This is a genomic window from Limnohabitans sp., from assembly GCF_017848645.1.
GTDB lineage: Bacteria > Pseudomonadota > Gammaproteobacteria > Burkholderiales > Burkholderiaceae_C > Limnohabitans_A.
Map to the genome: position 1 here is coordinate 1 of NZ_JAFEIF010000060.1, position 54,518 is coordinate 54,518.

A 54,518-nucleotide genomic window follows, 5' to 3' on the forward strand; every position below is an offset into this window, starting at 1 on the left:
GGGCCATGGCGGCGGCAGCCAGCAAGCTGGCCAAAAGAGCGGTGATGGACTTGATCATGTAATGCCTTTGGAGAGATCAATGAGGGAAATGCCCTCAGATTATCTAAGGCTTATGCCCACTTTGAGCAGGGGCAATCAATTATTTAAGCGATGTCGAAGGCGTGTGTGCTGAAGCGTCCTGCACGGCGGTCTGCAAAGTAATGCTCCAGCGTTTCCTTGACGGTGCGAAAGGCCAATTCGTCCCAAGGAATGTCGTCTTCTTTGAACAAGCGCGCTTCCATGGTTTCGTGCCCGGGGTCGAACACGTCGCTGGTCAGGCGGGCGCGGTAATACAGGTGCACCTGGCCGACACGCGGCACGCTCATCACGGTGAGCAAGTCTTCCATGATGAACTGCGCCCCGGCTTCTTCGGTGGTCTCGCGGGCCGCGCCTTGCGCGGTGGATTCACCCAGCTCCATGAAGCCTGCGGGCAAAGTCCACTTGCCTTTGCGCGGCTCGATGTTGCGCTTGCACAGCAGCACCTGGTCGCCCCAATGGGGCACGGTGCCCACCACGTTCAAGGGGTTTTCGTAGTGCACCGTGTGGCAAACGGTGCAAATGGCGCGCTGCTTGGTGTCGCCGTCGTCGGGCAAACGGTAAGCCACCGATGCGCCGCACTGGCGGCAGTGTCGAATGGCTTCTCGTGTGTACATGGTCAGAGTTTCAAGACAAATAGAACGACGGAGGGCACAAAGACGATCAGCAAGATGCGCAAAAGGTCAGAGGCCAGGAAAGGCATGACGTAAAGGAAGATGTCCTTCATGGGCACGTCTTTCGTCATGCTGCTGATGATAAACACGTTCATGCCCACGGGTGGCGTGATCAGGCCAATCTCCACAACCATCAGTGCCAATATGCCAAACCAGATGGCTTTGGACTCGGGGTCCATGCCCCACAAATCAATGCCCATGATGATGGGAAAGAAAATCGGGATGGTCAGCAGCAGCATGGACAAGCTGTCCATCACGCAGCCCAGCACCAGGTAGATGGCGATGATGGTGAACAGCACGGCCAGCGGTGACAGGTCCATGCTGACCACCCACCTGGCCAGTTCGGTGTTGACTTGGGTCAGCGCCAAAAACACGTTCAGTACATCCGCACCCAGCAAGATCAGGAAGATCATGCCCGTGCCTGCGGCTGCGCCATACAGGCATTGCATGAAGCCTTGGCCGCGCAGGCCGCCTGACTTCCAGGCCACAAAGGCTGTGGCCACCGTGCCGATGGAGGCGGCTTCGGTGGGGGTGAAAAAGCCGCCGTAAATGCCGCCAATGACCACCATGAAAATCAACAAGACTGGCCAGGTTTCAGCCAGGGCTGTGAGGCGCTGCGCCCAGCTGAAACGGTCACCCCGTGGGGCGTCTTTGGGACTGACGCGGGCAATGATGCCGATCACCACCATGTAACCAATGGCGGCGATGATGCCCGGCACAAAGGCCGCCAAAAACAGCTTGGCGATGTTTTGTTCGGTGATGATGGCGTAGATGACCAAGGGCACGGAGGGCGGAATCAAAATGCCCAAGGTGCCACCCGCTGCGATCACGGCAGCGGACAAGCGTTCGGAATAGTTGTGCGCTTTGAGCTCAGGCAAAGCCACTTGGCCCATGGTGGCTGCGGTGGCCAGAGAAGAGCCGCAAATCGCCCCAAAGCCTGCGCACGAAGTCACAGCCGCCATGGCCATGCCGCCGCGCCAGTGGCCGATCATGGCGTTGCCCGCCTTGAACAAGGCCTTGGACAGGCCGCCTTGGGTGGCAAATTGGCCCATCAACAAAAACAGGGGCACCACCGACAGGTCGTAAGTGGAGTAGCGGGCAAAGGCCGCATTTTTGAAAAAACTCATCAACGGGTCCCAGCCCGCGACAAAGGTGTAACCCACCGTGCCCGTCAGCAGCATGGCCACGCCAATGTGGACCCGCAGCGCCAACAGCAGCAGCAGGACCGCAAACATCAAACTACCCCATTCGATGCCGCTCATGATTGGATCTCTTTCATTTTTTCAAAGGCACGGTACAAGGCCGTGAGGGACAACAGCCCAAACGAGGGCACCAGCGGCACATAGGCCCACCAAGTGGGAATTTCCAGCAGCATCGAGGCGTCAAAGTTACCCCGCAAATCGAGCATGCCTACAGTCACACGCCAGCTGATCAGGCCAGAGAAAAACGCCAGCAACAAGTTGGCCAAAGTGTCGAGCACGGCGTTGAGCCGTGCCGGGGCATTGGCGGTGAAGAAATCCACAATCACATGGCCCGAGATCCAGTGTGTGTAGGGCAGCGACATGGCCACAGCGCCCGCGCACAAAAACTGCACCAGTTCAAAGTCGCCCAGCAGCGGCGCGTCAAAAAACGAGCGGCCGACGATGCTGCGCAAAGACATGAAGGCCATGGCCAACAAGGTCAAGCCCGACAAAATGGCCAACAATTTACTCAAACGGTCCAGAACCCAGCCCAATCCTTGGTACTGACGTGTGGACATGACATGGACGACTTCTGCCACGGGGCTTCTCCTAGAGACAAAAAAATGGGGTGGGCCGCAGCTCACCCCATGGAACTCCAAACAAGACCGAGGTCTTTACTTGGTGTATTGCTTGATCAGGTCTTGGGCGTCTTTGAGCAAGGCGGCGCCGTTCAGCCCGCGCTTGTTCATGCTGTCCACCCATTCGTTGTCCTGCTCGTCGGTGGCTTTCTTCCAGCGCGCCAGCTCAGCCGGTGGGATCACCGAGATGGTCTGGGTTTTGGTGTCGGTAAACACCTTGCGGCTGGGCACATCGTTGCCCTCTTGCGTGCCGCCCAGGAAGGCCGAGAACTCGCGACCGGAGTTCTTGTCGATCACGGCTTTCAGGTCAGCAGGCAGCGACTCGTACTTGGCCTTGTTCATGGGCACCACAAACACGGTGGTGTACAGGGCCGGGAAGCTCTTGTCGGTTTCAGCGCTGTACTTGGTCAGCTCGTGCACCTTCAGGCCAGGGGCGACTTCGTAGGGAATCACGGCGCCATCGATCACGCCCTTGGACAAGGCCTCAGACACTTGGGGCACGGGCATGCCAACAGGAGTGGCACCCATTTTGGCGAGCATTTTGGTCACGTTGGCCGTGGGGGCGCGCATCTTCATGCCCTTGAAGTCTTCCATCTTGGTGATGGGCTTGTCGCGGGTGAAGATCACGCCTGGGCCGTGCACGTGAACGGCCAACAGTTTCACATCCTTGTGCTCGTCCATCGCGTTCTTTTGCACGAAGTCCCATGCGGCGCGGCTGGTGGCAGCGGCATTGGTCATGGTGAAGGGCAGCTCGAACACTTGGGTCTTGGCAAAACGGCCAGCGGAGTAACCGGCAACGGTCCAGACCACGTCGGCCACGCCGTCTTTGGCTTGGTCATACAGCTGCGGCGGGGTGCCGCCCAACTGCATGGCCGGGAAGATCTGGCATTGCAAGCGGTTGTTGGAGTCTTTGGCGATGTTTTTGCACCAGTCGCCCAGCATGGTGGTGTGCTGGATGGACTGAGGGCCCAAGAAGTGGTGCACCTTCAGGGTGATGGTCTGGGCGTGAGCGCCAAAACCAACGGCCATCAGGCCAGCGGCCAAGGCCGTTTGTTGTAAGAACTTCTTCATCGACTTGTCTCCATCATGGGTTGAAAAATGAAATGATAAACCAACCGTGCGGTCGGTTAATGAAAAGAATGACGCCCGTGGTGCTCAGCTTGGGTCACCCTAAAGTCCCTTGAATTGCAATGTATATGAATTAAGTTGCAACTTCAGAGGCTATTTTTAGGGGTTAACCCTTTGTGTTGCGGGGCGTGTGCACTTTTGTTCAATGAACAAAAGTGCTTTTATGGCAGGCCCCACTGCGTTCTGACCACCTTTCAGGTCAGGAAATTTTAATTTGCAAGCTGCCCAACCCGGCCACTTGGCCCACCAAGGTGTCACCCGCCACCACTGCGGCCACACCTTCAGGGGTGCCTGTGTAGATCAGGTCACCGGGCTGCAGTTCCCAGGCGGCGGACAGGTGTTCGATGGTTTCGGCCACGCTCCAGATGAGTTTGGCCACGTTGCTGCGCTGGCGGTCTGCACCGTTGACTTGCAGGCTGATCTCGGCCTGGTTCACGTCACCGGCTTGCGCAATCGGCGTGATCGGGCCGATGGGGGCCGAGTGGTCGAAGGCTTTGCCGATGCACCAGGGGCGGCCTTGCTTTTTCATCTCGTTTTGCAGGTCGCGGCGTGTCATGTCCAGGCCCACCGCATAACCATAAATGTGCTTGGCCGCATCGGCGGCCAAGATGTTGCGCCCGCCTTGGCCAATGGCCACCACGAGTTCGATCTCGTGGTGCAGGTTTTGTGTGAGGCTGGGGTAAGGCATGGTGCCTGTCTGGCCCGCTTCGACCACGACCAGGCTGTCGGTGGGCTTGAGGAAGAAGAAGGGTGGCTCACGCCCGGTGAAGCCCATTTCCTTGGCATGCTCTTCATAATTGCGGCCCACGCAGTAAATGCGGTGCACCGGAAAACGTTCGGGTTGGCCGAGCACAGGCACCGAGACCACGGGCATGGGTGAAAATACAAAACTCATGGGTCGCTTTCTCAAGAATTGAAAATCAGATGTTAATCGGAATGTCTGAGCTCAGGCGCCCGTGCCATCCCCGCAACACGTCACGCACATGATCAAAAGCATCGACCTTCAGGCCACGCCGGGTCACCTGATTCGACGGGCCCAGCAAATTGCCGTGGCCATTTTTGCCGAGCAATTGGCCAGCGCCGACATCACGCCCGTGCAGTTCGCCATCCTGAACGCCTTGCTGGGCAGCCCCGGCATCGACCAGGTGAGCCTGGCCAAGCGGGTGGCCTTTGATCCGGCGACTTCGGGCTCGGTGATTGGGCGGCTGGAGGCCAAGGGCTGGGTGGTGCGCGAGGCCGATCCGGCCGACCGCAGGCGCAAGCTGCTGGTGGTCACGCCGCAAGGGGTGCAGGCCCTGGCCGGCATTCAGTCGGATGTGGCCCTGGTGCAAGAAAAAATTCTGGCGCCGCTGACGCCGCAAGAGCAAAGCCAGTTTGTGCATCTGCTCTCGCGCCTCGTACAAGGCCATCAAGCCGCCTGAGCGAAGCATCAGGCCGAGGTGTAGGTCAGCTCGAAATGCTCCACATGCGGGGGCGCGGCAAAGAAGGGGCCGACGATGGCGCGCCACTCGGTGAACAGCGCCGACTGGCGAAAGCCCACCGTGTGGTCTTCCAGCGTGTCCCAGAAAATCTGCAGCACAAAGCGCTCGGGGGTTTCGATGCAGCGGTTGACCTTGGCCCCCCGAAAGCCCTTGGCCCGTGAGGCCACGGTGTTCAGGCCCAGCTCAATGGCTTGTTCAAAAGCGGCCTGTTGACCAGGCTGGATGCGGATGTCGGCGAGTTCGAGGATCATGGTGGCAGGTTATGAAATAAAAAGAGCTATCACGATAACCGAAATGGGCCTCTGGTGCGACCACCTGGGTGACGCGTCTTGGCATGCTTGCCCAGCGCCTGCGCCAGAGGATGTGCCCGGCCAATGTGTTTGTTCCTTGATTTCAAACAAGTCGTCATGTCATCAAATTGACTTGCTGGCTTCCTAGAATGAATTGAATCCTTCAAGGTGTGCCATGGCCAAATCACTTTCACAGAACTCGTTGGTAGAACCTGCTTCGGTGTTCTTGGACCGCGACCTGAGTATTTTGGCGTTCAATGAGCGCGTGCTGGACTGGGCGCACCGCCCCGAAGTGCCCGTGCTCGAGCGCCTGCGCTACCTGTGCATCGTGTCGTCCAACCTGGACGAGTTCTTTGAGGTACGGGCCGAGCCACATGTGATGGGCAGCTTGCAGGGTCTCCAGTCTGGCCAATACACCAACAACAGTTTGGTGGCCATTGCCGACAAAACCAATGCCATGGTGGCGCGGCAATATGCGCTGTACAACGACGATTTGCTCCCCACGCTGCAGCGCCACGGTTATCGGCTCTTGTCGCATGGTGAGCGCAACGCCGAGCAACGCCGCTGGGTGCGCAGCTACTTCCAGCGCGAGGTGCAGCCCCTGCTGGTGCCTGTGGGTCTGGACCCGGCCCATCCTTTTCCGCAAGTGGCCAACAAATCGCTCAACTTCATCGTGCAGTTGTCGGGCAAGGACGCTTTTGGTCGCGCCAACGAAATCGCCATCGTCAAAGTGCCGCGAGTGCTGCCGCGCGTGATTCCCCTGCCGGACCGTGTGTGCGAAGGCAGCAAGGCCTTTGTGCTGTTGTCCAGCGTGATCCGCGCCCACCTGGCCGAGTTGTTTCCAGGCCGTGAGGTCGGGCAGTTTTCGCAGTTCCGGGTGACGCGCCACTCGGATCTGGCCGTCGACGAAGACGAGATTGCCAATTTGCGCATGGCCCTGCGCCAAGGGCTGCAGCACCGCCACTATGGTCAGGCGATTCGCCTGGAGGTGTCGTCCAACTGTGCGCCTCGTTTGATGGAGTTTTTGCGCAAGGAGTTTCGCCTGCCCGAGGCGTCGGTGTTCCGGGTCAATGGACCGGTGAACCTGGTGCGCCTGATGCAACTCATCGATCTGGTGCCTGCGCCGGACTTGCTCTTTCCGCCCTTCAAGGCCAGCTTTCCGGTGCAGCTGCCGCAACACGGCTCGGTGTTCAACCGGCTCAAAGAGGGCGATGTGGTGATCCATCAGCCTTTTGAAAGTTTCGATGGCGTGCTGGCCTTTTTGCGCGAAGCCGTGATGGACCCGAACGTGCTGGCCATCAAACAAACCATTTACCGTGCTGGCAGCGACACCACCATGATGGATTTGCTGCGCGAGGCGGTGCGCCGGGGCAAGGAAGTCACCGCCGTGGTGGAGCTCAAAGCCCGTTTTGACGAAGAGGCGAACATCAACTGGGCAGAGCAGCTCGAATCGATTGGGGCCCAGGTGGTCTACGGTATCGTGGGCCTGAAGACGCACGCCAAAATGCTCTTGGTCACCCGCCGCGAAGGCCGGGTGCTGCGTCGTTATGGCCACCTGTCCACGGGCAACTACAACCGCCGCACCGCTGCGCTGTACACCGACATCAGCTACCTCACGGCCCATGCCGACATCACCGCCGACATGGACCAGCTCTTTGGCCATCTGGCCAGCCAAAGCCGTTTGCCCAAGATGAAGCGTCTGCTGGTGGCGCCTTTCACGCTGCATGCCCAGATGCAGTCTCTCATTGAAGCGGTGGGCACAGCCGCTGCGCGAGGTGCTGCCGCACGCATCGTCATCAAAATGAATGCCCTGACCGATCAGCCCCTGATGGAGGCCTTGCTGGAGGCTGGGAAAAAGGGTGCCAAGATCGACTTGATCGTTCGCGGGGCCTGCATGCTGCCCGCCGGGGTGGCTGGCTTGAGCGACAACATCCGGGTGCGCTCGGTGATTGGCCGCTTTTTGGAGCACTCCCGGGTGTTTTACTTTTGCGCCGACCAGGACGAATCGCTGTATTTGTCGAGCGCCGACTGGATGAGCCGCAACATGACGCGCCGCATCGAGCTGGCTTGGCCCGTGACCGACCCGTTGCTGCGCCAGCGCATCATTGACGAATGCCTGATCGCTTACCTGCACGATGGTCGCGACGCCTGGGACCTGGCGCCAGACGGCCAGTACCACCGTGTGGGCATGACGGCCCCGGGACCCGGGGCGCAACAAGCGCTGATGCAGCGTTACGACGCTTCGCCTGTGCGGGAGTGAGTGCCATGGACTTGATCGTGTGGCGGCATGCCGAAGCCCATGAAGCCGAGCCCGGCGAAGACGACATGCAACGCACTTTGACACCTCGTGGGCGCAAACAGGCCGAGCGCATGGCCGTTTGGCTGGACGCCCAGTTGGCGCAAGGCACCCGCGTGCTCAGCAGCCCGGCCGTGCGGGCCGAGCAAACCGTGCGAGCCTTGAGTCGCAAATACAAGGTGCGCGATGCGCTGTCACCCGGTGCGAGTGTGGCCGATGTGCTGGAAAGCTCGGGCTGGCCCGAGGCGCGTTACCCGGTCTTGCTGGTGGGCCACCAACCGGCACTGGGCGGTTTGGTGGCGCACTTGCTGGGCATGCCCGAAGCCGCCTGCGCCATCCGTAAAGGCGCGGTGTGGTGGCTGCGCCACCGCATCCGCGAAGGCCAAGCGCAAACCGTGCTGTTGGCCGTGACGTGCCCAGAGCGCTTGTGAACTGCGCGCTTCAGAGCGGCTTCAGTCCTTGGCAGGGCGACCGGTTTTGATGGTGGGCACGTTGGCCATGGCTTTCTTGAAAGCGGTGTCGGCCATGCCGGCCAGAGCCTGCAGACCTGCGCGGATCAGCTCGCTTTTCTTGACTTCCACGCCCAAAGCCATGGCGCGTTTTTTCATCTCGGTGATTTGCAGCAACTCGGTCTTGGGCAAGGTGAAGCTGTCGCGCACCACTTTGACTTTTTTCTCTTTGGCCGCCTTGGCTGGGGCCGTAGACTTTTTCTTGTCTGCAGCTTTGGCTTGAGGTGCTTTGGATGGGCTGGTCTTGGCTTTTGCGGGCGCGGCAGTTGGGGCTACCGGGGCCACAGCGGCTTTGACCGGCTTGCGATTGGGGGCTGGGCTGGCGCTTTTGCGCGGCGCTTTCACGGGAATTTTGGAGGTGGGCGCGGCCTTGGAGGCCGTCTTGGTAGGAGGGTTGACCGCGGGCTTTTTCGTGTGCTTTCGCGTGGTGGTCGCAAGGGCGGAAGTGGATGAGTCGTTCATGGAAAATCAGCCTTGAAAAATTAACGGTGCATACAGTTTATACCGTTGATTTTTCATGGGCAAGAGATTGGGCTCTTCAATCCAGGGGCTTCAGTGCACCGATGCCTGCAACACCCATTCTGTCTTTTGCCAGACGTTCTTTTCTTCGCGCAGCAAGTGGGCCGATTGGGGCCAGAGTTCGACCCAATCGCTCTCCATCTGAAGGCTGACGATGCGTCGCTCCGCATCGCACTGGATGTGCAGGCCTGACAAATCCGGGTCGCGCCGGGCATGGCACAAGATGACCGCCAGGCGCAGCGCCATGAGTTGCTGCACAAAGCGGGTGTTTTGCAGCTCGGCCTCGAGCTTGCGCAGCTTGCCCCGGTGACCGAGCACCAATTGGCTCAGGCGGTGCAGCTCGTCCAGGGTGAAGCCGGGCAGGTCGGTGTTGTCCAGGATGTAGGCACCATGCTTGTGGTAATCGCTGTGCGAAATGCGCATGCCGGCTTCGTGCAGCTGGCAGGCCCAGTGCAGTTTTTTCAGATGGCGTTGGCGATCGCTTTGGGGCAAGTCGGCCCCCGAAGCCAGCATGGCTTGCAGCAGCCCCTGGGCCGTGCGCGACACCCGCTCGGCTTGTTGCTCATCGGTGCCAAAGCGTTGGGCCAACCAAGTCACCATGGACGAACGGACATCCTGGGGGCTTTCGCGGTCAATCAGGTCGTAGAGCGCGCCGTGGCGCAAGGCGCCTTGCGCAGCATGCATCTCATCGATTTGCAGCAAATCGAACACCGCTTGCAGCACCGCCAGGCCGCCACCGATGACGGGCTTTCGGTCTTCCTTGACGCCGTCCAGGCGCAGGTTGTCCAGCTTTTGCGCCTTGAGCAAGCGCTCTTTGAGCCAAGTCAATCCGTCGCGTGTGACGCGCCCCTCGGGCCAGCCCGCCTGGGTCAAGACCTCGGACACCGCACCCACCGTGCCGGAAGAGCCGTAACACTTGTCCCAGTGTTGGCGGTTGAACAGGCTGTGCGCTTCATCGAGGACAGCCATGGCCCCAATCTCGGCGGCCTTGAAGGCCTGGGGGGTCCACAGACCATCTGGGAAATATTTCATCGACCAAGCCACGCTGCCCACGGGGTAAGACGCCAGTGTGCTGGCGGTTTCATGCTGGCCCAAAATCATCTCGGTCGAGCGCCCGCCAATGTCCACCACCAAGCGGCGCTCATCCGACTGCGGCAGCAGGTGCGACACGCCCAGGTAAATCAAGCGGGCCTCTTCGCGCCCGGCAATGACCTCGATCGGAAAGCCCAGAATCTGTTTGGCTTTGGCCAAAAACACCTCACGGTTGCGGGCTTCGCGCAAGGTTTGGGTGGCCACGGCCCGCACTTGGTGGGGCTCAAATCCCGCAATCCGTTCGCCAAAGCGGGCCAGGCACTCCCAGCCCCGTGCCATGGCGTCATCGCTGAGCTTGCGCTCACTGTCCAGGCCGTTGCCTTGGCGCACGGTTTCCTTGATGTATTCGACGCGCCGCAGCTGCCCTGCATCCATTTGACCAATTTCGAGGCGAAAACTGTTGGAGCCCAGGTCGATGGCGGCGTACAGGGAATGGGTGTGCATGGCGTGGGGTGAGGCAGCAGGGCGAGCAGGCAAAGTCTGGATTATGTGTGCGCGCTCGCATCTTCAGTGTGTGGACGCCACAAATTGATCGCATCACCACAGGGCACACCTTGGCAGCAGTGCGCTGTCAAAAAGTCCATCAGGCTTTGCATGGCACCCAGGTCGGCGCGGTAGCGCAAAAAACGGCCCTCGCGCTGCACGCTGACCAAGGCCGCGTGGTGCAGTTCTTTGAGGTGAAACGACAGCGTGTTGGCCGGAATATCCAGCGCTGCAGACAGCTGCCCGGGTTGAATGCCCTCTGGCCCCGTGCCCACGATGGCGCGAAACACCTTCAGGCGCGAGCTTTGCGCCAAAGCCGACAAAGCCTTGACGGCCACGTCCTCGTCCATGATGCTGAAAAGAGAAACGGGGTTCATGGCGTGGCCTTTTCTGCAGGGTTGGGGGTGAGCAAGCCCATGGGCAAACGCAGTGTGGCCAGCCAGCACAAGAGCAGCATCAAAGCCGAGCCCAAGAGTGCGTACATCAACCCGCCCCATTGGTAGAGCAGGCCCGACAGCAGCGTGCCCATGAAGCGGCCCAGCGCATTGGCGGCGTAATAAAAGCCCACGTCTTCGGCCGCTTTTTCTGAGCCTGCATAGGCCAGCACCAGATAACTGTGCACCGACGAATTGATGGCGAAGGCAAAGCCAAACAAACTCAGGCCCCCAACCACCCACCACTGCAACTGCGGCGCCTGCAGCCACATGGCCGCGGCAATGCCCAGTGGAATGAGCATGAGCACCGCCGACCACCAACGGGCCGCAGGCACTTCGCGGCTCAGGCCATCGGCGCTGCGCCGAACGATCTGTGGCGCCAGCGCTTGCACCAAGCCGTAGCCAATGGTCCAGGCCGCCAAAAAGCCGCCCACCATGGTGAAGGTCCAACCCACCGAGTAGAGGAACACCGGCACGCCCACTACAAACCACACATCACGCGCCCCAAACAAAGCCACGCGGGCGGCCGCCAGAGCGTTGATGCCCGCATTTTTGGCGAACAACTCTTTGGCCGAGCCCGAAGGCTTGCTCTTGCCCATCATGGGCGGCAAGCTGATCACCACACCGACCAGCACCAAGGCCAATAGGCCCGCCATGGCCCACAGCGAGCCCTGAAACCCCAGCGTCTCGAGCAGCAAACCACCCAGAAAAAAGCCAAAGCCCTTCATGGCATTTTTGCTGCCGGTGAACCAGGCCACCCACTTGAACAGTTGCCCGTTGCCTTGGTCTTTGGCTTGCGCCTGCGTGATCTTGATGGCCGACTTGCTGGCGGTCTTGGTCAGGTCTTTGGCCACGCCACACACGCCTTGCGCCAACACCACCCAGGCCACCGACATGGCCGCAGTCCACTCTGGCTGCAAGGCCGAGAGCAAGCCAAAACCGATGATCTGAGTGACCAAGCCCACGGTGAGCATGCGGGCAATGCCAAAACGCGTGGCCAGCCAGCCGCCAATCAGGTTGGCCAACACGCCCGCGCCTTCGTACAGCAAGAACAAAAAGGCCAGCGTGAACGGCGAGTAGCCCAGCTTGTAAAAGTGCAGCAGCACCAACATGCGCAAAGCGCCGTCGGTCAGGGTAAAGCCCCAATAGGCAGCGGTCACGATGCCGTAGTTCCGCTCTGCGGCGGTGACGATGCCGTCATGGCGTTCAGCGGCGTTCATCTCAGATGCCGACTTCGTTCATGTGGCAGGCCAAATCGACCATCCGGCAGGCGTAGCCCATCTCGTTGTCGTACCAGGCGTAGATCTTGAGCAGTGTGCCGTCGGTCACCATGGTCGACAGTGCGTCCACGATGGCGCTGCGCGTGTCGCGTGCGTAATCCACGCTGACCAAGGGTCGTTCCTCGTAACCCAAGATGCCCGCCAGCGGGCCTTGGGCCGCAGCGGCAAACAAGGCGTTGACTTCTTCAGCGCTGGTTTCGCGCTTCATCTCGAACACGCAGTCGGTCAGCGACGCATTGAGCACCGGGGCACGCACGGCGTGGCCGTTCAGCTTGCCCTTGAGTTCGGGGTAAATCAGGGCAATCGCCGTGGCGCTGCCGGTGGTGGTGGGGGCCAGGCTGACCATGGCGCTGCGCGCGCGGCGCAGGTCTTTGTGTGGGGCATCGACCACCAAGTTGGTGTTGGTCGGGTCGTGGATGGTGGTGATCTGACCGTGCCGGATGCCAATGGCTTCGTGCACGACTTTGACCACCGGAGCCAAGCAGTTGGTGGTGCAGGATGCCGCCGTGACGATGCGGTCTTTGGCCGGGTTGTAAAGCGTGTGGTTGACGCCCACCACGATGTTCAGCACACCACCCACCTTGACGGGTGCCGCCACGATGACGCGCTTGGCACCCCGGTCCAGGTGGCCCTGAATCGTTTCGGGCGTCAAAAATTTGCCCGTGCACTCCAGCACCAAGTCCACACCCATGTCGCCCCATGGGATGTCGGCTGGGTGGGCGTGCGATGAAAAGCCCAGGGTGCGCTCGCCAATGCGGATTTGGTTCTCGCCTTCAGCCTCGATGCGCTCGCGCCACTTGCCCTGCACGCTGTCAAACGCCAGCAAATGCGCGGTGGCCGCTGCGCCGCCTTTGAGTTCGTTCAGGTGCACCACCTCCAGGCGGTTGCCTGCGCGGGGGTCGTCTTGCTGGCGCTCGGCAGCGCCCATGGCCGCACGCAGGGCCAAACGGCCGATGCGGCCCATGCCGTTGATGCCTACTTTCATGGTTGATCTTTCTATGGTCATGGAAATGTCAATGGTGAAAGTCTGCCATGACTGTGTGACGGTGCCATGACATGCACAGCAAATTCTGCGGTGCATGTGTTCAGAAGCGCCGGGCGATAGCTTCGACATCCTCCGCGAACATTTGTCCTTTTTCAGCCAACAGCACTTTGTGCTGGCTGTTCATCAACAAGGTGACGGGCAAGCCCTTGGGTTTGGGAAACTGCTTGCGCCACTCGGGACTGGCCCAGGCTGAGGGGAAGGTGTAGCCGCGTTTGAGCAGGTAAGCCTGTGCGTCTTCGGGCTTTTTGTCGATGGACAAGGCCAGCATGCGCAGGCCCTGACTTTTTTGTGACAGCCACAAGGCCTGCATGCTGGGGCTTTGCAAGGCGCAAAAGGGGCAGGTGCTGGACCACCAATACAGCAGCAAAGGCTGGCGCTCGTGCTGGAAGTCCTGGCCGTTGAGCAAACGGATGGGCGGCACCTTCAGCACATCGTCCACACGGGGCAGGGCGGGTGCCGTGGATTCCAAAGTCGCTTCGGAGGGGGTTTGGGCCGGTGTGCCGGCCCAGGGCCACAGGGCTCCCATGCCCAAACTCAGGGTCAGTTGTCTGCGTGTTGTGGAAACCTTTGGCGATAATTTTTGGGCAGGCATCGGATATTCCAAAGAACTTGAGATGCAGCAATATAGGTCAAAGTCGATGTTTTGAATGCCAATTTGGCCTTGGCGATCACACAAGCGGTCGGGCCAAGGCTCCAATGCAACAGGATCTGGTTTGGATCAACAACGACTCAAAAAAACCGGGTACTTTGACACAAGACTGTCACAATGCGCCGCTAAAGTGGCACCAGTCCCCGAGGCAAACCAGCTTGGGTGGCCATGAACTTACACCCTGAATCAGGAGTTGACATGATGAAATTGAAGTCTTTTATAGCCGCCATTGGCCTGAGCGCCGTCGCAGCAGCGAGCTTTGCCGCGGACATCACCGGCGCTGGCGCCACATTTCCTTTCCCGATTTATGCCAAGTGGGCTGAGGCCTACAAAAAGGAAACCGGCACGGGTTTGAACTATCAATCCATTGGGTCTTCAGGCGGCATTCGTCAGATTCGTGCCAAAACCGTCGCCTTTGGTGCGACCGATGCACCTGTTGGCGGTGCAGACCTGGATAAAGATGGCATGGTTCAGTTCCCAGCCATCATCGGTGGCACCGTGCCCGTTTTCAACCTGGATGGCTTCAAAAACGGTGAGTTGCGCGTGACAGGCCCCGTGTTGGCTGAGATGTTCATGGGCAAGATCAGCAAGTGGAATGACCCCAAACTGGTTGCTCTGAACCCCGGCAAGACCTTGCCCAATGTGACCATCACCGTGGTGCACCGCGCCGACGGCTCGGGCACCACCTTCAACTGGACCGACTACCTGGCCACTGTCAGCAAGGACTGGCTGGACACCGTGGGCCGTGGCGCTGCGGTCAAGTGGCCAGCCCCGACATCGGTCGGCGGCAAAGGCAATGAAGGCGTGGCCGCCAACGTGACCCGCACCAAAGGTGCCTTGGGCTATGTGGAGTACGCCTATGCCAAGCGCAACAACATTGCTGTGATGGCCTTGCAAAACAAAAACGGCAACTATGTCATGCCCGACGATGAGACCTTTGCCGCAGCCGCTGCGGGTGCTGACTGGTTCAGCGTGCCAGGCATGGGTTTGTCCATCGTGAACCAGCCCGGTGCCAAGGCTTACCCGGTCACCACCGCCTCGTTCATCTTGATGTACAAGGCACCCGCTGACAAAGCGCAATCGGCCGAAGTTCTGAAGTTTTTTGATTGGGCCTTCAAGAACGGCAAGCAAATGGCGCTGGAGCTGGACTATGTGCCCCTGCCGGACGCTTTGACCAAGCAAATTCGTGAACGTGTGTGGACCCAGGTCAATAGCAAGTGATGATGTTTCGGGTTGACTGGATTTGACCCTTGACCACCGACCTTCTGATGAGGTTGTCGGTGGTTTGTTATTCTGTTTTGAGCTTTTGAATTTTCCTGTCTGCAGACGTGAACATGAACTCCACACACACCACCGAGCTTTCTGACCCATCGCCGAACGCCCACATGGCCTCCGTGGCCAAGCGGCAAAGGCTGCAAGACGCCATTTTTCACCGCCTGACGCAGTCGTTTTCGCTGTTGGTGCTGTTGGCGCTGGTGGGCATCATCGTGTCCTTGTTTGTCAATGCCTGGCCGACTTTTGCCAAGTTTGGTGCGCACTTCTTGTGGTACGTCGAGTGGGACATCGTGAACGAAGAGTTCGGTGCCGCCATCTCCATTGTGGGCACTTTGTTCAGCGCTGGCATTGCTTTGTTGGTGGCGGTGCCGCTGGCTTTTGGCATCGCGGTTTTTCTGACTGAAACCTGCCCCGTTTGGTTGCGCCGTCCCTTGGGCACGGCCATCGAGTTGCTGGCCGCTGTGCCGTCCATCATTTACGGCATGTTTGGCTTGTTTGTGTTTGCGCCCGTCTATGCTGATTATTTGCAAGTGCCCCTGCAGTCGGTGCTGGGCGGCATGCCTTTGGTGGGCTGGTTGTTTGGTGGTGCCACCAACGGCCTGGGCATCATGGCCGCAGGCATCATCCTGGCCTTCATGGTGCTGCCATTCATTGCAGCGGTGATGCGCGATGTGTTCGAAATCACCCCACCCATCCTGCGTGAATCGGCCTATGGCTTGGGCTGTACCACCTGGGAGGTGGTGCGCAAAGTGGTCTTGCCTTACACGCAAAAAGGCGTGATTGGCGGCATCATGCTGGGCTTGGGCCGCGCTTTGGGCGAGACCATGGCGGTCACCTTCGTGATTGGCAATGCCAACCGCATGCCCACTTCCTTGTTTTCACCCGGCACCTCGATCGCATCGGTGCTGGCCAATGAGTTTGGCGAAGCCGAAGGCCTGCACTTCAACACCTTGTTCGCTTTGGGCTTCTTGCTGTTCTGCATCACCTTTGTGGTGCTGGCCGCTGCCAAGTGGATGATCATCCGCACCGAAAAGGCCAAGGGCAATTGAGGCCGGCAGCCCCTGTTTGCTTCACCAAATATTTCAGTCAAGACGGACACCTGAACCTATGAAACCCTCCCCCTTGTACCTCAAGCGCAGGCGCATCAACCTGGTGGGTCTGACCCTGTCCATGTTTGCCATGGCCCTGGGTTTGATCGCTTTGTTGTGGATCTTGTTCGTGCTGTTTTCCAATGGCCTGGCCGCACTCGAATTGACGTTGTTCACCAACGACACCCCGGCCCCCGGCTCCGAAGGCGGTGGTTTGCGCAACGCCATCGTGGGGAGCTTGATGATCGTGGGCTTGGCGGTTCTGGTGTCCACGCCAGTTGGCATTTTGGCGGGCATTTACCTGACCGAGTACGGCGACACCAGCAAGACGGCCGAGTTCACCCGCTTTGTGACCGACATCATGCTGTCGGCCCCCTCCATTGTGCTGGGCTTGTTTGTGTATGCGATTGCGGTGGCCACGGTGGGCAATTTTTCGGGCTACGCGGGCAGCCTGGCGCTGTCATTGATTGCCATTCCGGTGGTCATGCGCACCACCGAAAACATGCTGCGCCTGGTGCCCGGCAGCTTGCGTGAGGCGGCATTTGCACTGGGTGCGCCACGTTGGAAGGTTTCCACCATGGTGACCTTGCGTGCAGCCAAGAGTGGTGTCATCACCGGTTTGCTGCTGGCGGTGGCCCGCATCAGCGGCGAAACCGCGCCTTTGCTGTTCACGGCGCTGAACAACCAGTTCTTCAGCACCAACATGGAAGCGCCCATGGCCAACTTGCCGGTGGTCATCTTCCAGTTCGCCATGAGCCCTTATGAAAACTGGATCCAGCTGGCCTGGGGTGGTGCTTTGCTCATCACCTTGGCCGTGTTGGCCCTGAACATCCTGGCCCGCGTGTTTTTCCGCGAAAAAGTCAAAGCCTGATTGAAAGTCGAGATTCAAAATGCCCAACAGCAACAAACCCCCTCTCAAAAATGCCATTGAAATCCGCGATCTCAGTTTTTTCTATGGCAATTTCAAGGGTCTGAAAAACGTCAACCTGAACATTGCCGAGAACAAAGTCACGGCCTTCATCGGTCCATCGGGCTGCGGCAAGTCCACTTTGCTGCGCACGCTCAACCGCATGTACAGCCTGTATCCCGGCCAGCGTGCGGAGGGCGAGATCAGCCTGTATGGCACCAACATCCTGGACAAAAAACAAGATTTGAACTTGTTGCGCGCCCAAGTGGGCATGGTGTTCCAAAAGCCGACACCGTTTCCCATGTCGATCTACGACAACATCGCGTTTGGCATTCGCTTGTACGAAAACCTGAGCCGCTCGGACATGGATGACCGCGTTGAGTGGGCGTTGACCAAGGGTGCCATCTGGAACGAAGTCAAGGACAAGTTGGGTCAAAGCGGTCTGTCGCTCTCGGGCGGTCAGCAGCAGCGCCTGTGCATTGCCCGCACGGTGGCCGTCAAGCCCAAGGTCATCTTGCTCGATGAGCCCACATCGGCCTTGGACCCGATTTCGACCGCCAAAGTCGAAGAGTTGGTGAGCGAACTCAAGAAAGACTACACGGTGGCCATCGTCACGCACAACATGCAGCAAGCCGCTCGCGTGTCCGACTTCACGGCTTACATGTACTTGGGTGAATTGATTGAGTTTGGGCAGACCGAACAAATTTTCATGAAGCCCGCCCGCCAGGAAACCGAAGACTACATCACCGGCCGTTTCGGCTGATCAGGAGACCCCCATGGACAAGCACATTTCAAGTCAATTCGATGCCGAACTCACTGGCGTTTCTTCCCGCGTTTTGGAGCTGGGCGGGCTGGTTGAATCGCAAACCCGCCATGCGGTGTATGCGCTGGCGCAGTTCAGCTCGGAAGTGGCCGATCAAGTGGTGGCCACCGAAAAGCAGGTCAACGCGCTGGAAGTCGAGATCGATGCCGAATTGGCCTCGATCATTGCCCGGCGGCAGCCCACCGCACGCGATCTGCGTTTGCTGATGGCGATCTCCAAAATCACCGGCAACCTCGAGCGTGCCGGCGATGAGGCCGAGCGCATCGCCCGCATGGTCAAGCTGATCCTGGATCAGGGCAGTCCGCGCAACCTGCCATCGTCCGAGCTGCGGGTGGCGGCCGATTTGGCCACCGGCTTGCTGCGCAAAGCGCTCGATGCTTTTGCCCGCCTGGATGTGAACACGGCGCTGGTCATCCTGAAAGAGGACGATTTGATCGACGCCGAGTTCAACGGCTTTGTGCGCAAGCTGGTCACCTACATGATGGAAGACCCGCGCACGATCTCGGCCAGCCTGGACCTGCTGTTTGTGGCCAAGGCCATTGAGCGCATCGGCGACCATGCCAAGAACATCGCCGAGTTCGTGATCTATGTGGTCAAGGGTTCCGACGTGCGCCACACCGCCTTGACCGAAATCGAAAAAGCGGTGCAATGAGAACCATCCCTCGCATCTTGATTGTCGAGGACGAGCCGGCCATTGCCGAGTTGATTGCGGTGAATCTTCGACACAACGGCTTTCAGCCGGTCTGGGCCATCGATGCCGAAACGGCTCAGCGTGAGCTTGACGAAATCCTGCCCGACGTGATCTTGCTCGACTGGATGTTGCCTGGCGAGAGTGGCTTGTCGCTGGCCCGCAAGTGGCGGGCCTCGGCACGCACCAAGGCCGTGCCCATCCTGATGCTGACAGCCAGGGGTGACGAGTCCGACCGGGTGGCCGGTCTGGATGCAGGTGCGGACGATTACATCGTCAAACCGTTCTCGCCGCGTGAGCTGCTGGCCCGCATTCGTGCGGTGCTGCGTCGCCGCGTGCCCGAGGCTTCGGGGGGCGTGATCAAAATGGGTGACTTGCAGCTCGATGCCGACACGCATCGGGTCAATTTGGCCGACAAGCCTCTCAAGGTGGGGCCGACCGAGTTCAAGCTCTTGCACTACCTGATGCGCCACCCCGAGCGGGTGCACGGCCGGGGAGCCTTGCTCGACAAGGTTTGGGGCGACCACGTCTACATCGAAGAACGCACGGTGGATGTGCACGTCAAACGCCTGCGCGAGTCGCTGGGCGAGGCGGGCAACATGATCGAAACCGTGCGTGGCGCAGGCTACCGTTTCACCCCTACTCCCTCCGTTTGAACTCAGGTGACGCATGGTTTTTTCGCTTCTCGAAATGCTCTTTTGGGTGGGCTTGGCGGGAATACCCGGCTGGTTTCTGGGTGGCACCCTGGGGGCTGTGCTGGGGGCTTTGCTGGCCTTGTTTGTCCATGGAGCCACGCTGCTTTGGAAGCTGGACCGGCTTGAGCGCTGGCTGAGTGCGCCAGTTTTGCGCCAGGACCCGCCTTGGCAGGGTGTTTGGCGCGAGATTTCGGTGCGCGTGCAGCGCATGCTGCGGCAGCAGGAAAAATTGGCCGCTGTGCATCAAAAGCAGCTGCAGGATTTCTTGCTGGCGATTCAAGCCTCGCCCAATGGTGTGATCTTGCTGGACGAACAAGCCCGCATCGAATGGTGCAACGACACGGCAGCGGCGCATCTGGGTCTGGATGCACAAAGGGACCGCTTGCAGCACATCGTGCACCTGGTGCGAGATCCCGTGTTTGCGCGGTATTTTGCGCAGGACAACCATGACTCGGAGGTGGTCATTGAAGGCCGCGCCAGCTCGGTCGTGAACAGGCAAAAACTGTCGGTGCAGTTGCACGCCTATGGGGAAGGGCGTTCGCTCCTTTTGAGCCGTGACATCACAGCCCTTTCGCAGGCAGATGCCATGCGCCGCGATTTTGTGGCCAACGTGTCGCATGAAATCCGTACGCCCTTGACGGTGCTCAGTGGCTTTGTGGAAACCCTGCAGTCGATTCCGTTGGATGCCCAGGCCACCCAGCATTACCTGCAGCTCATGTCGGCGCAATCGGATCGCATGCAGTCCCTGGTGGCCGATTTGTTGATGCTGTCGCAGCTTGAAGGCAGCCAGTTGCCCAGCACGCAAGAAAAAGTCTCTTTGGCGGCCTTGATGCTGCAAGTGACGACCGAAGCTCAGGCTTTTTCGGACTGGATGGCCAACAAAGGCCAGGGCCCTGTGCACCAATTGGAATTCGCGCCGGTGCCCGATGTGTATTTGCTGGGCGCACGCTCGGAGTTGTTGAGCGCGGTCTCCAATCTGGTGAGCAACGCGATCCGTTACACCCCATTGGGGGGGCGCATCCAGATCCACTGGTCCAGCACTCCCGAGGGCTTGATGTTCACCGTCAAGGACTCAGGCCCTGGCATTGCGGCAGAACATTTGCCGCGTCTGTCCGAGCGCTTTTACCGGGTGGACCGCAGCCGGTCCAGAGAAACCGGTGGGACGGGCTTGGGCCTGGCCATCACCAAGCACGTCATGCAACGCCACGGTGGAGAGCTGCGCATCGAAAGCGTTTTGGGTCAGGGCTCCACCTTCAAGTTGTTGCTGCCCTACAGCCGGGTCTTGAAAGACAAGCCCTGAAGTCTGGCATCAACCCCTTGAATCAACCCCTTTATGCGGCCTTGGTCATTTGGCCTGCCCCAGGCCGCGACACGCGCCAAACCAACGCCGCAAACAGCGCCGAGACGGCCGCCAGGGCCAAGCTGCTGCTGATCCAGAAGGTGTCTACGGCGGGGCGGCCGGTCCACTGCAGCCAGCCGCCCAGTGCCCCGTCGTCATAGGCCCACAGGTAGCCGCCATACAGGCCAAAGCCCCACAAAAAGGCGGTGTAGATCAGCAGCGGTGCGATGGTGATGCGGTAGCAGCGCAGCAAGAAGGCGCAGACCGCCTGCACCGCATCGGCCAGGTGGTAAACCGCCACCCAGGCCAGCCAGACCATGGCGGTTTGTGCCACCAGCGGGTCGTTGGTGAAGGCGTGTGCAATCGCTTCGCGGCCCAGCAGCAAGGCCGCAGCGCACAGCACCGCCGCGCCGATGGCCAGGCTGATGCCCAGCCCCGCCGCTTGCCGGGCGCGCTGGGGTTGCCCAGCCCCTAACCAATAACCGGTGCGGGCGCTGCTGGCAATGCCCAAGGCCAGCGGCACCATGTACAGCACCGAGGCCAGGCTGGCCGCAATCTGGTGGCTGGCCGAGGCCACCGCGCCCAGGCGGGCAATGAACAGGGCCATCAGGGTGAAGGACGTGACTTCCACCATGATGGACAGCCCGGCGGGCACACCCAGGCGCAAAAAGTGTCGCAACACCGACCACTGGGGTTTTTCAGGCAGATGCCACAGCTGGTAGGGGCGGTAAATGTCTTGTGTGCGCAAGAGCCAGAGCCCGGTGAGCATCATCAAGCTGTTCACCGCCAGCGTGGCCCAGGCGCAGCCCACTACGCCCATGCCGGGCACATCGCCTGCGCCAAAGGTCAGCAGCACCGACAAAGGAATCTTCACAAAAAGCGCGCCCGCTTGCAGCCAGGTCACCAGGCGCGGGTAACCCAGGCTCTGGTTGAGCGTGCTGTACATGCGAAACAGCAAGGAAGGCACCAGCGCCAGGGCCAGCACGCGCAAATAGGCCCGCACATCGGGCCAGAGTTCGGTGGGCACCTGGGTCCAGGACAGCCAGGGGTCGGGGAACCACAAACCGGTCATGCCCAGCGCCGCTGCGCCCGCCGAGATGTACAGAGCCTGTCGTACCGAGCGCCCGATCTCAGCTTGCCGGTTGCCGCCATGCAGCTCGGCCCAGACCGGCAGCAGTGCTTGCAGCATGCCGTTGAGGGCCACATAAATGCTGATGTAAATGGACGAGGCCAAGGACAACACGGCCAACGCATGCGGGCTGTAGCGCCCGGCAATGACCGTGTCGGCCACGCCAAAGGCCATGACGGCCAGCTGCCCGACCAGCACAGTGCCCGCATGGCGGGAGATGGTGCGCAGCTCCGACATGGCTCAGTTCTTGGCCGCGTCTGGCAGGGTGGGCGTCTCGTGGTGGGGCGGTTGTGAGGGACGGAAGATCAGCAGACGATCGCTGCGCTCACCCAGCCGGGCCGCAGTGGCTTCGGGTGTCCAGCCCAAGTCTTCGAGGTGATCGCTCAACAAGGGCAGGTTCTTTTCGTCCATGACCAGCCAAGGGCACTCGGCATTGGGCACGGTGGCCGCTTGCAGGCGCACCTGCGCGTGGAACAACAGGGCCGCGCCTTGCGCCTGGCTGATGCCAGCGTACTGCAGGCAACGGGCAGTGCCTGTGACCACTTGCACTTTTTGCACCGTGGGGCCGTAGCTGCGGGCAAAGTTGAGCAAGGGCAGCCACAGGCTCATGAGCAGCAGCCAGCACAGCACTGCGCCTGCTGCGGGCAGCACCATGCTCTTCCACAAGGCGGCGCGGTGGCTGCCTATGCGCCACTTGACCAACCAGGCCCAGGCCAGCGTGGCCAGCACACCCAAGCCAAAAGCCAAGGCAGAAAACTCCGGCAAAAACCCCGGGGCCAGTTTGGCGACGTTGGCCGCAGGTTTGGCCGGAAAGCCTGTTTGCATGGCCACCCAGATCACCCAGATGGTCAGGGCGCAAAAACTGAAAAACAGCAGGGTAAACCAGTCGATCAAGGCCCCCAGGCTGCGCCGCAAGGTGGGCAGCGCAAAAGCGGCCAGCGCGGCAATGCCCGGCAGGGCCAGCAGCAAGGCCCGGTCCGACAAGCCGGTGAACCAGGTGGCCCCGACCGTGACGGCCACAAACCACAATGGCAGTGCCAGGTGCGGGTAGCGCCAGGCTTGGCTCAACTGGGCCCGCCAGCGCCACAAGGACCACAGCGCCAAAGGCCAGGCCGGCCATGTGAACCACAGCATCAGCTTGGCCAGGATGTGCACATCGACCATGGTGTGCGGCACCACGCGCCAGCGCCACAAGTCGAGTGCGCCCGCAGTGGTCACGCACAGCAGGCACAGCAAAGCCAGCAGCCCCAGGTCGAGCATGCGCATGCGGCCTTGGGCCGGGTCGATGGGGGCCACGGCGCGGATCAGCGAACCGCCCACGCCCAGCCACAGGGCCACGCTGGGCGCGCCTGAGAGCGTCAGGCCCAGCATGCCCAAGCCCACTGCCAGGCCGCTGTGCAAGCGCCAGCGCGGCAAGGTGGACAAGCCCACAAAAATCAGCGACGCAAAACACAGCTGGCTGAGCGCGGGTGTGGCTTCGTGTGCCAGCCGTGCCAGGCCCAAGCAGGCGAGCAAGGCCAGCAAGCTGCCGTCGGCCAGTGCGCGGGCGTAGTCACCCGGCTTGGCCTCGCCCCCAAAGGCAAAGGCCACAGGCTGCGCAGCGGGGTGACGGGCCAATGCGTACACCGCATACCAGGTGGCGGCCAGTGTCAGGGCCAGCATGCCCACAAAGGGCAGACGGGCGAACACGTCTTCCCAGCCCGGCGGTGCCCACTGGATAAAACCTGCCCCCAGCCAATAAGGCAGCAAAGCCAGTTGCGGGTCGTGCTGGCCCAGCAAGCTGGGCCTGAACCAGTTGGCTGCTTCGCCCAGCGCGGGCTGGGCCAGCTGCAGCATGTAGCCCAGGGACTCCAGATCTTGGGCTTTCCAGGGCGCACGCCCCCAAAAACCGGGCAACACATAGGCCACGCACAGCAGCAACAAGGCCAGGCGCGGCAATCTGCGCACGGCACTTTGGGCAACGATGGCGGGGGTGGGCAGGTTCAAGGGACTGGGCAATCAGGTCAGGGGTAAAAGCTGGGGCAAAGGTTGGGGCGCTGGGCTTCGTATTTTAGAAAAGCCGGGCCAACTTGGCTTGCTGTTGAGCCAGGTGGGCCCAGGCCCATGCAAAAAGGGCAGGCCGGTTGCCCGGGCTGCCCTTTGGGTGACACCAATGCGCGAATTACTTGGCGATGGTGGTGGTCTTGCCGAAACGGTTGCGGAACTTCTCCACGCGGCCGCCCATGTTGTCCACCGACTTTTGCGTGCCTGTGTAGAAGGGGTGCGACTCGCTGGTCGTGTCCAGCTTGTACCAAGGCAGCTCGCGGCCGTCTTCCATTTTGATCATCTCTTTGGTGTTAGCGCATGAACGGGTCACGAACTTGAAACCATTGGACATGTCTTGGAAGCAAACTTCACGGTAGTTGGGGTGAATGCCGTCTTTCATGGGGAAATCCTTTTATTTTCGCTACGGTAGCCACTCCTCAGCCTATCTGAGAGCACTTTCCGCAAAACCTGTCGATTATAGGGTATCAGCCGCCGCGTCGCATCATGTCGAAGAACTCGGAGTTGTTCTTGGTCGCTTTCATGCTCTTCAAGACCATCTCCATCGCTTCGATCTCGTCCATGTTGTACATGAATTGACGCAAGATGCGGGTTTTTTGCAGCACTTCGGGCTGGAGCAGCAACTCTTCGCGACGTGTACCACTGCGGTTCAAGTTGATGGCCGGGAACACGCGCTTTTCGTACAGGCGGCGCTCCAGGTGAATCTCGCAGTTGCCGGTGCCCTTGAATTCTTCAAAGATCACCTCGTCCATGCGGCTGCCAGTGTCGACCAGGGCGGTGGCGATGATGGTCAAACTGCCGCCTTCTTCCACGTTACGGGCTGCACCAAAGAAACGCTTGGGGCGTTGCAACGCGTTGGCATCCACACCGCCCGACAGCACTTTGCCCGATGAGGGCACCACGTTGTTGTAGGCGCGGGCCAGGCGGGTGATCGAGTCCAGCAGGATCACCACGTCTTTTTTCAATTCCACCAAGCGCTTGGCGCGCTCGATCACCATTTCGGCCACGTGCACGTGGCGCGAGGCGGGTTCGTCAAAGGTTGAAGAGATCACTTCGCCGCGCACGCTGCGCTGCATTTCGGTCACTTCTTCCGGGCGCTCGTCCACCAGCAACACCATCAGGTGCACATCGGGGTAGTTGGCGGTGATGGCGTGGGCGATCTGCTGCATCATCACCGTCTTGCCCGACTTGGGCTGCGCCACGATCAGGGCGCGCTGGCCGCGGCCGAGCGGGGCGATGATGTCGATCACGCGGGAAGTGATGTTTTCTTCGCCCTTGATGTCACGCTCCAGACGCATCTGCTCTTTGGGGAACAGCGGCGTCAGGTTCTCGAACATGACTTTGTGTTTGTTGTTCTCGGGCAGGTCGTCGTTGACCTTGTCCAGCTTGGTCAGGGCAAAGTAGCGCTCGCCGTCTTTGGGGATGCGCACTTCGCCTTCAATCATGTCGCCGGTGTGCAGGTTAAAGCGCCGCACTTGGCTGGGGCTGATGTAAATGTCATCAGTGGATGCGGTGTAGCTGGAGTCGGGGCTGCGCAGAAAGCCAAAGCCGTCGGGCAGGATTTCCAGCACGCCGTCGGCAAAGACCTGTTCGCCCGCTTTGGCGCGCTTTTTGATGATGGCAAACATCAGCTCCTGTTTGCGCATGCGACCGGTGTTCTCGATTTCGAGCGTGTCGGCTTGCTTCAGGAGTTCGGACACATGAAGTGCCTTGAGTTCGTTCAAATGCATGGGAATGGGCCTGTGGCGAATCGGTCGGCTGGGGACCGTATTTCGGATAACCGGGTGGATATGTTCTGGACCGGATGCCGCCCGGGTTTGGGGGCTGTTGCTTCCGGCAGTCTTGGCGCTGTCCCGTGTTCGGGTTGCCTGCGGGAAATTATGACAGGTTTTCGCGCAGCCCCGAAAACAAAAAACCGGGCCATGCGGGCCCGGTTGTGGGGGGCACGTCCGGCACCGCCGGACGGCATGCATGCATCAGGCCAGTTGCTGGTCGATGAAAGCGGTCAATTGCGACTTGCTCATGGCGCCCACTTTGGTGGCCGCGAGCTGGCCGCCCTTGAAGATCATGAGGGTGGGGATGCCGCGAATGCCGAACTTGGCGGGGATGTCGCGGTTGTCGTCGACGTTCATCTTGGCGATTTGCAGCTTGCCTTCGTAGGCGCTGGCCACTTCGTCCAGGATGGGGGCAATCATTTTGCAGGGGCCGCACCATTCGGCCCAGAAGTCCACCACCACGGGTTGGCTGGATTGGAGCACGTCGGCTTCGAAGGTGGCGTCGGTGGTGTGTTTGATCAGATCGCTGGCCATGGCCTTTTCCTTGTGAACATTGAGATGCAGCTAAAGTTGCGCCTATTTTGACAGAAACTCGGTGCATTCGCGTGCTACACCCCCCTTGCCAGACCACAAAGACATGAGCCTTCCAGACCCAACTTCCCATTTACATGATGCGCTTGAGCTTTCGGTGGAGGTGGCCATTGTGGGCGGAGGCCCGGCCGGTTTGATGGCGGCCGAGGTTTTGTCGCAAGCGGGCGTGTCCGTGCACTTGTTTGACGCCATGCCCTCGGTGGGGCGCAAGTTTTTGCTGGCAGGCAAGGGCGGTTTGAACCTCACCCATGCCGAGCCCTCGGCCGCGTTCAACACCCGTTTTGGCGCACGCGAGGCTTGGGTCAGCCAATGGCTGTCCGCGCTGGGTGCGCAAGGGGTGCGCGATTGGGCTGAGGGCTTGGGTGTGAGTACTTTTGTCGGTAGCTCGGGGCGTGTGTTTCCGGCCGAGATGAAAGCCGCGCCCTTGCTGCGGGCCTGGTTGCAGCGCCTGCGCCACCCCGACAGTGGTGTGCCGGTGCAGTTCCACATGCGACACCGTTGGCTGGGCTGGCAAGGCGATCACCTGGTGTTTGGGCGTCGGGACGATGCCCCGCCGCTGCGGGTGAAAGCCGGGGCCACTGTGCTGGCGCTGGGCGGGGCCAGTTGGCCGCACCTTGGATCTGACGGTGCCTGGCAGGTCCATTTGCAGCAAGAGGGTGTAGAGGTTGCCCCTTTGAAGCCCGCCAACTGCGGCTTTGATGTGCTGGGGCGTGAGGGCCAGGGCTGGACGGCGCACTTCAGGGACAAGTTGGCCGGGCATCCACTCAAGTCGGTGGTGCTCACGGTGCCAGCCCCGCAGGGGGCTGGGCCAGAGGTGGCCGCCCAGACCCCGCGTTTTAAGCGCAAGGGTGAATTTGTGCTCACCGAGACCGGGATCGAGGGCAGTCTGGTCTACGCCGCATCGGCCTGGCTGCGCGACGATCTGGCTGAGCATGGGCAGGCCCATTTGCTGCTGGACTTGTTACCCGACAAAACACCCGAGCAGGTTCTCAAGGACGTGGCCTGGCCGCGCGGCAGCCGCAGCCTGAGCAGCCACCTCAAGAGCCGACTGGGCCTGGACGGCGCGAAGATGGGCTTGCTGTTCGAGCTGTGCACACCCGAGACTTTGGCCCGGCCCGAAGCCCTGGCCGCGCACATCAAGGCTCTGCCCGTCCCCTTGAAGTGCCCCCGGCCCGTGGCCGAGGCGATCAGCACCGCCGGGGGAGTGGCGCTGCAGGCCATGGGGCCTGATTTGATGCTGGCAGCCCGCCCGGGTGTGTTTTGCGCAGGTGAGATGCTCGACTGGGAAGCGCCCACGGGCGGCTACCTGCTCACTGCCTGCCTGGCCAGCGGTCGTCAGGCGGCGCAAGGGGTGCTCAAAAGCCTGGCCACCCAGTCGCACACAATTTGATACGGGTTGTGTATTCCTTTGGGCCCCGGGCTGCGTTATGTAAGGGTTCACCAACTCATCCATGACCGAGGTCCCCATGTCTCCAGAAGCCAGCCAGGAATACCAGCGTGCCGTAGAAGAGGCAGCCAACGCCTTCATGAAGGTGATGAGCCTGCGGGGTTTTCAGGTGCGGGACTACCCGCAAAACTTTGTGGCCCAGATGGCCCAGACCACCCGTTTGGCCTTTGAGACCAACCGCCAGGGCGCACACGATCGCGCCGATAACTTGGTCTCCGACATGCTCAGCGCTGCCGCATCCCTGAGCACCACCCCGGCCAAAGTGCCCCACAAAAAGTCTGCTTTCCCCTCGCTGCGCCGCCGCCTGGCTTAACAGCTGCGGCCCGGGCCGTTTGCGCCCCAGTGGAGGCTCGGGCACCGGGTCTCATCTGCCATTTTTGGCAATGGCAGTTCAAAATGCGACAATAGCGGGTTAATGACCGACTCTTTTTCAAATTTATCGCTGGCACCTACGCTGGCACGAGCCGTGGCCGAAATGGGCTACGAATCCATGACCCCTATCCAGGCCCAAGCCATTCCGGTGGTGTTGACGGGCCAGGACGTGATGGGCGCGGCCCAGACCGGTACCGGCAAGACAGCAGCGTTTTCGTTGCCTTTGCTGCAGCGCCTGCTCAAGCACGAAAACCCCTCCACCTCGCCCGCCCGACACCCCGTGCGCGCTTTGGTGTTGCTGCCCACCCGTGAGTTGGCCGACCAAGTCGCCCAACAAATCAAGCTGTACGCCAAGTACACCCAGCTGCGCAGCGCGGTGGTGTTTGGCGGCATGGACATGAAGCCCCAGACCCTGGAGCTGAAAAAAGGCGTTGAGGTGCTGGTGGCCACACCGGGCCGCTTGCTGGACCACATCGAAGCCAAAAACGCGGTCTTGAACCAAGTGGAATATGTGGTGCTGGACGAAGCCGACCGCATGTTGGACATCGGCTTTTTGCCCGATCTGCAGCGCATCCTGAGCTACTTGCCCAAGCAGCGCACCACGCTGCTGTTCTCGGCCACCTTCTCGCCCGAGATCAAGCGCTTGGCCGGCAGCTACCTGCAAAACCCCATCACCATCGAGGTGGCCCGCCCCAACGAAACCGCGTCCACCGTTGAGCAGCGTTTTTACGCTGCGCAAGACGACGACAAGCGCCGCGTGATCCGCAAGGTGCTGGACGACCGGGGCATCAAGCAGGCCTTCATCTTTGTGAACAGCAAGCTCGGCTGCGGCCGCTTGGCCCGTTCTTTGGAGCGCGAAGGTTTGCGCACTGCCGCCTTGCACGGCGACAAAAGCCAGGACGAGCGCCTGAAAGCACTGGAAGCTTTCAAGCAAGGCGAGGTCGATTTGCTGGTTTGTACCGACGTGGCCGCCCGTGGGCTCGACATCAAAGACGTGCCAGCCGTGTTCAACTTCGATGTGCCTTTCAACGCCGAAGACTATGTGCACCGCATTGGCCGCACGGGCCGCGCCGGGGCTTCGGGCTTGGCCGTGACCTTGGTCAGCCCCTCAGACACGCGTTTGGTGGCCGACATTGAAAAGCTGATCAAGAAAAAGCTGGAAGTCGAAACCCTGCAGCTGGACACCGCACCCGCTGGCCCCGCGCCCGAGAAGTGGGGCACACGCGCCGAAGACCGACCCCGCGCCCGCGCTTCTGAAGGCCGCCGCCGCGACGACTTTGACCCGCGAGACGCCCTTGAATCGCCTCGCGAGCGCCGAGGCGGCTTTCGCCCCGCACCCATCAACCGCGACCCTTTCTTCAGCAAGCCTTATGAGGCCCCCCCTGCCGACGTGTCGCCAAGCTGGGATGCAGTACCCAAAGCGCCGCGCTCATCGATTTCGGCCAACATCAAGCCCAAGCGCAAGGTGGCGGCTTTGTTCAAAGCGGACGAGTGATGCTTTCAGGGCTGTGTCTGCCCGAGTGACCCCTCGTTGGTCCTGGGGCTGACCCCGGCTTTTACGTGCGCTTTACACACCAGCGGCCGGGCGCTGTCAAAATGCCCGGATGCGTGCACATCATCCCCATCCCCCCCTTCGCCCCTTGACCCACAGCCTGTTGCTGGCTGGGGTTGCTTTGTATTGGCTGCCCGCTTCGGGCTGGGCTCAAAGCCCAGCCAGCGCGACGCCCAGCGCCCCTTCGGCCACCGCGCCCGCTGCGGCCCCGACTGATCTGGGCCAGGTGGAAATCCGCAGCAACCGCAACAACGACACCGAGGTGCGCCGCGAGTCTTCGGCCTCCAAAATCGTCATTGGCCGTGAAGAGATCGAGAAGCAAGGCGACTCGACCCTGGGTGAGGTGCTCAAGCGTTTGCCTGGCGTCACGGTGCAGGGTGCGCCCGGCCGAGGTGGCGCCATCCGCATGCGGGGCCTGGGCGGCGGTTACACCCAGATCCTGCTCGACGGCGAACGCGTGCCACCAGGCTTTTCCATCGACTCACTCACCCCCGAGCAGGTCGAAAAAATCGAAATCATGCGCGCCCCCACGGCTGAAACCGGCGCGCGGGCCATCGCAGGCACCATCAACATCGTGCTGCGCGAGGGCCAAAAGGCCAACCCCGACGACCTCAAAATCACCCGCGGCCAGGAGCATGGCGAGGGCTCGACCATGCTCAGCTGGGTGCACAACCTCAAGACGCAGCCCCTGACTGGCACCGTGACCTTGTCTTTGATGGACCAGTACCGTCCGGACGAAAGCACATCGGTCATCACCTCCGAGCCGGGTGTTGACACCGTCCGCTTCAACGAATCGCTGGGCCACCGCAAAGCCCTGCACGGCAATGCCCGCTTGCAGTGGAAAGGCGAGCAGGGCCGCACCCTCACGCTCACCCCCTTTGTGGTGTATTCGGACTACGCCAGCCCCGGCCAAGTGCAGGTCCGCGAGACAGAGGGCGGCTTGCGGTCAGACAGCGCCCAGACACTGAACCAAAGCATTTTTGCCATGGCCCGCTTGAACGGCCATTGGGCGCAGCGCCTGTCGGCCGATGACCGGCTGGAGTTGCGCTTTGGCTTGGGCCAGTCGAAGTACGACTTTCGCCTTGACCAGACGGGCGCGGCCGATGTGCTGCTGTTCAACGGCTTTGAAACACAAAACTTTGTGGACCGAACAGGCAGCCTGAACGGCAAATGGACCCGTGCCATGGACAACGGCCACCAGATCGTCAGCGGCCTGGAGCTCGAAAGCGTTCGCCGGGTGGAAGAGGCCAATGCCGCCGTGGACGAGGACGGTGGCGACATCCGGGCGCGCACCATGCGCTGGGCCGCTTACACGCAAGACGAGTTCAAGATCAACGCCAACTGGTCGGCCTACGCTGGCTTGCGCTACGAATCCATCCTGACCGAAGGCACCAGCGAACAAGGGCTCAAGTCCAACACCAGCTCAGTCTGGACCCCCTTGCTGCACGCGCTTTGGAAGCCCGACCCGGCCAAGCGTGACCAGGTGCGCATGAGCCTGACCCGCAGCTACAAAACCCCCACGCTCTACAACCTGGTGGCCCGGCCCGTGCCTTCGCGCGAAGCCAACAGCCCCACCCGCCCTGACCGCGTGGGCAACCCCGACTTGAGGCCTGAAATGGCCACCGGCATCGATGTGGCCTTTGAGCGCTACCTGAGCGGCGGCGGTGTGCTCAGCGCCAACGTGTTTCACCGCCAGATCAGCGACCTGATCCGCTACACCGTGGCCCAGCAAAGCAGCCCCTCCTGGGCGCCAGGCCAGGACCGTTGGGTGTCATCGCCCATCAACCTGGGCGATGCCACCACGCAAGGCATCGAGCTCGAAGCCAAGTTCCGTCTGGACCAGGTGCGCACTGGTGCCTTGCCTGTGGACATCCGCAGCAACCTGAGCCTGTTCAGCTCCCGGGTCAAGCAGGTGCCCGGCCCTGACAACCGGCTGGACCAGCAACCCGGCATGACGGCCAACCTGGGGGCCGATTACCGCGTGCGCAGCATCCCGCTCACACTGGGCGGCAACCTCAACTGGAACCCCGACTACGACACCCGCCGCAGCGAGCAGCAATGGTCCTACCAAGGCACCAAACGTGTGCTCGATGTGTATGGCCAATGGCGCTTTTCCCCCGCCACCGCCTTGCGCCTGACGGTGAGCAACCTCACCCCCCGCGACTACCTGACCTCGTCCACCTACAGCGGCAACGGCGTGAGCGAAACCTCCCGCAACACCGCACCGAACTGGCGCAATGTGCAGTTGCGCTTGGAGATGAAAATCTGACGTTTCTTGTGCCAAGATGGTGGTCTAAGTACACACACAACAGGAGACCCACATGCCCCAAAAAGACGCCGCTTGGCATGACCGCATGTACAACAACCGGGCCTTGGTGCCCGACTTTGCGGACCACTTTGCGCATTGGCAAAACGCCTCGGCACAAGCCCGCGAGCGCCTGAAAGGCCATTTGGATTTGCGCTACGGCGACGGCCCGGGCGAGACCCTGGACATTTTTCCGGCCGCGCAGCCGAACGCCCCGGTGGTGATCTTCATCCACGGCGGCTATTGGCGCAGCCTGGACAAATCAGACCACTCTTTCGTGGCCCCGGCTTTGCGCGACATGGGCGCCTGCGTGGTGGTGGTCAATTACGCGCTGTGCCCCGGCACGCCCGAGCAGCCTGTCACCATTCCCGACATCGCCTTGCAAATGGCCAAAGCCACCGCCTGGGTGGGGCGGCACATTGCCGAGCACGGCGGTGACCGGGGCAACATCAGCGTCATCGGCCACTCGGCGGGCGGTCACCTGGCGGCCATGCTGCTGGGCTGCGACTGGAAAAAACTGGGCCGCGACTTGCCCGCTGGCCTGGTGCGCAAAGCCCTGTCCATCTCGGGCCTGTTTGACCTGGAGCCGCTGCGCAAGACGCCGTTTCTTCAGGGCGACTTGCGCCTCACGTCTGCGCAGGTGCGCCTGTGCAGCCCGGCCAAATGGCAGCGCCCACGACAGGGCGTGCTGTATGCGGTGGCCGGGGGCGACGAAAGCCCCGAGTTTTTGCGCCACAACCGCTTGATCCACCAGGCCTGGGGTCCTAAAACCGTGCCCGTGTGCGAAGACTTGGGCGGCCTCAACCACTTCAGCATCGTGACCGACCTGACGCGGCCCGGCACGCGTTTGCATGCGCTGGCCCAGCAGCTGATCGCTGCTTAAAACAAAAAAGCCCCAGCGGCATGGCCGCTGGGGCTAGGGTTTTCAGGCCCGTATTTCAGCCCCGCCCATGCGGGGCTTTTTTCAATCCAGCTTGATGTTCGCGGTCTTGATGGCCTGGGTCCAATCGGCGATTTCGCGGTCCAGCAGTTTGGTCATGTCGGCCGGGGCCAGAAAGCGCACTTCAATGCCCGCTTGGTCAGCCCGCTGCTTGCTCTCGGGCAGGTCCAGGCTGCGCTTGACGGCATCGGCCAGTTGGTTGATGGTGGCCGCAGGCGTGCCCGCTGGGGCATACAGGGCCACCCAGGCTTCCAGGTCAATGTTGGGGTAACCCGCTTCGGCCATGGTGGGCACTTGCGGCATGCCGGGGTGGCGTTTTTTGCCGGTGACGGCCAGCGCCTTGAGTTTGCCGGCCTGGATGTGCTGCATCACCGAGGGCGGCGTGGTCATGAACACCTGCACCTGGCCCCCCAACACGTCGGCAATGGCCTGGCCCGAACCCTTGTAAGGCACATGCACCAAATCGACGGCCGTTTGCTGCTTGAAGATCTCGGTGCCGATGTGCGAGACCGAGCCGTTGCCTTGAGACGCGTAGTTCAGCTTGCCCGGGTTTTGCTTCAAATACGCGATGAACTCCCGCATGTTGTTGGCAGGCACCGAGGGGTGCACCGCCACCACGTTGGTGGCCACGGTGATCAAGCCCACGGGCGTCAAATCTTTCAATTCCCATGGCAGTTTGCTCATGAGAATGGGGTTGGCAATGTGGTAACCCGAGTACGACACCAGCAAGGTGTGACCGTCTTTGGGGCTGCGGGCCACTTGTTGGTAAGCCAGGTTGCCGCTGGCGCCGCCCTTGTTGTCGATCACGACCGACTGGCCAATCAAACGGCCCAAAGGCTCCGAGATCAAGCGGGCCGAGGTGTCGACCAAGCCGCCGGGCGGCACGGGCACGACCAAGGTGATGGGCTTGCTGGGGAAGGCTTGCGCCATCAGGGCCATGGGTGCGCACAGGCTGGCCATGGCCAGCAGTTTGGAAAATTGACGGCGAGTGTTCATGTGTCTCTCTCTTTTTGGGGTTTGGAAATCAGCGCATGCCAATCTTGGCGTCGTTGAAGATGTTTTTGGCTTCGCGGGGCAGGCTGCGCCAGTACTGGTGTTGGGAGTCGACGGTGCCACCCAAGGCCACGGCCGCTTCCCAGCCCCAGCGCGGCTTGTACAAAAAGCTGCGGGCCAGCGCCACCAGATCAGCGTCGCCACGCTGCAGCACGGCTTCGGCCTGAGCAGGCTCGGTGATCAGGCCCACGGCGATGGTGGTCAGGTCCGATGCGTCTTTGACCGTTTTGGCCAGGTGCACTTGGTACTCGGGGCCCAAGGCAATTTTTTGCAAGGGCGAGACGCCGCCCGAAGAGATGTGCACGAACTGCGCCCCGGCTTGCTTGAGCTGGACCGACAAGGCGGCGGTTTCTTCGACCGTCCAGCCGCCGTCGACCCAGTCGGTGCCTGAAATGCGCATGCCCAACGTGCCGCCAAAGGCTTCGCGCACGGCTTGGAATACTTCCATCGGAAAGCGAATGCGGTTTTCAAACGAGCCGCCATACACGTCGGTGCGCTGGTTGGAAATGGGCGACAAAAACTGGTGCAGCAAATAGCCGTGCGCGGCGTGCAACTCCACCGCCTCGATGCCCAGTTCGTGGCTGCGGCGGGCGGTGTTGACAAAGTCAGCCTTGGTTTGTGCGATGTCGGCCAGGCTCATCTCGGTGGGGGCCGCTTCATTGGGCAGGTGGGGCAGGGCGCTGGGCGCCACGGGCTGCCAGCCGCCGTTTTCGGGAGTGATCAGCATGCCGCCGTCCCAAGGGGCTGCGCTCGAAGCCTTGCGGCCTGCGTGGCTGATCTGGATGCACACGGGCATGGCGGGGGCTTGGCGTCGGGCGCGGTGCAGTTTGTCGGCCAGCGCCGCTTGCGTCGCATCGTCCCACAAGCCTAAACAACCGGGGCTGATGCGGCCCACGGCCGACACGGCGGTGGCCTCGATGGTGAACAGGCCCGCGCCGCTGTTGAGCATGTTGGTCCAGTGCGTCAGGTGCCAGTCGGTGGCCTGACCGTGGTCGGCCGAGTACTGGCACATGGGCGCGACCACGATGCGGTTGGGCAAGGTGAGCGGGCCGGAGGGGGCGTTGAAGGTGAAAGGCGTGAAGAGCAGGCTCATGGGGTGTCGAAATGATGAAGGCCAAGGGCAGGGTCCGAACGGGCCAAACTGGCCGAACAGGCCGAACAGGCCGCGATCTTAGGCAAGGCTTGGGTGGTGCCGTATCCGCTGTGCGACAACAAGCACTGCGGCTGTGTGGGCTTTTTTAAGAGAAAAGGTCCCACAGCCTCCACTCGCTGGGCAGCGGCGATGCCAAACGCAGCCGCTGCCCGCTGACCGGGTGGGGCAGTTCCAGGCTTTGTGCATGCAACCACAGCCGCTGCAGCCCGATCAAATCAGCCACGGCCCGGTTGAGTGGCCCTTTGCCGTGTGTGGCGTCGCCAATGATCGGGTGGGCGATGTGCTTCATGTGGCGGCGCAGCTGATGGCGCCGGCCCGTGAGGGGCTCCAGGGCCACTTCGGCGCAGCGGGTGCTGGCAAAGCCTTGCTGCGGTTGGGAATGGGGCAGCGGCAACTCAAAGCGGCGCAGGGTGGCAAAGCGGCTTTGGGCGGGCTGCACTTCCATGCGCTCGGTGCGCATGTCGTCGGGCATACGCTTGAGAGGGTGGTCGATCAAGCCCTCATCGGCGGGCCAGCCGCGCACCACAGCGCGGTAAGTTTTGTGCAGGCCATCGCCGCTTTCAAAAGCCTGGCCCAGCAAGCGCGCCACCTCGGCGCTCAGTGCAAACACCAGCACACCGCTGGTGCCTTTGTCCAGGCGGTGCACGGGCCAGACGTGTTGCCCGATTTGGTCGCGCAGGGTTTGCAGCACAAAGCGGGTTTCGCCCTTGTCCAGTGGGGTGCGATGCACCAGCCAGCCAGCGGGCTTGTTGACGATGGCCAAGTGTTCATCGCGGTAAAGAAGGTCCAACATGGCTTCGATTGTCGCGTTGTCTGTATGGGGGTCTGCGTCGCCCATAACCGCAGACCGAAAGGGTGGAACGCGGGGGGTGTGATGACAAAATGCACACGTTGTCTAAAATGCGTTCATGAAACCCATGCGCTGGAACGCCGAAAAAAACCAGTGGCTCCAATCGGAGCGGGGTGTTTCGTTTGAAAGCATGGTCGTGGCCATCGAGGGGCAGGGGCTGCTGGACATCCTGGCGCATCCCAACGCGGGGCAGTATCCCGGCCAACGCATTTTGGTGGTGGCCCACGCGGGCTATGCCTACTTGGTGCGTTTTGTGGAAGATGTGGACCATTTTTTTCTCAAAACCGTGATCCCCAGCCGCAAGGCCACCCGTGATTATTTGAAACAAGGAGTCGACGATGTCCAAGATTGACCGCAAAGTGGACCGTGAAGAGGCCGAACTGCTCGACTTGTTCAACAAGGGGCAGCTCCAATCGGTGGCCAGCCCCAGCGAGCTGGCCCATTTCAAAGCGGCTGCACGAGCCACCTCCATCAAGGACCGGCGGGTCAACATCCGCTTGTCTTCGGGTGATCTGTCGGACATCCAGACCAAAGCGCTGGAAGAGGGCATCCCGTACCAAACCCTGATCGCCAGTGTGCTGCACAAATATGTCTCGGGTCGATTGACCGAGCGCCCTGTGTCTGGCCCCGCGCCCAGTCTCAACCCCCCTTTGCTCTGAAGTTCAAGTCATGCTCTTTTTGTTGTCACCCGCCAAATCTCTGGACTACGAAACCCCCGCAGCGGGCGTGCCCCACACGCTGCCCCAGTTCGTGCCGCAATCGCAGGCCCTCATTGAGGTGCTGCGCCAAAAGTCGCCCCAGCAAATCGCCGAGTTGATGGATCTGTCGGATGCGCTGTCGGCCCTGAACGTGGCCCGCTACGAAGCCTGGAGCCCCAAATTCACCGCCCAAAACGCCAAGCAAGCCGTGCTGGCCTTCAATGGCGATGTGTACGAAGGCCTGGATGCCAAGAGCCTGTCAGCGCAAGACCTGGACTGGGCGCAAACCCATGTGGGCATTTTGAGTGGCTTGTACGGCGTGCTGCGCCCGCTGGACTGGATGCAGCCCTACCGCCTGGAAATGGGCACCACGCTGCAGACCGACAAGGGCAGCAACCTGTACAAGTTTTGGGGGCCGCAAATTGCCGAGTACCTGAACGCCCAGCTGGCCAAGGACAAAACCCCGGTCATCGTGAACCTGGCTTCGCAGGAATATTTCAAGTCGGTCGACCGCAAAACCCTCAAGGCCCGCGTCATTGAGTGCGTGTTCGAAGACTTCAAAGGCGGCAAATACAAAATCATCAGCTTCAACGCCAAACGGGCGCGGGGCTTGATGGCGCGATTCGCCATCCAAAACAAAATCACCCACCCTGAAGGTCTGCTGGGCTTTGACCTGGAAGGCTACGCCTACGACCCGCAAGTGTCCGAGCCTGACCGTTTGGTGTTCCGTCGCAAGGTGCAAGCATGAGTATGAACTCGCCAGAGCAATCCCAGCTGGGCAAGTCCAGCGCCTATGTGGACCAGTACGACGCCAGCCTGCTGTTCCCCATCCCCCGCGCCACCAAACGCGCCGAGATCGGCGTCACCGGGCAGCCCGTGTTTTTTGGGGCCGACTTGTGGACCGCGTTTGAGTTGTCTTGGCTCAATACCAAGGGCAAACCTCAAGTGGCGCTGGCGCACATCACCGTGCCGGCCGAAAGCACGCACATTGTCGAGAGCAAGTCCTTCAAGCTGTATCTGAACAGCTTCAACAACACGCGCCTGGAAAACGCCGATGTGGTGCGCGACATGATCCGCCGCGACATCAGCGCCGCCATCTGGCACGGCAGCGCCATGCAGGCCAGCGTGGGCGTGAAGCTGCTGCTGCAAGAGCAATTTGACGCCGAGCCCGTGCACGAGCTCGACGGCCTGAACCTGGACCGCATGGACATCGAATGCAGCCGCTACCAACCCGCGCCCGACTTGCTCACGGCCAACCAATACGAGCAGCCGGTCACCGAAACCCTGGTCAGCCATTTGCTCAAAAGCAATTGCCTGGTCACAGGCCAGCCCGACTGGGGCAGTGTGCAAATCACCTACAGCGGCCCGCAAATCGACCAAGCGGGTCTGCTGCAATACATCGTGAGTTTTCGCAACCACAATGAGTTTCATGAGCAATGCGTCGAGCGCATCTTCATGGACATCTGGACGCGCTGCAAACCGACCAAGCTGACGGTGTACGCCCGCTACACCCGGCGCGGCGGCCTTGACATCAACCCCTGGCGCACCAGTGCACCGGGCGCGGTGCCACCCAATGTGCGCACGGCGCGGCAGTGAGTGCATTCACCGCATTCCCCAACATGACCCCTACCACCCGCCGAGTTTTCCAGGCCCTTTTGTACGAAGCCATTGCCATCGCCGTGGTCGGACCCGTGTTGAGCCTGGCCTTTGACAAGTCGCCCGCTTCCACATTGGGCCTGGCGGTCGTGTTGTCGAGCATTGCACTGACGTGGAACTACGTCTTCAACTGGCTCTTTGAGCGCTGGGAGTCGCGCCAACCGGTGCGTGGCCGCTCCTTTGTCAGGCGGCTGGCCCACGGGGCGGGTTTTGAAGGCGGCTTGGTGATCATTCTTTTGCCCGTCATGTCGCTGTGGCTCGATATTTCGCCCACTGCTGCTTTGGTGGCCAACCTGGGTTTGCTGGCGTTCTTTTTCTTCTATGCCATCGCATTCACCTGGTGCTTCGACCGGGTCTTCGGCTTACCCGCTTCTGCTCAGGCGGGCGATTAAAACCGAGGCTAATGACAGGATTTTTCTTGTATTCATATCATGAATTGATATGATTAAGCCATGAAATCGTATCAACGCTGGATTTGGCAGCTACCTGATTGGCCAGCGTTGGCGTTTGACGCCCAGCGGGTCCAGGACCTCTTGGCTGCGGCCAGAAACGCCCAAGGGGTTCTTTTGGGCAAAGCCGAGGCGATTGGGTTGGAAGGCCTGCAGCCCCACATCCGCGATTCGCTGACACATGAGGCGCTGACCACCTCAGCGATTGAAGGCGAGAAGCTGGACCCTGAAAGTGTTCGCTCTTCCGTGGCCCGGCGCTTGGGGCTGGACACGTCGGGTGCCCCCGTGCGCGAAGGCAGGCGCAACATCGAGGGGCTGATTGATGTGTTGCAAGACGCCACCCTCAACACCGATTCACCGTTGACGCTGGAGCGGCTGTGCAGTTGGCATGGGGCGCTTTTCCCCACAGGTTTTTCGGGCGTGCAGCGCATCGATGTGGGCGCTCTGCGTTCTGTGCCCATGGAAATCGTCAGTGGCGCTGTGGGGCGCAGCAAGGTGCATTACGCCGCGCCGCCTGCAGATGGCTTGGCTAACCAAGTGGATGCTTTTTTGACGTGGTTCAACCAAACGCAGCCCAAGGTCGGCACTCACCCCATGGACGGCCTGGTGCGTGCCGCTGTTTCGCACCTGTGGTTTGAGACGCTGCACCCGTTTGACGATGGCAACGGGCGTATTGGCCGGGCCATCTTGCAACTGGCGCTGTGTCAAGACATGGGCCAGCCCGGACGCATCGTGACGCTGTCCAGGCAAATCGAATCCAGCAAAGACCGCTATTACAGCGAGCTGGAGCGGGCACAGCGCTCCCAAAGCATGGACGTGACGGCCTGGGTCGAATGGATGCTGGAACAAATGGTGCTGGCCAGCGAATTCGCCAACCGCACCATTGATTCGGCCATTCAACGCATCCGGTTTCAGGCCCAAATGTCTTTGGTTCGTTTCAATGAGCGTCAGCAAAAAACCATGAAGAAGCTGCTGGATGCTGGCCCCAAAGGTTACGAAGGCGGCATGACGACGCGCAAGCACGAGCGCATCGCGCAAACCTCCACACCCACGGCAGCCCGTGACCTGATTGAGCTGGAACGGCTTGGCCTGCTCACCCGGTACGGTGACGGCCGCTCGACGCGGTATTACCCAGCGATAGAGGGCTGGGCCGAGGACGAAGCCAAGTTGGGAAAAGCCAGCGGGAAGGCTGATTGATTGGGGTTGCCAAGACGGGTCATTGAAAGGGGGGTAATTTGCCGCCACCATTGGGCCAGTGCCGGTTCTATTGCTAAGCTTTGTCGAAGCGCCATCCATCAGCAATTGCCGCGTCGGTGGTCGGCGATCAAATGGTCGTCGAATTTCATGTCTGGGCTTCTCAGCGCCCGGTGTTTGGTCGTTCGACCTTTCATGCGCTTGCGCCACATCCGAAAAGAATTGGGCTGAAGCTCGTGCCGCATGAGGCGAATGACATCCGCTTCCGACCAACCCATGCGCTCCTGAATGGTTTCAAACGCAGTCCGGTCTTCCCAGGCCATCTGAATGATGACGGAAATATCCCCCTCGGAAAGGCTGGCAAGACGCTCTGAAAATTTGGCCTCCACGGCACTTCCTCCTGTGTAAATGATGATGCGGCGATAACGAGGGCCACGTCAAACATTCCCAGTGTGCCCCGACAAACCAATTCCCCAGACCTCATTGGGGGGATAGCCCCAAGCGGGTGCCATCCTCCGGGCTGCCTGCCATAAGCTTTGGTAAGTTTTTTATCGGTCCAGTGAACATTTGCCTTGCAAAAAATGAACAACGCCAGCATTCGTCTGCATCGGCTTCGCTGCGCCCTCGCGGTTTTTTCTCTCGCAGTCCCCAGCACGTTTTTTGCCGCGGCCTCGCAAAGCCCGGATGCCAAGACACCCCAAGACAGTACAAAGATATTCTTTTTGGGTGAGGTTCATGACAACGAACACGGTCACCAACGCCGACTGGAGCGGGTCAGGCAACTGATCGAACAAGGGCCACAACCCGTGGTGGCGATCGAGCAGTTTGACCGTGAAAATCAAGCCGTTTTAGACGCTGCGCTGTCGCAATGCCCAGACGTGGATTGTGTTGTGGCCAAAGCGGGAACGACTGGCTGGGCGTGGCGTTTTTACAGGCCTTATGTGCAATGGGCGCTGGACAAAAAAATCAAACTGGTCGCGGCCAATTTGTCCAATGCGGATGTGCGCAAAGTCATGACCCATGGCTTTGCCGCTGTGTTGGGCCAGCAACTCGTTGACACGTACCAACTCAAGCAGATTCCCGGTCAACTCTTGAGTGCACAAAACAAAGCCATCCAGGAGGGCCACTGCAACATGTTGCCCGCCCAAGCGATTGGCCCCATGGTTCAGGGGCAGATCGCACGCGATGTGTGGATGGCCCATGTGGTCAATGGTGTTTCGAATGCGCCCGTTGTGCTGATCGCTGGCAACGGCCATGTCAGAAAAGACGCGGGGGTCATGCAGTGGCTCACGCCCCAAAACCAGGCCAAAACCCAAGTGCATGGGTATGTTGAAAACACCGATCAAAATGATGCCGAATGGTACGACCATGTGCATGTCGTGCCCCAGGTTGAGCGTGAAGATCCGTGCCTGGTCTTCACGCAAAATCGCGCCCCCAAACCGACGAAAAAATAAATCACCCCAAGACCCGCCACGACATGAGCGAAGCCACTTACAAAATCCTGTTCGTCTGCATGGGCAACATCTGCCGCAGTCCGACGGCCGAAGCTGTTTTCTTCAAACGGCTGACTGAGCAAAACCTCTTGCACAAGGTCCAAATTGACTCGGCAGGCACGCACAACTTTCACCCCGACGCGCCACCCGATGAGCGCAGCCAAAAGCATGCACTCAAAAGAGGCTACGAGCTCGCACACCTGAGGGCCAGACCTGTCGTGGAAAGAGACTTTGAGGAATTCGATTTGCTCCTGACCATGGATTGGGACAACCGCGCCCTCTTGGAAGAAAGATGCCCGGTGACGCACCAACACAAGATCCGGGGTTTAGCGGAGTTTTTGCTCACCACGCAGGCCCCGGTCATCCCCGACCCTTATTACGGCGGAGATCAAGGTTTTGAGCATGTGTTGGACTTGATCGAAGAAGCCAGCGAAGGCCTGGTGCAATTCGTCAAACACAAAGTGCAGCCTGCACAGCCACCAAGCCCATGACCGTTTCAAAATCCGGCAAGGGTCAAATTTTCAAAGGCGCGCCGTAACCCGTCAGCTCCAAATAACCTTGGCCGAGCAAACGCTCGCCCTGCATCAGACTGACAGCACCTTCCCAATAAAAACCGCCCGTGCTGGCGCGCGCATCCACCTCTTGGCCCAGCATGAGCGGCACCAGGCTGTAGCGCTGATCGCCCACCCACAAATCCATGGGGATGGGGTAGTCGATCAATGACTGGGCACGCCAACGGCCTGCTGGCTGCCACCGCAGGCCCTGCCAGCCTTTGGCAGGGCGGCCTGCTGCGTCACGGGCGTCCACGTGGGCATAAATCGCAGCCGCTTTGTCGTTGCGTATCTGAAAAGCCATCAGCGTGCCGCCGTCCAGCAAGTTGATGCCCAGCCAGTCCCAGCCCACAGCCCCGGCCATCAGCAATTGGCTGGACCACTCGTGATCAAGCCAAGCTTTGCCCACCAGTTTTTGGGTCTCTTTTCCCACCGTCACATCGGCCTTCACACCCAAAGGCGCACGGCTGTAATAGTGGCTGGCCTGCAAGGCCTCGGGGCCCTTGGACGAGAAGCCCTCTTGGCCACGCAAAAGGGCGGGCTGCGCGGCGCTGGCATCAAAAGACACGGCAAAACCTTCGCCTGCAAAGCGGCCTGTGTACACCTCGCCCGCTGAGCCTTGCTCTCGGCGCAAATGCCAATCCTCAAACTGCACATCGGTGTCCGAAGTTTCTGCGCGGCGCAAAGCACCGCCCAAACGCCCCGCACGGTTGGCATGCAAAAAAACATTTTTGGGGGCCACTGCCAAGGCCGCATGCGCGAAAAGCAATTGCGTTGGCGCCAATCGACTGGGGTTCTCGGGCGCATGCTGGGTTCGGCTGCGGAAAAAGGTCAACTGAAACCCCATGGCCGATGGCCCTTGGCCCAGCCAACCCGTCAGGTACCACCACTCGGTGCGGTACTCGGGGTGCGAGCCGTAATCTCTGGGAAAGTTCAAGCGTCGCGGCTTGACGGGTGGGTAAAACGGAGCGCCTGCCGTGGCAGCTTGGGCGGGCCAAGGTGACAGACCGGCCACCACCATGGCGGCAGTCTGGATGGCGAGCCGCCGATTGGAAGGGGGTTGTGTCATGCGGTTTACCAATCGGCCCTCAGGCTCTCAGCCAAGCGTTTTGAATCCAGCCCTTGGCCTGCAGCCCAGCGCGCAGCCAACACGCCCAGCATCATCAGCATCGCACTGATCACCCACCATTGCCCCACATCCAAATGCGTGTTCATGGTCCAGTGAAAAGACTCAGGGTTCACTTTGTGGATCAAGATCTGGCTCATCAACCCGCCCAAAACACTGGCCCACACCACCGCCACAGCCAACAGCAAACCCACCTCTACAGACACCAGGCGCAAGCTGTCTTGGTGTGACAGCCCCAAGTGCGCCAGCAAGCCGAACTCGCGCCGCCGCAAAAGCAATTGACCGGTGACGCCCGCCGCCACAGAAAACAGCGCCACAAACAAAGCGGCGGCTTCCAGGGCGTAGGTCATGGCAAAGCTGCGGTCAAAAATCTTGAGCGACAGCTGGCGCACATCGTTGGCGCTGATCCATTTGAGCTGCGTGAGCTCAGGCACTTGGCGTTGGATGTCGGTCATGACTTGCGCTGTGTCTGCGCCGTTTTCCAGCCAAACCGAAACACTGGAGCGCGAACGGTCCCCCGTGAGGGCTTCGTAGTCTGCGGTTGACATCACCACAGAGCCATGTTGGCGGCCATAGTCTCTGTACAAGCCGCCAACCCACACCTTGGATGGGCCTTGCGGGCTCAGTGGCAAGCTGGCGACTTCGCCCACACGCCAGCCGTACAAATCGGCCATGGCCTCGGAGCCAAAAACCACCATGTACTTGGGGCCATCCGCAGGCGGCAACTTGGACAAGCCCACCAAGGCCACCGACTGCATCGGGTCTTGCCAATTCACAGGCTTCGCGATCAAGACCACCTCAGGGCGGTCGTTGACCAGGCGCAGGTTTCTTTGCCGACTGGTTTCCACCTTTTGCACTTGGGGCACTTGAGCCACCAAAGCTTGCACCGATGGGTCAAACCCCGGCTGATCCACCATCGAGTGGCTGCTGGTGTAAAGGTCAGCGGGCAGCACCAAACCCAACCAATCGGACACCGACGTTCTGAAGCTGCTGACCATGACCATCATCGCCACCGTCAATGAAAACGCCGCCACCGTGCCCGCGATCAAAGGCGTGGCCGCAGAGGGCGCTTGCGCCAGCCGCCAAACGGCCAAGCGCACCACCGCCGGAACACGCACCGCCGCCACCCTGCGCGACAGCCCACCCCAGAGCTTGGACAAAATCCAAGGCACAGCCAAGAGCCCGGCGCACAGCAGGGCCGCAATCGCCCCGTAGGCAGCCCAGGGCAAGCCACCCAGCGGAGGCAACATGAGCAGCGCGATGGCCAGTGCAGTGCACAGCAGACTCCACTTCAAGCTGGGCAAGCTCAGCACCAGTGTTTCGGCTTGGCCTGCACGCAACAAAGCCATGGGCCGCCGCCAGTTGATTTGCGACAAAGGCAGCCACGCCGACGCCAAACCCATCAGCACCGCGGCCATCGCAAAAACGAACAGAGCCACCCAGTCAATGACCATGGCCGCAGGCGCACCCGAAAAGTAATTGCCGCCCAAGTCACCCCCCACGATGCGCATCAAAACGGCTGCCAACAACAAGCCCATGCCCACCCCCAACGCACCGCCTAAAGCGCCGATCAGCCCGCCTTGCGCCCAAACAAAGCGCCGAAGCCACGACTCGCTGGCCCCCAGCACACCCAACAAAGCCAACTCGGCCCGCTGACGAACAATGGACAAATGCACCGCTGTGGACACCAAAAAGCCCCCCGTGAGCAAGGCCACCATGGCCAGCACCGTCAGGTTCACCCGGTAGGCCCGCGACAGCAGCGACATGCGCCGGTCGCGGTCTTGCGTGGCCACCAATTGCAGGGGTTCAGACTGCGCTTTCAAGGCATCCCTCAGCCCCTGTGTGCTTTGCCAGTCTTCCAGGCGCAGGTCCAGCCGGGACACCCCACCCAGCCGGTTGAAGGCCCATTGCGCACTGCCAATGTCCATCACGCCAATCACTTGCGATGCCGCCCCTGGCACCTCGCCTGCCACCCGCAAAGTCACCGAATCCAGGCCATGCCGCAGGCGAATGTTGTCGCCCACCTTCACGTTCAAAACGTCCAAGGCCGCACGCGACAAAAACAGCGCCTTGGCATCAAACAAATCCCCGGCACCACCCTCGGCAAAGGGCAGCAAAGACGGCGACACCACGGCGGCTTTGAAAATATCCAACCCCAGCACCGTCAGTTGCTCGGTGCGCACCACCAGCACAGGGCTCACGGTGTGAATGCCCAAAGCCGCTCGGCGGCGGTCCCAGTCTTCGATCTGCCGGTCATCGATGTCGCCCAAAGGCGCAACCAACTGGGCCGACGCTTGGCCATTGACCGTGTCCAGGGCTTGGCCAAACGATGCGAGTGCCGAATGGTTCACGGTGTGGATGGCCACCGCCAGCATCACGCCAATGGCCACCATCACCAGCGCCACCAACCAGCGCGTCCAGGCCTGGATGGAAGCGCCCTTCAGCAGCCACCAAAACAGCACCTGCTGGCCCGTCAACTTCAGCACAGCAAACCTTTTTTGGTCAGGCGCAGCGTTCGGCCCATGGCCCGTGCCGCCTCGTCCGAATGGGTGACCATGACCAGGCTGGTCTGGCGCTCTCGGCACAAGCCCACGAGCAGGGCCAGAGTCTTGGCGGCAGTGTCGGTGTCCAGATTGCCGGTGGGCTCGTCGGCAAACACCACCTTGGGCCGATGCACCAGCGCACGCGCCAGTGCCACGCGTTGCTGTTCACCACCAGACAAACTGGTGGGCTTGGCGTCTAGCCGTGTGGCCAAGCCCAAGTCCCCCAACAGTTCCCGCGCTGACTGGGCAGCGTCCTGACCAGACGCGCCGCCCAACAAACAAGGCACCATGACGTTTTGCAGCGCTGACAAATGCGGCAACAGGTGAAATGCCTGAAACACAAAGCCCATGTCCGCTTGGCGGCAAGCGCGCCGCTGCTCAGCCGAGCAAGCCGAGGTGGGCTGGCCAGCCCAATGCACCTCGCCATGGGTCGGGACTTCAAGCCCAGCCATGATGTTCAGCAAGGTGGACTTGCCGCAGCCCGACGTGCCTTGAATGGCCACATGCTCACCCAATGCCAGATCAAACGAAAGGCCTTCAAACAGCCATTCGCCGGGCATGTGGGCATGCCCCACTGAAATTAAACTTAAAACAGACATGAATCCAAGCCGTGGTGCGTGAGGGGAGAGTGCGGTGTGCTGGAGGCGTGATGCCAGAACGCCTGTGCCGCTGATTATGGTTCGCGCCGCCAAGCTTTGCGCAATGGGCCTGACAGCCATCACACTTTGTGGGTTTAGGTACGATCCCCACTTACGCCCACCCATGGCCCAACCATGAACCCCCCAGACACCGAATTCCCTGTTCTTGCCTTTGTCGACATCGAAACCACGGGTGGCAACTCCGAACGTGACCGGATCACCGAAATCGGCATCAAGACACTGGACCAAGGCCAAGAAACGGTGTGGGAAAGCCTGCTGGACCCCCAAACCTTCATCCCGCAAAACATCCAAAGGCTGACGGGCATCACGCCGGACATGTTGGCGGGCCAACCCCCATTTGACGAACTGGCGCTGCAAATCAAAAAAGAGTTGGAAGGCAAGATCTTTGTCGCGCACAACGCCCGTTTTGACTACGGCTTCATCAAAGCCTCTTTTAAGCGCTTGGGTCTGGATTTTCGGCCCAAGGTGCTGTGCACCGTCAAGCTCTCGCGGCTGCTGTTTCCGCATCAGGCCCGGCACAACCTGGACACCATCGTCGCTGCGCACGGGCTGACGGTCACTGCGCGGCACCGGGCTTTGGGCGACGCCGATTTGCTGCTCCAGTTTTGGCGCGTGTGTGAAAAAACCTTTGGCCCCGCACGCTTGCTGGAAGCGGTCAATGAGTTGCTGGGCAGTGTGAGCCTGCCGCCCAACATCAACCAATCCGTCATTGACGCCATCCCAGACACACCGGGTTGTTACATCTTTTACGGCGAGCACAAAGCGCCCTTGTACATCGGCAAAAGCATCACGATGCGCAGCCGCGTCATGAGCCATTTCCAAAGTGCGCTCACCGTGCGCAAAGAGATGAAACTGTCTCAACAGGTGCACCACATCGAATGGATCGAGACGGGCGGCGAGTTGAGCGCTTTGATCTTAGAGGCCAAGCTCATCAAAGAGCGCATGCCCAGCGCCAACATCAAGCTGCGCCGCTCCAAAGACCTGTGCGCCTGGCAATTGAGCCCAGAACCTTCCGGCCTGCAACGCCCCATACTCATCACGCACAAGCATTTGCAACCTGGCTTTCAAGACAATTTGTACGGGCTCTTTAGCAACAAGAAAGAAGCGCTGGGTTATTTGGCCGCCGTCGCCAAAAAGTACCAACTGTGCGAGGCCTTGCTGGGCCTGGAGAAGGTGGAAGAGGGCAAGCCTTGTTTTGGCTACCAAGTCAAACAATGCCAAGGCGCGTGCATTGGCCAAGTGTCCTTGGCGGTGCACAATCTGAAGCTGCAAACGGCCCTTCAGCTTTACAAGGTTCCCGTTTGGCCATTTGAGGGTGCAGTCGTCATCAAGGACGGGCACAGCATGTTGGTGATCAACAAATGGTGTTACTTGGGCACCGCCAACGACCACGATGAGCTGGACGACATCGCTCGCTCTGAAGACTTTGAGTTTGACCTGGACATTTACAAGGTCGTCAAAAAAGCCATGGCTGGCTCTCACAAAACCAATGTGGTGAAACTTTCGTCCCACACCTCTACCTTTGACTGACCAAGACCCGACCCCCACCGCCCCTAGCGTTGTTCAACATGATGTTCAAAGTGAGTTACGCCATGTGCGTGCGCTCATGCACCTTGAGCAACAGGAAGACCAGGCGCAGTTCAAGCTCAAAAATGCCAGTGCCAGCATCAAAGAGCGCCGTCGGCGTGGCCTGACCTGGTACCCCGTCACCATCACCCAAGAAGACATCGGTTTTGGCGGCAAGGTGGTGCTGGAGCTGGAGCGCCCAGCGCATCGGCAAGACCTGCATTTGTTTCAGGTGGGCGCGGCTGCGGCGCTGTTCAGCAGTGCGCCCGGTTACTCGGGGCCAGACCGGCCCGTGGTGAGCGGCGTGGTGACCCGCGTGCGGCGCAACAAGCTGCTGTTGGCCACCACCAAAGAAGCGCTGCCCGACTGGGTGCTGGACGGCAGTACGCTGGGTGTTGACCTGACCTTTGACGAGGTCAGCTACCGCGAGATGAACCAGGCCCTGAGCGCGGTCATGGCCGCCCACGGCAACCGCTTGGCCGAACTGCGCGACGTGCTGTTGGGCGCCCGACAGGCAACTTTTCGCGAGCCCCAAGCCGAGGACCTGTTTTACCCCAGTGCGCTCAACGACTCGCAGCTGGCCGCTGTGCGCCATGTGGTCACGGCGCAAGACGTGGCCATCATCCACGGCCCGCCCGGCACGGGCAAAACCACCACGCTGGTGCAAGCCATTTTGGAAACCATTCGGCGCGAGCGGCGCGTGTTGGTGTGCGCCCCCTCCAACACCGCCGTGGACCTGCTGACCGAAAAGCTGGCCGAGCGCGGTGTGAATGTGATCCGCCTGGGTAACCCCAGCCGCGTGTCAGACCTGCTGCTCCAGCACACGCTAGACGCCGGGGTGATGGCCCACGCCAGCTACGCCAAGATGCACGCGATGCGCCAAACCGCCGAGCAGCACCGCCAGACGGCCAGCGAACGCGTACGCAACTTTGGTTTTGAGGAACGACAGCGCCGCCTATGGCTAAAGGAAGAAGCCCGCACGCTGCGCCAAGCCGCCGACGATTTGGAGCGCTTCATGACCGAGGACGTGCTCGAATCGGTGCAGGTCATCACCTGCACGCTGGTGGGCGCCAGCCACCGCTCCATTCGCCAGCTGGGCTTTGAGACCGTCTTCATTGACGAAGCCGCCCAGGCCTTGGAGCCGGGTTGCTGGATTCCCATTGCCAAGGGCCAGCGCCTGGTGTTGGCTGGCGACCATCACCAGCTGCCACCCACCGTGAAAAGCGAAAAAGCCGCCCGCGAAGGCCTGCGCGAAACCCTGTTTGAAAAGTGCATCCAGCGCCAACCCCACACCGCCCGCATGCTGAAGGTGCAATACCGCATGCACGCGCACATCATGGGCTTCAGCTCCGATAAGTTTTATGGCGGCCAACTGGTGGCGCACGCCAGCGTGCGCGACGCTGACCTGGCCGCTTACGACCCGCGCTTTAATGACCCACGTTTTTCGCCCGACCTGCCCGTGGAATTCATCGACACGGCGGGCTGCGGTTTTCAAGAACTGGCCATCCCCGAAAGCCGTTCAACCGCCAACCCCGAAGAAGCCCACTTGCTGCTGGAGCGCCTGGCGCAGCTGCTGGCCAAACTGTCGGAACCAGGCGAACCCACCGACCCAGACCAGCGCCCGCTGACCATTGGCGTGATCGCACCGTACCGCGCCCAAATCAACTATTTGAAAGACGCCATCGAAGACGGCGCCATGCTGAACGACTTGCTGCTGCAACGCAGGCTCAGCGTGGGCACCGTCGATTCGTTTCAGGGCCAAGAGCGCGACATCATTGCCATCACCTTGACGCGCAGCAACCCCCAAGGCGAGATCGGCTTCCTGTCCGACATCCGCCGCATGAACGTGGGCATGACCCGCGCACGGCGCAAGCTGCTGCTGGTGGGCGACTCGTCCACGCTGTGCAGGCATCCTTTTTTTGGGGAGTTGCTGGCGTATGTGAAGGGGGTGGGGGGCTACCGCACTGCGCATGAAGTGGCCAAACAGACCTGAAACAGAGATGGCCATTGCTGAGAAGTCAGCGCCTTGAGCTATACGCCCTTGGGCCGCTTTGGCTTCACCCGAACTTTGGGCTTGCTCGGCGCTGCTGGTTCGGGCGCATCCAGCAAACCCGGCGAAGGTGCTGTGGTCAGGTAGTTGGCTTTGCTCACAACCTTCTTACCTGTTTTGGCCTCTAGCGCTTTGCGGGCGTTGCCGGCAATCTTTCCGCCCTCTTTTGCGGACGTGCGGTTTTCATCAAAACCCAAGGCGTCACTGCGGCGGGCAATCTCGGTGGTGCTGGCTTCGCCCAGCATGGTGAAGATCAACTCCAGATCGGTCATGTGGTCGCGCAGGTTGTTGCCGGTCTTCACCACATCCAGGCCTTTGAGCTGGCTGTGTTCGACGGGTGTCACGCCAAATGTGGCGCGGGCAATTTCGGCGGTGAGTATTGAATACTCTTTGCCCTCGGCAACGCCGCGTGCTTTCCACTCGTCGGTCAGCTCCCCGCGCACGGAGATGGAGCGAAGCCGCTTCTCGATCCATGCTTGTGGGTAGCCTTTGGCTTGGTACAGCTCACGGGCACGGGCGCTGGCCAGTTCGGGGTTTTCTATTTCTTTGACTCGCTCGTAACCCACCTGCGCCAGCCAGCGTTTGAAAGGCTCGGCCTTTGGCGAGGGGATGGACTGGATGATGCGGAACAGACCTTCGGTGTTGGCGCAATTTACCCGCTGTGCACCGCCTGCGGTCGGAACACGAAGGGGGGTGGCAATTTGCCCCCACCCTTTGGCAAGCTCCGGGTCACGACGGCGCAGGTCTTTCACGTAGCCCTCTGGCTGCACCGAATCGGACAGCACACCCACCACGTCAACAATAGCAAACCACCATTCCTCGTTGTGCCAGACACGGCGAATGGTGGTTTCTTGAAATACCGCGATGTGCTGTGCGGGATCGTTGGGGGTGGTGATTTTCTGCATATGGCTCCCGGGAGTGCTGTAATTTTATACAGTTGTTTGCGATTGCGGCAACCGCTATTTCTTCTCTGAGCTGATTGCAGTACGCTCGCACGCAAACGTGCCTAAAGACGGCTGCGTGCCAGCTGCTGCAACGCAAGCTCAACGTGGGCACGGTCGATTCGTTTCAGGGCCAAGAGCGCGACATCATTGCCATCACCTTGACGCGCAGCAACCCCCAAGGCGAGATCGGTTTCCTGTCTGACATCCGCCGCATGAACGTGGGCATGACCCGCGCACGGCGCAAGTTGTTGTTGGTGGGCGACTCGTCCACGCTTTGCAGGCATCCGTTTTTTGGGGAGTTTCTGGCTTATGTGAAGGGGGAGGGGGGATACCGCACGGCGCGTGAGGTGGCCTAAATGGGTGCCTGCTTGAGCGCTGTTTGCCGTCAGGGGCTTGCAGCGCAAGGGGGTACAAGTTGTACCCCAGTGGGCAACTAGGCCGCTGCCCGTGAACGTCGAGCAGCACCTGCGCGCTTGTTGAGGGTGACTTCACCTCCCAAGTGGTCGATCACCACGGACGGGCGATCAGGAAACTTGGCCACCAGTTCCAGCTTGCCGCCCATGCTCTCCACATAGTGGCGCATCGTTGAAAGCAGCATGTCGCTGCGCTTTTCCAAACGAGAAATGGTGTCCTGACGCACCCCCAAGGCGGCAGCCATTTGCTCTTGTGTTTGCTGGGCGGCATGGCGAAGGTCTTTGAGTGTCGCCAATTCCATGGCCCGATCCTCCACCCGTTTTTTCCGATCTTTGGGCAGCGCAGCCATCACGTCATCGAGTTTTCTTGCCATTTTTGGACTCCTTGGTTGATTGACTCAAAGTGCCCAGATGATCGTCGTAACGCGCATCGGCCACCGTGAGTAAGCGCTTGTAAAACCTGCGCTGATCTGCCCCACCTTTATCTCCACCCACAAGCAAGATGGCTTGTCGGCGGGGATCAAAGGCAAAGGCCACTCGCCAAACCTGACCATTCCAGGAAAACCGAAGTTCCTTCATGTTGCTGTGTCGTGAACCCTTCAGGGTATCGATGGTAGGTCGCCCCAAATCAGGTCCAAACATCGCCAGCAACTTGGCATGTGCCAAGAGTTCGTCTTGAAGCTCCTCGACCAAAGCTTCGAACTCAGCGTTGAAGGCGTCGTGAAACAGAACAGTCCAAGTCATTGCGAAATTATGGACTTAAAGACATATGGAGTCAAATCCATCTTGAGCGACGAACAGAACTTTGACGGCTGCGTGGTGACCCGCTGCTCTTATGTGAATTGCGTGGGGGGCAATCGCACGGCGCATGAGGTGGACATTGAGGCCTGATCTTGCTGCGATTCGTCTACGCTGCTCTTGCTCAAGGCCAGCGTGACTTTCACGCCATCTTCCTTGAACGCCAGCTCGGCAGGCGACGGCAGAAAATCTGCAACCACCTCAACATCTCCCATGGGCTCATCCGTGTAAACGATCTTCTTTTTCACGTCATCCAGTCCTCAATTTTCAAGCCCGGCACCCGCTTGAAGTGCCGTGTGTTGTGGGTTACCAAGGGCAGGCCCAGCGCCAATGCGTGCGCGGCGATTTGGGTGTCCATCTCGCCAATGGGCTGCCCGGTTTGCTGCAGGTGGGCGGCAACTTCTCCATAGTAGTCTGCGGCCTCCAGCGTCCATGGCAAAACGGGCAACTCATTGAGCAGCAAATCAATGGTTCGGCGGCGTTTGTCTTCGGCTTGCAGCAGTGCCTGCCCAAACCGAGTTTCGGCGCGGGTGATGGCGGAGATGGCGACCTCCTGCTTTTTGAGCGCCACCAACATGCGCGTTTGCAGCGCGGCAGAGCTGTTGCGTGCGAAGTAGCCCAAGATGTTGGTGTCCACCAAAAACTTGATCACTTGCGGGCCTTGGTTTTGGCGGTGCGTTTAACGGAGGCTTTGGGGGCTGTTGGCGTATCCCAGTCTGCAAACGGATTTTTGGGTGGATTTTTTTGCCGACTGGCATCCGATAAAAAGTCGTCGGGCAATGGGCTGTCCGCAATGGCGGCCATCAGCGCATCCAGCCGACGCTTGCGCAATGTTTCCGTGTCCTTGGGCTTGAGCGTGATCTCTCCCGTCACCTCGTTGCGAGCAATCCACATTTCATCGACATCCACACGAAATGCCTTGGGCAAGCGAATCGCCTGGCTGTTGCCGTTGGTAAAAACTTTGGCGGTAGCGAGCATGGCACCCTCCTTGGAATGTATCTATGAAAACGTATCTACTTTATCACCAAGCAATTGATTCAGTCCAAGTCAAAAACCCACAGCTGAATTGATCTTGACACCGCGCACGATACGATTTTCATCCCATTCAAATCATAAATTGATATGATTAAGCCATGAAATCATATCAACGTTGGATTTGGCAGCTGCCAGAGTGGCCAGCATTGGCGTTCGACGCGCAGCGAATCCAGGCGGCATTGGCGGCCGCAAGAACATCCCAAGGAATTCTTCTTGGCAAAGCGGAGGCGATTGGCCTGGAAGGGCTGCAGCCCCACATCCGCGACTCGCTGACGCAAGAGGCATTGACCACCTCTGCGATTGAAGGCGAAAAGCTGGACCCTGAAAGTGTTCGCTCTTCCGTGGCCCGGCGCTTGGGGCTGGACACGTCGGGTGCCCCCGTGCGCGAAGGCAGGCGCAACATCGAGGGGCTAATTGATGTGTTGCAAGACGCCACCCTCAACACCGATGCACCCTTGACGCTGGAGCGGCTGTGCAGTTGGCACGGGGCGCTTTTCCCCACGGGCTTTTCGGGCATGCAGCGCATTGATGTGGGCGCTCTGCGTTCTGTGCCCATGGAGATCGTCAGTGGGGCCGTGGGCCACAGCAAGCTGCATTACGCCGCGCCACCCGCTGAAGGTCTGGCCGAGCAGATGGACGCTTTTTTGAATTGGTTCAACCAAACCCAGCCCAAAGTCGGGCCGCAGCCCATGGACGGCTTGGTGCGTGCCGCTGTCTCGCATCTGTGGTTCGAGACGCTGCACCCGTTTGACGATGGCAACGGTCGTCTAGGCCGGGCCATCTTGCAACTGGCACTGGGCCAAGACATGGGCCAGCCTGGGCGCATCGTGACACTGTCGCGGCAAATCGAGTCGTGCAAAGACCAGTATTACCGCGAGCTAGAGCGGGCACAACGCTCCAAAAGCATGGACGTGACGGCATGGGTCGAATGGTTGCTGGCGCAAATTGATCTGGCCAACGAATTCGCCAACCGCACCATCGATTCCGCCATTCAACGCATTCGGTTTCAGGCCCAAATGTCATCGGTCTCGCTCAATGAGCGTCAGCATAAAACCATGAAGAAGCTGCTGGATGCTGGCCCCAAAGGTTTTGAGGGCGGCATGACCACGCGCAAGCACGAGCGGATTGCGCAAACCTCAACACCCACCGCCGCCCGAGACCTCATCGATCTGGAACGCCTGGGGCTGCTCACCCGGTACGGTGATGGTCGATCAACACGGTATTACCCCGCGATAGAAGGCTGGGCCGAGGACGATGCCAAGTTGGGCAAAGCCAGTGGGACTTGAGGTGCATGACACCCTGATGGCCAGTCCAAATTCCCCCACCCGTGGCCACCCCAAATTCCCCCAGGCAGCGCAGTCGGATTATGACCCTTCAGCTTGGATGGCCAAGCGTGCCGCCGCCTCCTTGAGCCTGTAGCTCTTGCCCTCAAACTCCAGCATCACGCAGCGGTGCATCAACCTGTCCAAAATCGTGCTGGCCATCGTGGCATCGCCCAGATACTTGCCCCAGTCCTGCACCACCCGGTTCGATGTCACCACCAG

General features: G+C 60.5%; 58 protein-coding genes. 27 read left to right on the plus strand and 31 right to left on the minus strand.

The window, feature by feature from the left end:
- Positions 1-143 precede the first annotated feature (143 nt).
- The 5 genes from QZ190_RS13290 to QZ190_RS13310 all read right to left on the minus strand — a co-directional run bounded on the left by QZ190_RS13290 (position 144) and on the right by QZ190_RS13310 (position 4,591).
- On the minus strand, positions 144-692 hold the full coding sequence (locus QZ190_RS13290) for an NUDIX hydrolase (protein WP_291917066.1): 549 nt from the start codon (positions 690-692) through the stop codon (positions 144-146).
- A 2-nt stretch (positions 693-694) separates the two neighbouring features.
- Complete coding sequence (locus QZ190_RS13295; protein WP_291917068.1) at positions 695-2,011, minus strand: TRAP transporter large permease; 1,317 nt, start codon at positions 2,009-2,011, stop codon at positions 695-697.
- Entirely contained in the window at positions 2,008-2,529 is a 522-nt protein-coding gene (locus tag QZ190_RS13300; protein ID WP_291917070.1) for a TRAP transporter small permease, read from the minus strand. The genes QZ190_RS13295 and QZ190_RS13300 overlap by 4 nt, the downstream gene beginning before the upstream one ends.
- 75 nt (positions 2,530-2,604) lie before the next feature.
- Positions 2,605-3,639 carry a TRAP transporter substrate-binding protein gene (locus QZ190_RS13305; protein WP_291917072.1) on the minus strand — a complete coding sequence of 345 codons (1,035 nt, stop codon included), beginning with the start codon at positions 3,637-3,639 and terminating at the stop codon, positions 2,605-2,607.
- A 256-nt stretch (positions 3,640-3,895) separates the two neighbouring features.
- Positions 3,896-4,591, minus strand: a complete 696-nt coding sequence (locus QZ190_RS13310) for a fumarylacetoacetate hydrolase family protein (RefSeq protein ID WP_291917074.1) — start codon at positions 4,589-4,591, stop codon at positions 3,896-3,898.
- An 88-nt stretch (positions 4,592-4,679) separates the two neighbouring features.
- On the opposite strand from QZ190_RS13310, the gene QZ190_RS13315 reads away from it, so the two are divergent.
- Complete coding sequence (locus QZ190_RS13315) at positions 4,680-5,117, plus strand: MarR family winged helix-turn-helix transcriptional regulator (protein WP_291917077.1); 438 nt, start codon at positions 4,680-4,682, stop codon at positions 5,115-5,117.
- 8 nt (positions 5,118-5,125) lie between these two features.
- On the opposite strand, the gene QZ190_RS13320 is transcribed toward QZ190_RS13315, so the two are convergent.
- Positions 5,126-5,428, minus strand: coding sequence for an antibiotic biosynthesis monooxygenase (locus QZ190_RS13320; RefSeq protein ID WP_291917079.1), 303 nt, complete (start codon positions 5,426-5,428; stop codon positions 5,126-5,128).
- Between the two features lie 214 nt (positions 5,429-5,642).
- Here QZ190_RS13320 and ppk1 point away from each other — a divergent pair, with 214 nt between their 5' ends.
- Together ppk1 and sixA are read left to right on the plus strand one after the other, a co-directional pair.
- Positions 5,643-7,727, plus strand: a complete 2,085-nt coding sequence (gene ppk1 / locus QZ190_RS13325) for a polyphosphate kinase 1 (protein WP_291917081.1) — start codon at positions 5,643-5,645, stop codon at positions 7,725-7,727.
- A gap of 5 nt (positions 7,728-7,732) precedes the next feature.
- Positions 7,733-8,194, plus strand: coding sequence for a phosphohistidine phosphatase SixA (sixA, locus tag QZ190_RS13330; protein ID WP_291917083.1), 462 nt, complete (start codon positions 7,733-7,735; stop codon positions 8,192-8,194).
- Between the two features lie 21 nt (positions 8,195-8,215).
- Here the strand turns inward: sixA and QZ190_RS13335 are convergent, their stop codons facing one another.
- From QZ190_RS13335 to QZ190_RS13360, 6 genes are all read right to left on the minus strand, one after another.
- Positions 8,216-8,734, minus strand: a complete 519-nt coding sequence (locus QZ190_RS13335; RefSeq protein WP_291917085.1) for a hypothetical protein — start codon at positions 8,732-8,734, stop codon at positions 8,216-8,218.
- Between the two features lie 90 nt (positions 8,735-8,824).
- Positions 8,825-10,327 carry an exopolyphosphatase gene (gene ppx, locus QZ190_RS13340; RefSeq protein WP_291917087.1) on the minus strand — a complete coding sequence of 501 codons (1,503 nt, stop codon included), beginning with the start codon at positions 10,325-10,327 and terminating at the stop codon, positions 8,825-8,827.
- 41 nt (positions 10,328-10,368) lie between these two features.
- A complete protein-coding gene (locus QZ190_RS13345) occupies positions 10,369-10,716 on the minus strand; it encodes a helix-turn-helix domain-containing protein (RefSeq protein ID WP_291917177.1) in 348 nt (115 codons plus the stop codon).
- Positions 10,717-10,739: 23 nt separating this feature from the next.
- Positions 10,740-12,020, minus strand: coding sequence for an organoarsenical effux MFS transporter ArsJ (arsJ, locus tag QZ190_RS13350; protein ID WP_291917089.1), 1,281 nt, complete (start codon positions 12,018-12,020; stop codon positions 10,740-10,742).
- Between the two features lies 1 nt (position 12,021).
- Positions 12,022-13,065 carry an ArsJ-associated glyceraldehyde-3-phosphate dehydrogenase gene (locus QZ190_RS13355; RefSeq protein WP_291917091.1) on the minus strand — a complete coding sequence of 348 codons (1,044 nt, stop codon included), beginning with the start codon at positions 13,063-13,065 and terminating at the stop codon, positions 12,022-12,024.
- Positions 13,066-13,165: 100 nt separating this feature from the next.
- Positions 13,166-13,651, minus strand: a complete 486-nt coding sequence (locus tag QZ190_RS13360; protein ID WP_291917093.1) for a TlpA disulfide reductase family protein — start codon at positions 13,649-13,651, stop codon at positions 13,166-13,168.
- A 321-nt stretch (positions 13,652-13,972) separates the two neighbouring features.
- On the opposite strand from QZ190_RS13360, the gene pstS reads away from it, so the two are divergent.
- The 7 genes from pstS (at position 13,973) to phoR (ending at position 20,550) form a co-directional block, all read left to right on the plus strand.
- On the plus strand, positions 13,973-14,995 hold the full coding sequence (gene pstS / locus QZ190_RS13365; protein WP_291917095.1) for a phosphate ABC transporter substrate-binding protein PstS: 1,023 nt from the start codon (positions 13,973-13,975) through the stop codon (positions 14,993-14,995).
- A gap of 113 nt (positions 14,996-15,108) precedes the next feature.
- Positions 15,109-16,098: a phosphate ABC transporter permease subunit PstC gene (gene pstC, locus QZ190_RS13370; protein WP_291917097.1), complete on the plus strand. Its 990-nt coding sequence runs from the start codon at positions 15,109-15,111 to the stop codon at positions 16,096-16,098.
- A 58-nt stretch (positions 16,099-16,156) separates the two neighbouring features.
- Positions 16,157-17,008, plus strand: coding sequence for a phosphate ABC transporter permease PstA (gene pstA, locus QZ190_RS13375; RefSeq protein WP_291917099.1), 852 nt, complete (start codon positions 16,157-16,159; stop codon positions 17,006-17,008).
- A 19-nt stretch (positions 17,009-17,027) separates the two neighbouring features.
- Entirely contained in the window at positions 17,028-17,807 is a 780-nt protein-coding gene (gene pstB, locus QZ190_RS13380; RefSeq protein ID WP_291917100.1) for a phosphate ABC transporter ATP-binding protein PstB, read from the plus strand.
- A 13-nt stretch (positions 17,808-17,820) separates the two neighbouring features.
- Positions 17,821-18,519: a phosphate signaling complex protein PhoU gene (phoU, locus tag QZ190_RS13385; RefSeq protein ID WP_291917102.1), complete on the plus strand. Its 699-nt coding sequence runs from the start codon at positions 17,821-17,823 to the stop codon at positions 18,517-18,519.
- Entirely contained in the window at positions 18,516-19,211 is a 696-nt protein-coding gene (phoB, locus tag QZ190_RS13390; RefSeq protein WP_291917104.1) for a phosphate regulon transcriptional regulator PhoB, read from the plus strand. Before phoU ends, phoB begins: the two co-directional genes overlap by 4 nt.
- A 13-nt stretch (positions 19,212-19,224) precedes the next feature.
- Positions 19,225-20,550, plus strand: coding sequence for a phosphate regulon sensor histidine kinase PhoR (gene phoR / locus QZ190_RS13395; RefSeq protein ID WP_291917107.1), 1,326 nt, complete (start codon positions 19,225-19,227; stop codon positions 20,548-20,550).
- A gap of 31 nt (positions 20,551-20,581) precedes the next feature.
- Here phoR and QZ190_RS13400 read toward each other — a convergent pair whose 3' ends face one another.
- The 5 genes from QZ190_RS13400 to trxA form a co-directional block, all read right to left on the minus strand.
- The gene (locus QZ190_RS13400; protein ID WP_291917109.1) at positions 20,582-21,955 is read right to left on the minus strand and encodes an MATE family efflux transporter; all 1,374 of its coding nucleotides are present in this window, start codon (positions 21,953-21,955) and stop codon (positions 20,582-20,584) included.
- Positions 21,956-21,958: 3 nt separating this feature from the next.
- Positions 21,959-23,704: a hypothetical protein gene (locus QZ190_RS13405; protein WP_291917111.1), complete on the minus strand. Its 1,746-nt coding sequence runs from the start codon at positions 23,702-23,704 to the stop codon at positions 21,959-21,961.
- A 175-nt stretch (positions 23,705-23,879) separates the two neighbouring features.
- Entirely contained in the window at positions 23,880-24,143 is a 264-nt protein-coding gene (locus tag QZ190_RS13410) for a type B 50S ribosomal protein L31 (protein ID WP_019425345.1), read from the minus strand.
- A gap of 85 nt (positions 24,144-24,228) precedes the next feature.
- Positions 24,229-25,491 (minus strand): transcription termination factor Rho, encoded by a 1,263-nt coding sequence (gene rho / locus QZ190_RS13415; protein ID WP_108375621.1) that lies wholly within the window; start codon positions 25,489-25,491, stop codon positions 24,229-24,231.
- 246 nt (positions 25,492-25,737) lie between these two features.
- On the minus strand, positions 25,738-26,070 hold the full coding sequence (gene trxA, locus QZ190_RS13420) for a thioredoxin TrxA (protein WP_062405886.1): 333 nt from the start codon (positions 26,068-26,070) through the stop codon (positions 25,738-25,740).
- Between the two features lie 103 nt (positions 26,071-26,173).
- Here trxA and QZ190_RS13425 point away from each other — a divergent pair, with 103 nt between their 5' ends.
- The 5 genes from QZ190_RS13425 (at position 26,174) to QZ190_RS13445 (ending at position 32,686) form a co-directional block, all read left to right on the plus strand.
- A complete protein-coding gene (locus tag QZ190_RS13425; protein ID WP_291917121.1) occupies positions 26,174-27,517 on the plus strand; it encodes a TIGR03862 family flavoprotein in 1,344 nt (447 codons plus the stop codon).
- 76 nt (positions 27,518-27,593) lie between these two features.
- Complete coding sequence (locus QZ190_RS13430) at positions 27,594-27,887, plus strand: hypothetical protein (protein ID WP_291917123.1); 294 nt, start codon at positions 27,594-27,596, stop codon at positions 27,885-27,887.
- Between the two features lie 102 nt (positions 27,888-27,989).
- The gene (locus tag QZ190_RS13435) at positions 27,990-29,441 is read left to right on the plus strand and encodes a DEAD/DEAH box helicase (protein WP_291917126.1); all 1,452 of its coding nucleotides are present in this window, start codon (positions 27,990-27,992) and stop codon (positions 29,439-29,441) included.
- 145 nt (positions 29,442-29,586) lie between these two features.
- A complete protein-coding gene (locus tag QZ190_RS13440; protein ID WP_291917128.1) occupies positions 29,587-31,767 on the plus strand; it encodes a TonB-dependent receptor in 2,181 nt (726 codons plus the stop codon).
- Positions 31,768-31,819: 52 nt separating this feature from the next.
- Positions 31,820-32,686: an alpha/beta hydrolase gene (locus tag QZ190_RS13445; protein ID WP_291917130.1), complete on the plus strand. Its 867-nt coding sequence runs from the start codon at positions 31,820-31,822 to the stop codon at positions 32,684-32,686.
- A gap of 81 nt (positions 32,687-32,767) precedes the next feature.
- Here QZ190_RS13445 and QZ190_RS13450 read toward each other — a convergent pair whose 3' ends face one another.
- The 3 genes from QZ190_RS13450 to QZ190_RS13460 form a co-directional block, all read right to left on the minus strand.
- Positions 32,768-33,703, minus strand: coding sequence for a tripartite tricarboxylate transporter substrate binding protein (locus tag QZ190_RS13450; RefSeq protein ID WP_291917178.1), 936 nt, complete (start codon positions 33,701-33,703; stop codon positions 32,768-32,770).
- A 64-nt stretch (positions 33,704-33,767) separates the two neighbouring features.
- A complete protein-coding gene (locus tag QZ190_RS13455) occupies positions 33,768-34,889 on the minus strand; it encodes an NADH:flavin oxidoreductase/NADH oxidase (protein ID WP_291917132.1) in 1,122 nt (373 codons plus the stop codon).
- 145 nt (positions 34,890-35,034) lie between these two features.
- Complete coding sequence (locus QZ190_RS13460; protein WP_291917134.1) at positions 35,035-35,742, minus strand: pseudouridine synthase; 708 nt, start codon at positions 35,740-35,742, stop codon at positions 35,035-35,037.
- Positions 35,743-35,857: 115 nt separating this feature from the next.
- Here QZ190_RS13460 and QZ190_RS13465 point away from each other — a divergent pair, with 115 nt between their 5' ends.
- Genes QZ190_RS13465 through QZ190_RS13490 form a run of 6 tightly spaced genes read left to right on the plus strand, consistent with a single transcriptional unit; the run spans position 35,858 to position 39,799 of the window.
- Entirely contained in the window at positions 35,858-36,151 is a 294-nt protein-coding gene (locus QZ190_RS13465) for a hypothetical protein (RefSeq protein ID WP_291917136.1), read from the plus strand.
- Positions 36,138-36,458 carry a hypothetical protein gene (locus QZ190_RS13470; protein ID WP_291917137.1) on the plus strand — a complete coding sequence of 107 codons (321 nt, stop codon included), beginning with the start codon at positions 36,138-36,140 and terminating at the stop codon, positions 36,456-36,458. The genes QZ190_RS13465 and QZ190_RS13470 overlap by 14 nt, the downstream gene beginning before the upstream one ends.
- Positions 36,459-36,468: 10 nt before the next feature.
- Complete coding sequence (gene yaaA / locus QZ190_RS13475) at positions 36,469-37,245, plus strand: peroxide stress protein YaaA (RefSeq protein WP_291917139.1); 777 nt, start codon at positions 36,469-36,471, stop codon at positions 37,243-37,245.
- Positions 37,246-37,247: 2 nt separating this feature from the next.
- The gene (queF, locus tag QZ190_RS13480; protein WP_291917141.1) at positions 37,248-38,093 is read left to right on the plus strand and encodes an NADPH-dependent 7-cyano-7-deazaguanine reductase QueF; all 846 of its coding nucleotides are present in this window, start codon (positions 37,248-37,250) and stop codon (positions 38,091-38,093) included.
- Between the two features lie 23 nt (positions 38,094-38,116).
- Positions 38,117-38,545, plus strand: coding sequence for a PACE efflux transporter (locus QZ190_RS13485; protein ID WP_291917143.1), 429 nt, complete (start codon positions 38,117-38,119; stop codon positions 38,543-38,545).
- A gap of 60 nt (positions 38,546-38,605) precedes the next feature.
- Positions 38,606-39,799, plus strand: coding sequence for a Fic family protein (locus QZ190_RS13490; RefSeq protein ID WP_291917145.1), 1,194 nt, complete (start codon positions 38,606-38,608; stop codon positions 39,797-39,799).
- Between the two features lie 98 nt (positions 39,800-39,897).
- Here the strand turns inward: QZ190_RS13490 and QZ190_RS13495 are convergent, their stop codons facing one another.
- The gene (locus QZ190_RS13495; protein ID WP_291917146.1) at positions 39,898-40,185 is read right to left on the minus strand and encodes a TIGR03643 family protein; all 288 of its coding nucleotides are present in this window, start codon (positions 40,183-40,185) and stop codon (positions 39,898-39,900) included.
- Between the two features lie 333 nt (positions 40,186-40,518).
- Here QZ190_RS13495 and QZ190_RS13500 point away from each other — a divergent pair, with 333 nt between their 5' ends.
- Together QZ190_RS13500 and QZ190_RS13505 are read left to right on the plus strand one after the other, a co-directional pair.
- Positions 40,519-41,250, plus strand: a complete 732-nt coding sequence (locus QZ190_RS13500; protein WP_291917148.1) for a ChaN family lipoprotein — start codon at positions 40,519-40,521, stop codon at positions 41,248-41,250.
- 23 nt (positions 41,251-41,273) lie between these two features.
- Positions 41,274-41,780 (plus strand): low molecular weight protein-tyrosine-phosphatase, encoded by a 507-nt coding sequence (locus QZ190_RS13505; RefSeq protein ID WP_291917150.1) that lies wholly within the window; start codon positions 41,274-41,276, stop codon positions 41,778-41,780.
- Positions 41,781-41,802: 22 nt separating this feature from the next.
- Here QZ190_RS13505 and QZ190_RS13510 read toward each other — a convergent pair whose 3' ends face one another.
- The 3 genes from QZ190_RS13510 to QZ190_RS13520 are packed head-to-tail and all read right to left on the minus strand — an operon-like array spanning position 41,803 to position 46,069.
- Entirely contained in the window at positions 41,803-42,909 is a 1,107-nt protein-coding gene (locus tag QZ190_RS13510) for a lipocalin-like domain-containing protein (protein ID WP_291917152.1), read from the minus strand.
- A 5-nt stretch (positions 42,910-42,914) separates the two neighbouring features.
- Positions 42,915-45,452, minus strand: coding sequence for an FtsX-like permease family protein (locus QZ190_RS13515; RefSeq protein ID WP_291917154.1), 2,538 nt, complete (start codon positions 45,450-45,452; stop codon positions 42,915-42,917).
- A complete protein-coding gene (locus QZ190_RS13520) occupies positions 45,446-46,069 on the minus strand; it encodes an ABC transporter ATP-binding protein (RefSeq protein WP_291917156.1) in 624 nt (207 codons plus the stop codon). The genes QZ190_RS13515 and QZ190_RS13520 overlap by 7 nt, the downstream gene beginning before the upstream one ends.
- A 213-nt stretch (positions 46,070-46,282) precedes the next feature.
- Here QZ190_RS13520 and QZ190_RS13525 point away from each other — a divergent pair, with 213 nt between their 5' ends.
- Complete coding sequence (locus tag QZ190_RS13525; RefSeq protein ID WP_291917158.1) at positions 46,283-47,698, plus strand: exonuclease domain-containing protein; 1,416 nt, start codon at positions 46,283-46,285, stop codon at positions 47,696-47,698.
- A gap of 76 nt (positions 47,699-47,774) precedes the next feature.
- On the plus strand, positions 47,775-49,727 hold the full coding sequence (locus QZ190_RS13530) for an AAA domain-containing protein (RefSeq protein WP_291917160.1): 1,953 nt from the start codon (positions 47,775-47,777) through the stop codon (positions 49,725-49,727).
- A 38-nt stretch (positions 49,728-49,765) separates the two neighbouring features.
- Here QZ190_RS13530 and QZ190_RS13535 read toward each other — a convergent pair whose 3' ends face one another.
- A complete protein-coding gene (locus QZ190_RS13535; protein WP_291917162.1) occupies positions 49,766-50,689 on the minus strand; it encodes a Bro-N domain-containing protein in 924 nt (307 codons plus the stop codon).
- 74 nt (positions 50,690-50,763) lie between these two features.
- Here QZ190_RS13535 and QZ190_RS13540 point away from each other — a divergent pair, with 74 nt between their 5' ends.
- Positions 50,764-51,084, plus strand: a complete 321-nt coding sequence (locus tag QZ190_RS13540) for a C-terminal helicase domain-containing protein (RefSeq protein ID WP_291917163.1) — start codon at positions 50,764-50,766, stop codon at positions 51,082-51,084.
- 77 nt (positions 51,085-51,161) lie between these two features.
- On the opposite strand, the gene QZ190_RS13545 is transcribed toward QZ190_RS13540, so the two are convergent.
- The 5 genes from QZ190_RS13545 to QZ190_RS13565 all read right to left on the minus strand — a co-directional run bounded on the left by QZ190_RS13545 (position 51,162) and on the right by QZ190_RS13565 (position 52,917).
- A complete protein-coding gene (locus QZ190_RS13545) occupies positions 51,162-51,515 on the minus strand; it encodes a helix-turn-helix domain-containing protein (RefSeq protein WP_090142112.1) in 354 nt (117 codons plus the stop codon).
- Entirely contained in the window at positions 51,496-51,885 is a 390-nt protein-coding gene (locus QZ190_RS13550) for a type II toxin-antitoxin system RelE/ParE family toxin (protein WP_291917167.1), read from the minus strand. The genes QZ190_RS13545 and QZ190_RS13550 overlap by 20 nt, the downstream gene beginning before the upstream one ends.
- A gap of 89 nt (positions 51,886-51,974) precedes the next feature.
- On the minus strand, positions 51,975-52,187 hold the full coding sequence (locus tag QZ190_RS13555) for a hypothetical protein (protein ID WP_090142110.1): 213 nt from the start codon (positions 52,185-52,187) through the stop codon (positions 51,975-51,977).
- The gene (locus tag QZ190_RS13560) at positions 52,184-52,591 is read right to left on the minus strand and encodes a type II toxin-antitoxin system VapC family toxin (protein WP_090142109.1); all 408 of its coding nucleotides are present in this window, start codon (positions 52,589-52,591) and stop codon (positions 52,184-52,186) included. The genes QZ190_RS13555 and QZ190_RS13560 overlap by 4 nt, the downstream gene beginning before the upstream one ends.
- The gene (locus QZ190_RS13565) at positions 52,588-52,917 is read right to left on the minus strand and encodes an AbrB/MazE/SpoVT family DNA-binding domain-containing protein (protein WP_291917171.1); all 330 of its coding nucleotides are present in this window, start codon (positions 52,915-52,917) and stop codon (positions 52,588-52,590) included. The genes QZ190_RS13560 and QZ190_RS13565 overlap by 4 nt, the downstream gene beginning before the upstream one ends.
- A 155-nt stretch (positions 52,918-53,072) precedes the next feature.
- On the opposite strand from QZ190_RS13565, the gene QZ190_RS13570 reads away from it, so the two are divergent.
- Positions 53,073-54,260 carry a Fic family protein gene (locus tag QZ190_RS13570; protein ID WP_291917173.1) on the plus strand — a complete coding sequence of 396 codons (1,188 nt, stop codon included), beginning with the start codon at positions 53,073-53,075 and terminating at the stop codon, positions 54,258-54,260.
- 78 nt (positions 54,261-54,338) lie between these two features.
- Here QZ190_RS13570 and QZ190_RS13575 read toward each other — a convergent pair.
- Positions 54,339-54,518: ATP-binding protein (locus QZ190_RS13575; RefSeq protein ID WP_291917175.1), on the minus strand; the 180-nt coding region annotated here is incomplete at its 5' end.

Bases quoted from the DNA above. Each gene is read 5' to 3' on its own strand.
- QZ190_RS13290 (WP_291917066.1), bottom strand. From the start codon at position 692: ATGTACACACGAGAAGCCATTCGACACTGCCGCCAGTGCGGCGCATCG.
- QZ190_RS13295 (WP_291917068.1), bottom strand. From the start codon at position 2,011: ATGAGCGGCATCGAATGGGGTAGTTTGATGTTTGCGGTCCTGCTGCTG.
- QZ190_RS13305 (WP_291917072.1), bottom strand. From the start codon at position 3,639: ATGAAGAAGTTCTTACAACAAACGGCCTTGGCCGCTGGCCTGATGGCC.
- QZ190_RS13310 (WP_291917074.1), bottom strand. From the start codon at position 4,591: ATGAGTTTTGTATTTTCACCCATGCCCGTGGTCTCGGTGCCTGTGCTC.
- QZ190_RS13315 (WP_291917077.1), top strand. From the start codon at position 4,680: ATGATCAAAAGCATCGACCTTCAGGCCACGCCGGGTCACCTGATTCGA.
- QZ190_RS13320 (WP_291917079.1), bottom strand. From the start codon at position 5,428: ATGATCCTCGAACTCGCCGACATCCGCATCCAGCCTGGTCAACAGGCC.
- ppk1 (WP_291917081.1), top strand. From the start codon at position 5,643: ATGGCCAAATCACTTTCACAGAACTCGTTGGTAGAACCTGCTTCGGTG.
- sixA (WP_291917083.1), top strand. From the start codon at position 7,733: ATGGACTTGATCGTGTGGCGGCATGCCGAAGCCCATGAAGCCGAGCCC.
- QZ190_RS13335 (WP_291917085.1), bottom strand. From the start codon at position 8,734: ATGAACGACTCATCCACTTCCGCCCTTGCGACCACCACGCGAAAGCAC.
- ppx (WP_291917087.1), bottom strand. From the start codon at position 10,327: ATGCACACCCATTCCCTGTACGCCGCCATCGACCTGGGCTCCAACAGT.
- QZ190_RS13345 (WP_291917177.1), bottom strand. From the start codon at position 10,716: ATGGACGAGGACGTGGCCGTCAAGGCTTTGTCGGCTTTGGCGCAAAGC.
- arsJ (WP_291917089.1), bottom strand. From the start codon at position 12,020: ATGAACGCCGCTGAACGCCATGACGGCATCGTCACCGCCGCAGAGCGG.
- QZ190_RS13355 (WP_291917091.1), bottom strand. From the start codon at position 13,065: ATGAAAGTAGGCATCAACGGCATGGGCCGCATCGGCCGTTTGGCCCTG.
- QZ190_RS13360 (WP_291917093.1), bottom strand. From the start codon at position 13,651: ATGGGAGCCCTGTGGCCCTGGGCCGGCACACCGGCCCAAACCCCCTCC.
- pstS (WP_291917095.1), top strand. From the start codon at position 13,973: ATGATGAAATTGAAGTCTTTTATAGCCGCCATTGGCCTGAGCGCCGTC.
- pstC (WP_291917097.1), top strand. From the start codon at position 15,109: ATGAACTCCACACACACCACCGAGCTTTCTGACCCATCGCCGAACGCC.
- pstA (WP_291917099.1), top strand. From the start codon at position 16,157: ATGAAACCCTCCCCCTTGTACCTCAAGCGCAGGCGCATCAACCTGGTG.
- pstB (WP_291917100.1), top strand. From the start codon at position 17,028: ATGCCCAACAGCAACAAACCCCCTCTCAAAAATGCCATTGAAATCCGC.
- phoU (WP_291917102.1), top strand. From the start codon at position 17,821: ATGGACAAGCACATTTCAAGTCAATTCGATGCCGAACTCACTGGCGTT.
- phoB (WP_291917104.1), top strand. From the start codon at position 18,516: ATGAGAACCATCCCTCGCATCTTGATTGTCGAGGACGAGCCGGCCATT.
- phoR (WP_291917107.1), top strand. From the start codon at position 19,225: ATGGTTTTTTCGCTTCTCGAAATGCTCTTTTGGGTGGGCTTGGCGGGA.
- QZ190_RS13400 (WP_291917109.1), bottom strand. From the start codon at position 21,955: ATGTCGGAGCTGCGCACCATCTCCCGCCATGCGGGCACTGTGCTGGTC.
- QZ190_RS13410 (WP_019425345.1), bottom strand. From the start codon at position 24,143: ATGAAAGACGGCATTCACCCCAACTACCGTGAAGTTTGCTTCCAAGAC.
- rho (WP_108375621.1), bottom strand. From the start codon at position 25,491: ATGCATTTGAACGAACTCAAGGCACTTCATGTGTCCGAACTCCTGAAG.
- trxA (WP_062405886.1), bottom strand. From the start codon at position 26,070: ATGGCCAGCGATCTGATCAAACACACCACCGACGCCACCTTCGAAGCC.
- QZ190_RS13425 (WP_291917121.1), top strand. From the start codon at position 26,174: ATGAGCCTTCCAGACCCAACTTCCCATTTACATGATGCGCTTGAGCTT.
- QZ190_RS13430 (WP_291917123.1), top strand. From the start codon at position 27,594: ATGTCTCCAGAAGCCAGCCAGGAATACCAGCGTGCCGTAGAAGAGGCA.
- QZ190_RS13435 (WP_291917126.1), top strand. From the start codon at position 27,990: ATGACCGACTCTTTTTCAAATTTATCGCTGGCACCTACGCTGGCACGA.
- QZ190_RS13445 (WP_291917130.1), top strand. From the start codon at position 31,820: ATGCCCCAAAAAGACGCCGCTTGGCATGACCGCATGTACAACAACCGG.
- QZ190_RS13450 (WP_291917178.1), bottom strand. From the start codon at position 33,703: ATGGCCAGCCTGTGCGCACCCATGGCCCTGATGGCGCAAGCCTTCCCC.
- QZ190_RS13455 (WP_291917132.1), bottom strand. From the start codon at position 34,889: ATGAGCCTGCTCTTCACGCCTTTCACCTTCAACGCCCCCTCCGGCCCG.
- QZ190_RS13460 (WP_291917134.1), bottom strand. From the start codon at position 35,742: ATGTTGGACCTTCTTTACCGCGATGAACACTTGGCCATCGTCAACAAG.
- QZ190_RS13465 (WP_291917136.1), top strand. From the start codon at position 35,858: ATGAAACCCATGCGCTGGAACGCCGAAAAAAACCAGTGGCTCCAATCG.
- QZ190_RS13470 (WP_291917137.1), top strand. From the start codon at position 36,138: ATGTCCAAGATTGACCGCAAAGTGGACCGTGAAGAGGCCGAACTGCTC.
- yaaA (WP_291917139.1), top strand. From the start codon at position 36,469: ATGCTCTTTTTGTTGTCACCCGCCAAATCTCTGGACTACGAAACCCCC.
- queF (WP_291917141.1), top strand. From the start codon at position 37,248: ATGAACTCGCCAGAGCAATCCCAGCTGGGCAAGTCCAGCGCCTATGTG.
- QZ190_RS13485 (WP_291917143.1), top strand. From the start codon at position 38,117: ATGACCCCTACCACCCGCCGAGTTTTCCAGGCCCTTTTGTACGAAGCC.
- QZ190_RS13490 (WP_291917145.1), top strand. From the start codon at position 38,606: ATGAAATCGTATCAACGCTGGATTTGGCAGCTACCTGATTGGCCAGCG.
- QZ190_RS13505 (WP_291917150.1), top strand. From the start codon at position 41,274: ATGAGCGAAGCCACTTACAAAATCCTGTTCGTCTGCATGGGCAACATC.
- QZ190_RS13510 (WP_291917152.1), bottom strand. From the start codon at position 42,909: ATGACACAACCCCCTTCCAATCGGCGGCTCGCCATCCAGACTGCCGCC.
- QZ190_RS13520 (WP_291917156.1), bottom strand. From the start codon at position 46,069: ATGCCCGGCGAATGGCTGTTTGAAGGCCTTTCGTTTGATCTGGCATTG.
- QZ190_RS13525 (WP_291917158.1), top strand. From the start codon at position 46,283: ATGAACCCCCCAGACACCGAATTCCCTGTTCTTGCCTTTGTCGACATC.
- QZ190_RS13530 (WP_291917160.1), top strand. From the start codon at position 47,775: ATGCACCTTGAGCAACAGGAAGACCAGGCGCAGTTCAAGCTCAAAAAT.
- QZ190_RS13535 (WP_291917162.1), bottom strand. From the start codon at position 50,689: ATGCAGAAAATCACCACCCCCAACGATCCCGCACAGCACATCGCGGTA.
- QZ190_RS13545 (WP_090142112.1), bottom strand. From the start codon at position 51,515: ATGGCAAGAAAACTCGATGACGTGATGGCTGCGCTGCCCAAAGATCGG.
- QZ190_RS13550 (WP_291917167.1), bottom strand. From the start codon at position 51,885: ATGACTTGGACTGTTCTGTTTCACGACGCCTTCAACGCTGAGTTCGAA.
- QZ190_RS13565 (WP_291917171.1), bottom strand. From the start codon at position 52,917: ATGCTCGCTACCGCCAAAGTTTTTACCAACGGCAACAGCCAGGCGATT.
- QZ190_RS13570 (WP_291917173.1), top strand. From the start codon at position 53,073: ATGAAATCATATCAACGTTGGATTTGGCAGCTGCCAGAGTGGCCAGCA.